The following is a 57,671-nucleotide window of genomic DNA, read 5'->3' as shown; positions in this document are numbered from 1 at the left end:
TGTCGGAGTATTCCTCGCCTTCATCGATGCCGACGTAGCGGAAATCCCAGCGACGTTTGAACGCCGTATCGAGCGGGAACACGCCCTGATCGGCGGAATTCATCGTTGCCCAGATGTACATGTTGCGCGGGATCAGGATGCGCGTGCAGTCGGTTTCGGCGGACACGTCGTCGCCGGTACCGGCCTCGATCTGCGAGTACAGGTAATCCTTACCCTCGCTCGTCAGGTTTTCCACAAGGAACTCGCGCAGATCCTCGCTCACCGACACTGGATACTCGCTCATGCCGTTCGCCGAACGGTCGAGCAGCTGGAACAGGTCTCCGAACACCGACGCAGCCTCGGCGCGGTTGAGTTCCTCGATGACCAGTGCATAATTGTTCCGCTGATCGTTCAACGCTTTGACCAATACCCTGGTGAATGGGCCCGGACGGAACCTGTACTCGATCTGGCCGTCCGCCATGACCGGCTTGTAGCCGCCGACGAACTGTGCGTGCTGATAGTCCGCGTAGAATGTCACACGCTCGTAGTGATCCTGCAGATTGTCGTGCACCAGCTTGTCCAGTTCGTAACTCTTGCCCGTGCCGGGAGCGCCGAAATACACGAGGTTGAAGCTTTCCTTCAACGGATCGGCCTGCTTGATCTCGGTCGTGTCCGTATCGTCTTCGTCACTGTCGAAATCCGGTAGGGCATCGTCATGCTCGTCGGCGATCTCGTCATCGACGACGTCATCGATATCACCGACGGGCTTCCGCTTCTTGAACGCCTTGATCTGCTTGTTGACGCTACCGGATTCCGCTAACGCATAGTTGGACAGTTCAGGGAAGGAATGGTACTTGTACTCACCGTACCCACCTTTGTCGAGAACGCTCCTGCAACGTTCGACGAACGACAGATACGTTGCGGCATCCATCATCTCGTTCTTGCCGAACAGATCGTTTGCGTTGTCGGCTATATCGCTCGGCATGCTGGCGGAAAGAACCGGAATGGAATACTTCTTCACCGTGTTCTTCATGCTGTCGGGAAGACCCAGGAACCAACGGCTACGGCCGTCGAGCGAAAGATAGAACTGCGGGCGAATCCAGAACAATCCCATGGTGATGTTCCATTTGATGCCCTTTTGCGGCAACACCCTGCTGAGCGACTGGATGAAGGATTCCCTGTTGACTGCGTTCGGCGAATCCGCATAGTCAAGCGCGGACTCGAACAGATCCCACAGATTGTCGATGTCGCGCTCGCCGCGCCCGGGGTCGGACCTGAATGAGTAGAAGGTCGACCTTTGATTGTTGATGAAGGGGATACCGGCGAATTCGGTGGGAACGGGGGAGTTCAGACCGAAGGATTCCGCGATTGCCTTGGCCAGCGCGATACGGTTCGTCTTGGTGATGCGCTTGTTGAACTGGGCGAAGAACGTGAACGGATCCAGATCCACGGGCGCACCGTCCGACTCCAGCGTTGGAAGCTTCATGCCCGCTTTGGTGTATATCTCCTTGGCCTTGTTATACAGCGCGCTTCGATCGGCGCGTAGCGGGCGGATCGTGTTTGCCAGTTCTTCGTAGAAGGGGATCCAACCGTATTTGCTGTCATCCATGACAGTGCCTCCTTTATGTTCTTCGCGGCGATTGGCGGATGGGTACCGGTACTGCGATGCCGGCTGGAGTCCGCCTTGCGAATCTGCTCGCCATTATAGGTGAGGTTTGGGTGGGGAGCAGGAGTGGTCTCGGTAGGCAATGACGTTGATGCGTGCTGGATATTGTAGGATTTAGTGTTTATTGTCAAACATGGCTGAGTAATCCCTTGTTGGTTTGAAGGGTTGATTCGCTCGGTTCCCGAGAGCTTCATTAGCTTCGATATTGTTGATATTGCAGGGATTGTTCACCCTTCGCAAGTTTCGTTGATTATCGCCGGATTCGCTGTTTTCAGGGGTCATTGTGTCTGAGCCACAGACACAATGACAAGCATCATTCCAACGGTCGACGCGGCCCGATGGTTGATCGTCAGTAATGTTTTCCAGTCGGTGTCATGCGACCGCGTGCGTCGTTCCGTGCCCGGCAGTCCTCGATGGTCTGATGAATCTCATCGTCGGTGAACTCCATCGTGGCCATGAGGTTAACGGTCGCTTGAATTACGTCGGCGCACTCGTCAATCAGATCATGGTGCTGCTCTGTGACCTGCCCATGTTTGTTCCAGCCCTTGAACGCCTCCACCACCTCGGTAGCCTATTCGAGCACTTTCAACGCTTGCGGTTTGTCCTGATGTAGCTAATCACATTAGGAGGAAGAAATTACGTTGCTGATAATAACTTCTTAAAAAAGGGAACTCTGTCCTTTTGCGATTTTCTGTTTATCCTTGCCGGTCAGTTTAAGGTCATTGGACATGTCTTGAGAAAGAACAGTATCTTCGATATTGACCTCCCAAGGGTCGCTGATCTCAGCACCTCGTTGCATTCTCTGCAGAGAACCAGTGACGGAAAAGACGTGCTGTGTTTTATGAGCTTCGATAGCCTTCTCATATTGATCGGCGTTGAGAAAAACAGTAACGGTGCTAGGAATATCCTTCCCAAATGTTCTAATGCGAATCTCATGCTGCCCTTTGTCCAGAGAATTGTCCAGACGAACGATCTCACCTACTACGCGCATGGAAATGGGAGATTCCGTTCTTTCGAGATAGTCCTTCGCCTTTTTGACAATTGGTTGCATGACTGGCGACACAACAAGCTCATAAACCTTGCTTGGCGCAGAGTTGCTAGAGGATGCAAAAGAAACACTAACGGAAGATTCATTAGTATCCGACATCTGGGATATGGCGTCAAGAAGCTCATACGAGACCCCTTCTTGAACCGTTTCATCAAAGATCCCATAAGCGCTATCGCTATCGCTATCGTTGTTCCTGATAATCTCGGATATGCCTCCGTCAAACGCCTTTAGTGCTCTTGTAAGCGTGTCCGTCACAGCGCGACCAGTAATAACCTTTTGTTTAGTGGACGACTTTTGTGAGTCGGAAACCTCAAAAGCATGGTTTGAGGGAACGTAAGCGGTAACAATGAAGCTTCCAATCTGCGTCTGTCCCATGAATGAATCACGGAGAACAGAATCCTTAACTTTGTGATTCGTCGTTCCAAATCTTTTTTGAGTAGAGACGGCAGCTCTAGCAGCGGCACCAAGAAGCCCTTCTGCGCTTGCAATCAAGTGACTGCCAGATGCCCAACTGATCAAGCCACTTGTAGTTCCTGTATCTTCACGCAAAATGATCGGATCATAAGCTCCGAAAACCGCTTCTTTGATATAGGCGCTAACCTGATCATACTTTGCGCCATACATAGCAGAAAGACGATTTAGTACACCATCAATTACATTGGTGTAATCTGCTGCATCCTTGTTTTTGGGTACAATAAGAGCAGCGGAAACGCCGTCAGCTTCTTTATCTCTTGAGGGATACCAAAATTCGGCCTGATTAGATTCAAGTTCTCCCTTAACCCAATGCAATTCATCAAACAACGCATAGAGGAGATCAGCGTGTGAGGCTGTCATAGTTTTTCACCCGCCTTTATCTTTCCAAAAATTGTACATAGAGCAGCATCATCAAATACCTGAGATCTAGGAGCGGAGACTGTGACTTCACTTTTCCCTGAAACCTCACCAAGACCTTGAATCGAAGTCCAATAACATCGATATTTGATCTTTGAGAAATCATCGTTGGCTTGATACCAATTTTGCATTTCTGGATCGACGTCCATGATGACAATGATTCTTGGATATGCAGGATTTTCCATCCTAAATTGATCATACCTATCATGGCTAAGTTTGGCTGATATTCTTGTTCGATCAGCATTCCATCTGTTTTTACTGGCAGTTGCCTTAAGTTGAACATGCAATGGTCCAGACATCTCATGCTTACTTGGGCACTCGTGAGTTATCATCAAATCTATGCCATTGTCGATTTGAGGTTGTGCGATATTACAACCCGCTGCTGCGGCGATCACTTCAATCAGACCTATTTGCAAGCGCTCTTTCAGATTGGATTCCCTGGACGGCATACCGCGATGAATGTCGAGATTCGCATGAGATTCTCGCGTGGCAGTCAGGTCAGTCATGTCTGCATATCCTACAGGAGTTCCCGAGAACCTCCGGTTGCCTTGCCAGTTTTCGGACATGCGTCTCGTCCAATAGACAGATGCGTGACTGTCGGACCGCGCCCCTTCCACGCCTTAGTGGATCTGTCTAGTCAAAATGTCACAATGACATGTATGACATTCTCCTTAATGAGATCCACTGTCACCGATGGAGGAGTGAATGACCAGTCTACTTGAAGAAGCGAGTATCCAGTTCTTCAACGAGGCCAAGGGCTTGTTTGACATGATGCCTTTGTTCGGTATCGAACCGCAGGATCTCCTCGTGCAGCTCGGGACGCCGAGTTCTTCTCTCTCTCGGTTGCGAGACACCCCGGAATGGCAGCGTGTTTGCACTTTGCTGATCCGGAGGGGAACGGATGAACCGGCTTGGTGGCGTACGCCGTTGGGTAACTACGCCGCTCGTAACATACCTATCGAAGACAGAGCGATCACCAAGGCTGAGGCAGCGAAGATTCTTGGCGTCTCCAATGCGACTGTGGCGACGCTCGTCCGCCGAGGAACGCTGCGATCTAGCGAGGGCAAGCCGTTTCTTTCCGATACGCTCGAACGTATGCTTGAACCAAGGAGGGCTGGCCGTCCCCGTAAAAGCAAAGCTCTGCTGGCTCAAAAGACCAACGTGCTAGGAGAGAGCTCAAATCGCGTGAAACCCATCCTCAAATGGGCTGGCGGTAAGTCGCAAATGCTTGACGTGCTGATTCCTAAGGTACCGAGGCGCTATGGCAAGTACATCGAACCGTTCTTCGGGGGCGGAGCATTGTTCTTTGCGCTTCAGCCCAAGGACGCCGTGATCGCGGACAGCAACCCTGAACTGGTGAATCTGTATATTCAGGTCAGGGATCACGTCGAGGATGTGATCTCCGCTCTTGCTGGATATAGAAACGAGAAGGAGCAGTTCCTTGAGGTTCGTTCACTGGATTGGAAGACTCTTCCTCCGGTAGAGGCCGCTGCTCGTACGCTGTATCTGAACAAAACATGCTTCAACGGATTGTACCGGGTTAATCGCAAGGGACAGTTCAACACGCCTTTCGCCAACTACAAGAATCCCACGATCTGTGACGCTGAAGCATTGCGAAACGCTTCTCATGCACTTGCTGACGCGACGATTGTGTGTGGCGACTACACGGAGGTGCTGGCCAAGTACGCTGAACCGGACGATTTCATTTTCCTTGATCCGCCGTATATTCCAGTGTCTGAGTACTCGGATTTCAAGCGGTATACGAAGGAACAGTTCGAGATCGAAGACCACTCGCGCTTGGCAATCGAGTTCTCTCGGTTGCACTCTCTCGGCTGCCATTTGCTGCTGACCAACTCGAACCATCCGTTGGTTCACGAACTTTATGGTCAGTATGAGATTCAGGTCATCCCGACGAAGCGTTCTGTGGCCTGCCGAGCGAGTAGTCGCACGGGAGAGGACACCCTGATCATCGCCGAGCCGGAGCCTAAGGCGCTCACCGCCACTTCCTCCAACCTTCACGAATTGTCGGAGCAGGTTGCGCTGTATCCTTCGACTCGGTTCATGGGTTCCAAGCAGAAGCTGTTGACCGAGCTGTGGGACGTTGCATCCCGGTTCGAGTTTGACTCGGTTGTTGACCTGTTCTCCGGTTCAGGCATTGTCAGTTACATGTTCAAGGCACAAGGCAAGCAAGTCATCAGCAACGATTACATGGCCATGAGCGCGACCTTCACCAAAGCCATGGTAGAAAACCAGACCGTGACGCTGCCTCTCATCGATGCTCGCAGACTGCTTAAGGATTGCCTCACTGATGATTTCGTGGCAACCACCTTCAAGGACCTGTATTACACGGATGAGGAGAACCATCTGATCGACGTGCTGCGCACCCGAATCAAGGCCATTAATGACCCGTACCAGCGTGCCATCGCGATGACCGCCTTGATTCGGGCATGCACGAAGAAACGCCCTCGCGGCATCTTCACCTACACCGGGCACCGGTATGACGACGGCCGTAAGGATCTCAAGAAGTCCTTGTCCGAACAGTTCCTGGATGCGGTTGAGGCGGTCAACAACGCCGTCTTCGACAACCACCAGCAGAACAAGTCCATTCGAGGTGACGCACTACAGCTTTCAGCAGACCATCCTGATCTCGTATACATGGATCCGCCGTATTACTCGCCCTTGTCTGACAACGAGTATGTACGACGTTACCATTTCGTCGAGGGGCTGGCCTGTGACTGGCAAGGCGTCCAGATGCAGGAGCATACCAAGACCAAGAAGTTCAAGTCGTACCCGACTCCTTTCTCGTCCCGCACAGGTGCCGCCGACGCGTTCGACCGTCTGATCGAACGGTTCAAGGACAGTATCCTGATCATCTCCTACTCGTCCAACAGTCAGCCGACCAAGGAAGAAATGTTGGGAATTCTGGGTCGTCACAAGAAGAACGTCGAAGTCGTTCCCGTTGATTACCGGTACTCGATCGGTACCCAGCACAAGGGCGATGCGAATCGTAACAAGGTCGAGGAGTACTTCTTCCTCGGCTGGTAGATACCATGACTGGGCACAGGCGCGAGCGAAACCCGTCGTTAATGACGGTGTAGTTCCTCTTGCGCCTGTAAGCTGGGGTCATGGGCAAGCAAATATCGATCTGGAACATTGGCAACACTGGTCTGCGTAACCCGCTGCGCATCTGGGAAGGGCTCCAACTGTTTGCCGAATCCCCATTCAACGGTAACCTGCGAGGCGACAATGAAGACCGTTTCCAGACGCTGCTTAACAACGCTGGACTCGTCCACTCAACGGGTAAAGCCGAAGACACAAGCAGCTACGCCAGAAAATGGCGTCTCATGTTCGGCCGGTTCGGTTTCATCTATCCCCAAGTCAAAAAGAAGGAAGGTAAGCAGGAAGATCTCGGTCCGCTGGACCAAGTGACACCATTTGGCGAGACTTTCCTCAATGCTAAAACCTATCCGGCTCAGCAAGAGTGCTTCCTGCGTTCGCTTAGCTTGGAACAATTTGAGGTTCCCGGCGATCTTGGCTTCTTCTCACCACTGCGCTGGATACTGGCCGTGATGCTCGAATTGGAGAAACGAACCGGCACCAGTGAGATCAGTCGCATCGAGTTCTCCCTATGGGGCCACACCACCGACCCCAGCTACGACATCAACGAGGTGGTCGAACGCATTATCGATCTCCGTAACCGGCGTAGACAAGCGTCGGCCAAGAAAAGATTCGATGCCGCAGAGATCAAGAAACGTGGCGAGGACTACAACAAGAAGAGCGACAACTTCACCGATTACAGCGATATGAACATGCGCTACCTGCGTATCAGCGGAGTCGTGCAACGAAAAGGCCGCGGCCTCATCATCGTTCCCGCCAAACACTTACTCGCGGAAAAACTCGCTAAGACCACAGCGAGCTGCCGTCCCATCATGGACGTATACCGAGAACTCTGCAGTGGCGCCGCACTGCCCACGGACGATCTCAAAACCGCCAAGGTCCTGCTATCCGACACGGAAGCGCAGTTAAAGAAGAACCACATCCTCTATGACCTGCATGGCCGTTCTCTGAAAACCGTTACCGAAATCAACATCGCACGCCAGGAACTGGAAGAGCTCTGGCAGCAAACTGACGAGATCAAGTATGCGAAAGAGCAGCCAGACCAATGGCGGGAGATCGCTGACTACATGACATTGCTCATCAAGGGCGGCGGGAAAAAGATCGACAACACAGACGAGGACAACGGCATCGAGGTCCCCAAGGATGAAACACCGGTCTACCTTGAATGGACGCTCTGGCGCGCCGCGCTCGCGCTTGGACATCTGACCAACCATCCCAGCGAGGTCCGAGGATTCCGACTCGATTCTGACTTCCTTCCCGTCTCCACGGCGGGCGGCGGCCAAGGTGATCTGTACTGGGAGTATGGTGACTTTACCATCCTGACCGAAGTCACCATGTCCACATCCTCCAGACAGGAAGCTATGGAGGGAGAGCCGGTCCGTCGTCATGTATCCGATGCGGTGTTGAAGTACGGTGAAAATAATATACCTGTGTATGGCTTGTTCGTCGCAGTGAGGATTGACACCAATACCGCCGAGACCTTCCGACATGGTGTGTGGTATGCCAGAGGCGATGTCAAGCAGCGACTTAACATACTCCCCCTGCCGCTCGAACAGTTCCAGACATATTTCATTTCCCTGTTCCAATCCGGGGAATCAGCAAAGCATGAAAAAGTGAAGGAACTGATCGAAACCTGCGAAGCTCAGCGTGATGTCATGGAAGCCCCTGAATGGAAGGAATACATTAAGCAAGTGGCATCTGCTGGCGTGTGAGTTTGAATGGTGGGCGATGAATTCATTCGAATTATCTCAACAATAAGGCGGCAAAGTTCTTCGCATTTCCCAAGACGCATCAGAGAGGTAGTCTTCAACTATGATCGACCCCAACGACCGCAGCTGTTTCGATGACTTCCAGCCGTTCCGCCCCATGCCGGCGAGCTCGTATCGGCGGTGGCGGTCGTTGGTTCCCGCGCAGATCGTGGACGTGTGGGATCGGTGGGGGCTGGGCGTGTTCTGCGATGGATATCTGCGGGTGGTGAATCCGGACGACTGGACGGACATCATCGCCCGCATCTATCGGCCGTTCTGGGTGAAGCGCCCACCCATCCCGGTGCTGGCGACCGCGTTCGGCGACCTGATCGTCGTGGAGAGAAAGGACCTGTTGCATACGCTGCAGTTCCGCAACAGCATCGTCCGGTTAGGCTCGATAACCTACTATCTCGCCGACATTCCGGATCCGTATTTCCAATCCCATGTGCTCGGCATGCGCGGCTACACGACAGCCAGACGTCGGCTCGGCGTACCGAGATACGGCGACTGCTACGTGTACTCGCCGCTCGTATGCGAGGGCGGTCCCGAACGTTCCGATCATCTGCATGTCGGGAACATGCGCGCCTATCTCAAGGACATGCTCGCCGCCGGCTACCGCATGGACGAGAACACCATGCGGTTTCCCGGGAGTGTAGGGGCATAGGAGCATGGTGCGGTTGTCAGGCAGTACGTTCACTGTCTGGATTGTTTAAGCTGGTCGGATTTGGTTCTTGATACGTCGATTCCGATGAAGCGATGCCGACTGAATGCATTAAAGACGTAAAGCGGCAGCATGAGTAGATGCCGGTGTGTGGGACGGTTCTCCTGCACCGGTCACTGGTGTCTTTTGCAGTGTTTGCCTCCTGTGCCTGGTTCGCCGTCGGGTCCCCAGGGGCCTTGGTTTTCGGCTCGTAGTGTTGTGAGGTGGTGTTTCATGGCCATGAGCATGATGTGGGTGTCCTCGAGTCCGAGGTGTCGTTCCGATTGGTCCGCGGTCAGGATGCCCTGGCGTTTGGCGTAGGAGTCGAGGCGGTTGTTCGGGTATGGGTGGTTGGCGCCCGGCTTGGATCCCGGGTCCCAGCGCTGGCTCATGAGCATGGTGTCGATGATGGTGATGCGGCCGTCGCGGTAGCTTTCCGCGTATCCGGCTATGGTCAGCATGAAGAACCCGTGCTCGAATGTCGCGTTGTGCGCCACGTACGGCTGGTGTTCGAGCCTGTCCAGAAGCTCGCGTTGCGCGTCCGGGCAGTCGTCGAGGACCGGCAGTCCCGATTCGGGGCCGCGTGTGCGTATGTCGATGCCGGTCAGGTCGGCGATGACCGGGTTCCCGCGTCTTGCCGCGCGTTCGGGCACGCCGAACGAGAGTCTGGACTGTCCGTAGGCGTCGCCCTGCTCGTAGTATCGCTGCTCGTATTGGTATGTTCCGGCGGCTTCGGCGGGCTTGGACGAGGCCATGTTCATGTGTTCCGAGCCGACGTCGATGATGTAGACGCGTGCCGGGTCGATGCCGGTGGTCTCGATGTCGATGCCCAGCACATGGTCCACGTCCCGTCCGGGCAGGTATGCGTCGCGCCAGCTGCGCTTGGGGGATTCGTCGTGCACCGTGTCGGGTGCCGCGGACAATCGTGCCTCCTCCAGCTTGCGCTGGGCGCGCCTGCGTCGGGCTCTGGCGTTGAGGATGTCACCCGTACGGTCGACGACGTCGGACAGCGGACGGTCGTCGCCGGCGGGCGCCAGCACCTGTATGGTGGCGCCGCCCCTCCTCGCCTCGGATGCCGTCCACAGGCCCTCGTCCACGCCACGGTCGATCAGGCACAGGATCTCGTCGTTGAGCCTGCGGTTCGCGTACGCCAGGGCGCGCGCCAGCCGGTACGAATCCAGAACGCGGTCGAAATCGGTCATGAACGCCCTGTTGCATCGGGCGAGGATCGGCTCGAGCCTCTCGCGCACCATGTAGTCGCGTCGAAGCAGGTCATGGACGTCCAGAGAGGACCCGCTGCGTGAAAGATCGTCCGGTGCGTGGCCGATGCCGTGTTCCAGATCGAGGGAACGCACCCAGTCCCAGTCGATGGGGTGCTCGTCCGCGTCAAGGGGCATGACCTCGGACCACGCCGTGATGTCGTCCTTGGCGTCGCCGAGCCATGAGCGGTCCGTGTTGTTTGGTGTGCTATTCATGTTCCGGGTTGTAGTGTTTGCTGTCATTGTCGTGTCGTTGTCGCCTTTCCACGGTGAGCCTTTCGGGTCCACCGGCTGGTGTCGTACGTGTGAGGTGCCGCCGATCGTTGTTCGACGAGGAGACCGGGGCGGCTGGCCGTTTGGTGCCGGATCGAAGCCTCTAGTGTCGGAGGACGACGAAGTAGTAGACGTCTCTGCCGTACGAGCCGGCTGCGGTGAATCGCACGGTGCTGCCGTCCTTTCGACGGACTCGCTGGAGCATTTCCCGGCGTGGGCCCTTGGGCTTGTAGTTGATGGCGACATGCCGCTCGATGTCGGTGAGGGCATCGTCGTAGTCGATGGTTCCGTCGCCGTGGACGCGGACCTCGAGTTTTCCGTTCTTGATCAGACTGACCGTCTGCCCGACGGAGATGAAGTCGGCCATGCGCCGGACCACGACGGGCCTGGACACCCTCACCTTCCTGCCCTCCCTCCGGCCCCTGGGACGACCATGTTCGAAGATGTCGCGGATATCGGCCGCGTGCAGTGTGGGAGCGTGCAGGAATGATCGGATGTGGTCGTCCGGCAGCAGCGCCAGCGAGGCGAACCTGTTGCAGGCGGCTTCCTCGAAGCGTTTCTCCTTGTATGTGCTGGGGAATCGGCACATAGCGTCGACGAGTTCGTCGTCCGTCTGCTGCAGGTAGTGACCGATCTCATGCAGGAGCGTGAAGTTCCGCCGGGCGGTGTATTCGTATTCCCGGTATTTGACCTGAATGCGGTTGAACCGTTTGGGTGGCAGCGCCGGGGTGAAGAGGCCAGACAGGTCCGATGTTCCCGCGTCATCGATCACGGTGGTGGGGTCTTGTCCTATGCCGTGGTCGAGGGCGTCGACGTATGCGATCCTGAGGTCGCCACCCCGGCCCCAGTGCTCGACGAGCAGTCCGGGGTCGGTCAGGCAGTCTTCCTCGAATTCATGGTGGTGGTCGCGTGCGATGGCCAGCATGCGACCGACATGCTGGCCTAGATCGGGCAGTACGGTCATTGCGCGCCGCCGTTGTCCTTCACCAGTTGTTCGGCGGCTTTGAGGAAAGCGCCGCGTAGCGCGGCGGTGCCGTGTCCGGTGGTGCGTGCGGCGAGCCCGTAGGCGGCCTTTCTGGCCATGTCGAGGCGGGCCTGTTGCGGGTTGGCCGGGTTGATCTGTTCAGCGATCTCGTAGAATTCCGGCTGCTCGGCCAGAATCAGGTAGTCGTCCGGTATGGCCTCCTGCTTTTGCGGCGCTTTGGGGAAGCCGGCCTTCGCCATCTTGCGTTGCTGGGACACGTTCAGGGCGAGCTGGCCGCGCATCACGGCCAGACGGATCTGCGGCTTGAGACCGAGCACGTCCTGCAGTGCCTTGCCGTACGCTTCGAGGTCATCGCTTGCACCGTCCTCCGCACGGTCCAGTTGCCCGAGTTCGGGCAGATCGGCGCATCGTGCATGCCAGACGATCATGATCAGTGCGGTGTCATCACGTTCGTCGAACGCCTCGGACATTTCGTCGTCCGGATCGGTTCCGTGGCGTATGACATCGTTCGGGTCGGCCTTGGCCGGGTCGTTGCCCTCGATGGCGTCGACCGTGGCAGGCGCGAACTCCTTCAGCGGCTTGAACAGCAGACTGATCGGGATGGCAGTCCTGAACACCGGCCATGCGACCATGGGTATCTCCAATGGCGCGCCCTTCTCGATGACGAGCGAATCGGCGGTCTCCATGCGTTCGTCATTCGACAACGGGATGACCATGGCCATACGTGGGTCATCACACAGCGCGGTGACGAGGACATAGGACAGATTGTCGTCGTGGTCTCTGGCCATCCAGAGCTGACCTCGTCTGACGCCCTCGGCACGTTGCCTGCGGATGCGTTCGGGGGAGTCGAGGTCGTTTTCGTCGGGTTCGATGATTTCGATGTCGTCGACGTGCTGCTCGTACAGGCGGAGCATGTCGGTCAGGGATCGGGTGGTCATGATAGGGCCTTTCCGGAGTTTTGGATTATGCTGTCGCCCAGCAGGATCTCGAGCGTGGGTGCCCATTTGGCGCGTTCCCGTGCGAGGTCCTTCCTGTCGAGGGATTCGAAGTGTTGAATGATGTCCTCGATGAGGCGTTCCCGTTGCAGGTGTTCCTGCGCGTCGGCGGCGTCGCTCGGGTCGGTCGCGCCGGTGTCGGGGAAGTCCAGCGGGGATTCGGGATTCGCATCCATGCTCAGGACGCGTGGGGCCTGCAGTACCGTGACTCGGTACTGGACGATACGTAGCAGCTCGGTGGCCGTGAGGGTTCCCTCGGCGGCCTGCAGAATGCCCGCGAGCATGTTTTCCAGCTGGCCTTTTTTGCCGTAGGAGGGCTCCCTCTTGCGCGTGGGGTCGGCGATCTTCCGGTAGTCGATGTCGATCGGATACTGCAACGTGGCGAGCTTGAGCGTGACGGTGGGTGTGGTCGTTGGCAGGGCACTGCCTCCGCGAAGCCCCCAATGTTGCTCAGACTTTTTGTTGTCGTGGGACTCGAAACGGTTCTGGGGATCCCGTTGCATGCGCTTTCGGATGACGTCGCGTTTCCTTCCGAAGTCGGTACGCCCGAACAGGCCCTTGACCCAGTTGTACGCCGCCGTCGTCACCTGCCTGTCGAAGGACGCATCGGTGGTGATCCTGCCGCCTTCGATGGCTGTTTCGAGATTGCGTAACCTGTCCACGTAGAACGCGTTGACGCATGCCTCGAGACTGTCCAAGCCAAATTCGACGTTGAGACTCTCCCGATATACGCGGTATGCCCTGTCGACGCAATCGGTGATGTGCTTGAGTCCGATCCTGCCGAACGAACGTTTGGGCTTGAGGATCCGGACGGTTCCTCGGGCGGTGCGGACTGCCTCTTCGCGTCGGAACTCGTCAAGTATCATGGTCGTCGTCTCGCCGTCGGCGTCAACCGCCTGTCTCGACGTCTCCGTCATACACGAACCTCCTGTGTAATCGGCCTGTTCCAAGTCTATCCCCGGATGGTTGGCGTCTCGGGATCGTCCGGACGGCCCGTCGTGCGACGCGTGCGTCGTTTCCGTGCCTGAACCGGTCATTGGATTCTCCTTTCATCGGCATCTCCGCCGTGGCTCGTTCTTTCCGTTTCCGGCTTCTACCCCTCTTGACCGGACTATCACGGTCATCGGCGTGTCGCCGTTCATCGACCGTTTATATCTGGTCCCGCACTGACGGATTGTCCGGTCATAACAGGTGACGGGATCCCTGTAATCGTGGACGGCGTGCCCGGCCGCGCTGCGGAAACCCGGAACCATCACTACAACAGAAAGGAACCCTTATGACCGACATGCAGGCCACCGGCGCCACGGATGCGCGTCCGCTGGTGCTTATTGATTTCGATGGGGTGATCAACCAGTTTCCGGACGGGAAGGTGCGCCGGCGGCAGAACTCGACCGGTTGGATGAGGCCGGGCGATCCGCGGGTCGGATTGTATTCGCCCGGCAACTGGTTCGTTCCGGATCATCGGGAGGATATCGACACCCGGTATCACGGGCGGCTGCGTCTGCTGTGGTCGGGCGAGCTGGTGGAACGCCTGAAGGCGCTCGACGCGCAGGTCGTCTGGCTGAGTACCTGGCAGCCGTACGTGGACGCGTTGGACCTGCGTCTGGGGGTCGATTGGCCGACCGAGCACTGGTATGACCCGGTCACCCGCGAACACCGGTACACGGGCAAGCGGCGTACGGTCCTCGACCATTTGGCGGACGGCAGGCCGATCGTGTGGATCGACGACGAGGAGACCACGTATGACGCGGGGCTCGCGCTGGTCGGCACGGGTCCGCAGGCGCCGGTGCTGGCGGTGGGGCCGGACACGCATGTCGGCATCAGCCGTCCGCAGATGGCGTTGATCGAACGGTTCGTGGCCTCGCCGCCCGCGGATCCGGTCGTGCGCTTCGAGATCAGCCGGGACGGGCGTGATGGTTCCTGGGGGTTCGGCGGGGATGCCCTGCCGTTGCCGTGGAATCTTTCCGGGCCGGTCGGTCATACGGGACTGTGACCGGGATTGACTCGGCCCCTTTTCATCCGTCGTGGAGATGGATGAAAAGGGGCCGAGTCGTTGTCTGCTTTGCCGTTTGCGGGGTCCCGTCCGTCGTGTCGAGAACGGCGGACGGACGGGTTGTTGCTACTCGGCGGTTTCCTCGCGGCGACGCAGGAGGTTGCGAGTGAGCGCGCAGCCGGCGCCGGTCACGGCCATGATGGCGAGCAGCGTGGCGGGCAGGGCCGCGTCCGTGCCGGTGACGGCGAGCTTGCCCGTGTCACGTCCGGTCTTGGCGTGGGCGTCCGGGGTGCGCGTGGAGACGGTGCGTGTGGCGTTGCCTCCCGCCGTGCCGTTCGTGTCGTTCGACCCGTTGGCGTTGCCGGTGGTGCTCGGGCCGTGTGATCCGGTCGTGGTCGTGCCGGTCTCGGTGCCCATGGCGTTGTGGACGTCCTGCAGGGCGGCGTCCTCCTTGGCGGCGGCGTCCTTGTCCTGCTGGGTCTTGTCCTGCTGTTCCTGTTCCAGCTTTTCCGCGGCCGCCTTCGCGTCGGCGAGGGCCTTGTCCGCGTCCTGCTTGCCGGTCTTGGCGGTCTCGACCGTGGTCTGTGCCTTGTCGAGTGCCTGCTGGGCCTGGCCGTCGGCCTGCTGCGCCTTGGCGAGCCGGTCGGCGGCCTCGTCGGCGTTCCGGCGGGCCTTGTCGAGCGCGGCCGTGGCCTTGTCGAGCGCCTCCTTGGCCTTGGCCGGGTCGATGGCCTGCTGCGCGGCCGTGGCCTTGTCGAGCGTGGTGTTGGCTTGGTCGAGGTTCCGGCGGGCGTCCTCGGCCTGCTGCCGCGCCTTGTCGAGCGCGCTGTTGGCCTGGTCGGCTGCGGTTCGGACCGTCGCCGTGGCGGTTTGGGCGTCCTTGAGCGCGGCCTCCTTGCCGGCGAGCGTGGCCTGCGCCTTGTCGAGCGCCTCCTGCTTGTCCTTCTGTGCGGCGGTGGCCTCCTGCCAGGCCTTGCTGGCCTTGGCGAGCCGTTCGTTGGCGTCCTTGAGCGCCTGGTCGGCGGCCTGACGCGCCGTGGTGGCCTCGTCGGCCTTCTTCACGGCCCTGTCGAGCGCGTCGGCGGCGTCCTTCGCGGCGTCCGTGGCCTTGTCGGCCTTGTCGAGCGCGGTCTGGTAGACGTTGCCGGCGTTCCTCAGCCCGTCCATGTACGCGGTGAGCATGGTCTCGTAGTCGGCGAGGCTCATGTCGCCCTTGGAGAACACGAGGTTCTGCGCGTCCACGCGGCTGGAGTCGCCGCTGGCGACGGCGTCGCCGAACGATTTGGCGCCCGGGTTAATGATGTTCTGGTAGTGGCCGGTGTCGTTGTAGTCGTGGTTGCCGGAGTCCCAGATGGCCTTTTCCTTGTAGTACCAGCCCTGCAGGGGGTCGTCGTAACCCCAGGCGAGGTTCTGCGCGTTGACGTAGTAGATGTGGCCGTGGCCGCCGCCGAACGCGTTGTAGTCGGCGGCTCCCTGGGCCAGGGCCAGAGCGTGCGTGTCCACGTCGAGCTCCGTCAGTCCCAGGCTCTTGCGGATCTCGTTGGTCTTGCGCATCACCGTGATGGCCTTGAGCATGTTGTCCAATGAGGTCGAGGAGGCGTCGTCGCCGGCCTTGTACCAGGACTTGCCCTCGAACGATTCGAGCGTCTTGGCGGCATCGGTCAGGCCGTTGCGCTCGTAGAAGCCCAGCGCGCCCTTCTTCCATTGCGCGTCGGCGCCGTCCGCGTCCTGCTTCGCCTGATCGGCGACCTGACGCGCGGATTCGGCGTCGGCGGCGGCCTTGTCGGAGGTGTCCCTGGCCTTGTCGGCGTCCTTTCCGGCGTCGGATTCGTTCTTCGCGGCCTGCTCCTGCGCCTTCGCGGCCTGCTGCTGCGCCTGTTCGGCCGCGTCGAGCTCCTGCTTCGCCGATTCGGGCGTGTCGATGGCCTGCTGCTTGTCGTCCACGTCCTTCCTGGCGGCGTCTCGCTCGTCCTGCGCCTGGCTCTGGGCCTGTTCCTTGTTCTGCAGGTCCTGCGCGGCGGCGTCGGCGGTCTTCTGCGCGTCGTCCACGGCGGTGTTGGCCTTGTCGAGACTGCTGGTGGCGTCGTTCACGGCCTGCCTGGCCTGTTCGACGGCCTGCTTGGCCTGGGCCTGCGCCTGCGGATCGCTGGCCTTGTCGTAGTCGGCCTGCGCCCGGGTCTGCGCGTCCTGCGCCTGGCTGTGTGCCTTGCGGGCGTCGTCATCCTGCTGCTTGGCTGACTGGAGCTGCTGCGCAGTGGCGTCCTTGGCGTTCCTGGCGTCGTCCAGAGCGGTCTGTGCCTTGTTCAGCGCCTGCGCGGCGTCGTCGGCCTTCTGCTGGGCCTGAGGCACGCCGCTGATCTGCTGCGCCTCGGTGACGGACTGTCGGGCGTCCGATACCGCCTGCGTGGCGGACGCGAGCCGGTCGTCCGTGGTGACGGCCGACTCGTCGGCCATGGCGGCCTGCGGCGCGATGATGGTTCCCGCGGTGATGATGGCGGCCACCGCTGTCCTACCCATGGGTGTCATTGGATCTCCTCCTGATTCTCATTGATGGATGTTGTCGTGTCCGCCGCGGCACGCGGCCCCGTCGGACGTTGACGCTCTTTACAACCGGACAAACCGTCGACGGGCCGAACACGGGCGTGTCGCGGCCTCCCGTTCGCCCGGATGGTAGGGGACGTTGATGGCTGCGCCGGGAGATCGCGGCCGTATAGTGCGGGGCGTATTCGGTGACATCCGGCGGACCTTGGAAACAGTTCGCTGGATATCACGTCACCCGTCGCGGTGGTCGGTCACACGCCTACCAGAGCCGTGGCCTCGTCGCTGTCGAGGAGCCCGTGGTCCACGGCGTCGGCGAGGACGAGCTCCTGCTTGTCCCAGTCCATGTAGGGCAGGCCGTCGATGACGGCCTGCCGCAGATTCTCGACGGGCAGACCACACAGGACATCCCGTGCGAAGCCGGTGTCCCGGTGCCAGTGGAAGCCATGGCGTCGCCGCCGGCGCGTGGGAACGGCGACGTGGATGATCGGAGAGCCCCAGCCTCCCAGCTTGGCCATCTGCACCACGGTCGGCCCCCAGAAGACCGCGCCCCGGCCCGCCATGGCGAGGGACAATGCCAGATGCGTGTATCGGTAGTCGGTATCCGGATCGTCGTTGAACCAGATGTACACGCCCCGCGCCGGATGCTGGACGTCGTCGTTGCCGTGCGCCCACCGCCACAGCAGTCTGGGGTCGATGTCATGATCGCGCGCGCACCACACAGGGATCACGCCGTGCCATGCGCGCACGACCGGCAGCAGCCGACGCTCGAGCGCGTTCATTCCTCCGTGTCGGGGTTGGGGTCGAGTCGGACCATGTCCATGACGAGGGGTTCGGCGCCGTCGGCGGTCAGCTGGGCGCGGTTGACCTTCTCCCATTCCTTCTCCCAGGTAGTGTATTCCTCCTCGAAGCCCTTGTAGGGTTCGATGCCCCGGGTCTCCCAGGCGGCCCACTGCCTGGGGGTGATGGGGTGGCTGGGCTCGAACTCCTCGGTCAGTCCCTCGGGGATGGGGACGGTGTAGTCGTTGCTCTGGTCGGTGGTGTTGGGGTCGTCGAAGACGACGGTTGCCTTGCCCATGTACATGATGGATGATTCCTTTCGGATTATTGGTTGATGATGGATGGTGAATGGATGATGGTGATGGAATGGTTCCGTGCCGCCCGGTCGGGCCGGGCCGCGTCTAGCGGGTGAGGAGCTGCCAGAGGCAGCGGATGGGGTCGGTGATCACCGCCCAGATGAGCTTGATGATCTTCGCGATGATCCAGCCGATGGCGAATCCGATGACGGTCAGCCACATGATGTTCTCCTTTGCGAATACGGGTAGTGTGCGGATGGGTGTGATGTCATTTGGTGGGGTCGGCGGCGCGGGCCTCGCACTGCATCCACTGGTTGGACAGGCGGTCGTGCCAGTTCTTCTGTGCCTCGAACGTGGCCCGGGTCTCGCCCGTGGCGGGACGCTCCTTGACGATCCCGACGAGTTCCGAGCAGTAGCCGGGATGGGATTGCTGCAGGCTCGTGGCGGACTGCGCCATCTGGGACGCCTGCTCGTCCATGGCCTGGTTGAGCAGCTTCAGCGTCTCGTGCTCCCACGTGGCGTACGCGTCGTCCATGTCCCTGATCGCGGCCGCGGACTCCTCGGCGCTCTTCGAGTCGTCGAAATGGATGCCGGCCTTGATCCAATCGCCCAATGCGTTGTCGCTGTTTGTCCATGCGCTGATGTCGCGCTGCCGCCGTTGGTTGCTGATCCAGTCATACACATTGAGATCGGAATCCTCGAATGGACGGTAATCGATGAAATCGTTCATCCTGTATGACAGGTCCGAGGCGTGCTGGCGCACGTCGGCCGGCGTGGCCGTCACGCTCGGGGACGGAGCCGGCTCGGCCGTCTTGCCCGTGTCCGCGGACGCGCCGGCCGTCACCGTCCCGGCGGATCCGTCCGTCGCCTCATTGCCGTTCTTTACGGCGTCGGCCTTGGCATCGGTCTTCCCTGTCTGGGAGTCGGCACCGGTCTTGGCCGTGGTCGTCTGAGTCGTCTCCCGTCCGGCGAACGGGCCGACATGCTTGGTGGCCGCGAACGCGACGCCGAGCGTCGCGACGATCGCGACGACCAGAATGATGTTCAGGACCGTGAACCTGTTGATGCGGTTCTTCATGGATGTCTCCTTCGTCTCTCCCTCGGTGTTCCGGGGCTGTGTTCTCGTACACCCCCTATAACGGGACAAACTTCCGGACCCGGTCGGAACCGTTGAAAACACAAGCTTCCACGGCGTGTCGGAACAGGCCGGCCGGTCTGTCTGTCAGCCCTGTGCGGTGTCGTCGGGTGGGAGCTGGCCGATGGGGCCCCAGCTTTGGATGGTCATGCGGTCGGGGAGTCGGCCCTGGTCGACGAAGTGGCGGATCTCGAGGGCGGGGCCGCGTCGGCTCATCACGTCGCACAGGTAGCCGAGGTTGAGCGCGAAGTGACGCGGGCAGTAGTAGAACGTCCGGGTCGTGTCGTCGAGCGGGTCCTCGGAGCGTGCGCGGATGTAGTATTCCGGCTTCTCGGTGCACGCGCGCTCGTCGGGCTCCCGGTCCAGATCGCCGAAGTCCTCGTCCTCGTATTCGGACGGCCCGTCGTACACGCAGGACGGCTCATGCCGGTGGCCGTCCTCCTCCTCGAGGGGCGGCAGTCCGGTGTCGTCCTGCCTGAACTCGTCAAGCAGGTCGTCGAGCCAGACCACATCGGGCAGCGTCCCACCCGTCGCCATGCTTCCTGGCATGCTCCTGAGACGCGGCGCGCGTCCGGTCTCGTGTTCAGTCGTTCCACTGGTTGGCTTCATCATCATTCCTGGTCCTTTCCTTGAGTTCCTTGACCGCGACTCGCAGGGACGCGTATCGCGGCGATTCGTCTGACTCCCTGATGTGCCGGGCGAGCTCCCGGCTCCACCGGTCGATGTCCGTGAGCAGCTGGTTCTGGGTCCACTCGCCGTGCTCGTCCAGATAGCGTTCGTGTCCGTTGCGGCTGCGGTACGCCGTCCCGTCGCCGGGCAGAGGCTCGACGCGTACGGTGAGCGTCGAGTCGTTCTGAATGATCACGGTGATCCGGGTGTCCACGGCGGCGGGGATGACCACGCCGGTGGTGCGCTCGACCAGCGCGTACAGGCCGTCCGCCGCCTCGTTCGCCTCGTCGGTGAGCAGCCGGTCACGCAGGGCCGTGTCCAGGCCGAGCACGTCGAACAGGCGCTCGACATGGGTGATCATCGGCGAGCCGGGCATGTCGGGGAACGCACTGCGCCAGCTGGCCTTGAACAAAGGGTGACGGATTCCGCGCCACAGCCAGGAGCGCAGGTAGCGCATGTTGAACTGGAAATGCGCGGGCTCCCGGTCGTCCTCCTTCCGGCAGCCGGCCGAATCGGTCATGTCGTACCGTTCGATCCACCGACAGTTCCAACGCCCGTCCGCATCGCGCTCGGGGCGACGGAAATACATCACGTCGAACCGCAGCGGCGTGTCCCGCACACGACGGTTGAGCAGCCGGGCCACGACCCCTGCACACCGGCCGGTGCTGATATCGAACCCCGACGCGCGACGTCTCTCGCCGCGAGCCACCCGCCGAAACAGACGGTCCCTGTCCGCGGTCCCGGAACGATCCCTGCCGCGGTCCGCCGTGCCTTTTTCGCCGAATTCGGCGGCACTGTCAACACTCATCACACTGTCCTTTCTCGAAAAGCCAGCCGTCCGACCCCGCGGGCGGGCCGGACGCTCCGACCCCGGCCTGCATTATCGAACAGCTGTTCCATGGTTGATGGCTTGCGCCTTCTTTATGCGCCCTAGAACTATCGTTCGATGTTCGAAGCGTTTCAACGCCACTCCGAATGCGTTCCGGAACACCCGTCAGCGTGCGGGACTCGCCGGATTGCGACGCGCGTCACGCACCTGCAGGAACAGCAGGTAGCGCAGCAGACCGGCGCGCAGGTAGTTGCGGTTCACCGGACGGGAGTTACGTTGGAACATCTCGTCGGCGAGGATCCGGTCGACGACCTTCTGCATCTCGTCCGCCGTCGAATACGCGAACGCCGAATCGTCCACCCCATTGACCAGGTCCTCGTCGCAGCCCATCGCGCGCAGATGCTTCCTCATATGGTTCAGGTGGGAACGCATGACCTGCTGGGTCGTGGCGGCAAGCGGCATGAGATCCCCGTCCTTTCCGCGACGATGCGAGGGATACCAGGCGTTCCACTCGCGGAACAGACGCTCGTTGCGCTCCCGACGCGTGGTGACCTGCACGGGGCCGGCGACGGTGTAGTCATACCGGGCCAGCGGATCATACTCACGCGTCCACGCCGGAGTCCGTTTCGCCAGATCCTGCTCGAAAACGGACAGACGACTGTTGAGATGCCGCTTCCCGTCACCGGCCCTCACGGCCAGACCGCACGACTCGGCCGCCTCCATCAGTGCCTCGCGGCTGTCGAAGCACGAGGCATCGGCCAGGGAACGCACCTTCACCGGGCTGCCCGGATCCGAACAGTCGATGAAGAACTCGCCATCACCGTAATCCCAACCCGCCATGGCATACACCATGCAGACACCATCACGAGACCTCTCATTACGCTGACCGGACATCGCCATATCTCCTTCCCCGCCACGCGGAATCGTCTTGTCCGCCCCCTTTCGGCCGGACACCAAAACAAACCGGACAAACCCACGGCGAACGACACAACGGCGTGTCGCGGCATAACGCCGTTCGTGGCTGAGACCGATATTTGTTGCTTGCGGGCTTTGCGGAGAGGCCACATGGCGCCAGGCGTTTCAGATGGCTGACGATGTTGGGTAGGCGCCATTCGAGCGGACTAGGCTGTGGGTGAGATCAATGATCTGTCTATCGCAGGCTTAGGTAGTTTCGGGAAGGAGACGCTGATGGTGAGGCGTTGGGAGGATCAGACGGCTTTGGTGACGGGTGCGGGTCGTGGTATCGGTCGGGCCACGGCGCTCATGCTCGCGTCGAAGGGCGTGCGCGTGGCGGTCAACGACATCGACCCGGACACCGCTCGGGACACGGTGGAGGAGATCGTGCGTCGGGGCGGTTCCGCCGTGCCGGCCGTTGGTGACGTGTCGGACGAGGCCGACGTGACGCGGATCCACGATGAATTGGCCGCGGACTATGGTGGCGCGGACATCGTGGTGAACAATGCGGGCATCATCCTCAGCCAGCCGTTGCGGGACGCGTCGGCCGAGCAGTGGGACCGCATCCTTGCGGTGAATCTGAAGGGCGAGTTCCTGAACATCATCCATGCCGCTCCCCGGATGGTGGAGAAGGGCTACGGCAGGATCGTGAACGTGTCGTCGATCGCGGCGAAGCATGGCGGCGGGTTCCTAGGCAACGTGGCGTATGGCTCGTCGAAGGCGGGTGTGGCGTCGTTGACGCGTGGCGCGGCGCGTGAGTATGCGCCTCATGGGATCACGGTGAACGCGGTGATGCCGGGGTTGACGCATACGCCGATGACGGATGCGATGAGTGATGAGACGCGGGCTCGTATTATTTCTGGCATGCTGGTAAAGCGTGCGGCCGAGCCGGAGGAGATCGCGAGGGTGATCGTGTTCCTGGCGTCCCCGGAGTCCGGGTTCATCACCGGCGAGACCATCGACGTGGATGGCGGCGCGACCCTCGACTGAGCATATTGGGTATATCCGGACGAATGTGACGTGGATTTGGGTATAACCGCATCATGAACAGCGGCATTTGCCACTCTTTATGATGCGGTTATACCCAGAACCCGGTTATCTGATCGGTTATGCCCAGAATTATCGCCCGGGTATACCCAAATTCCTCCGATGCGTCTCGAACCGATGGAATAAAGACGATGGTCGGAAATTCTGATTGCCATGGACGAATCGAATAAATAGGCGAATAAATATCTGGATGACGGTTGATGAACGGATATCCGAACGGTGAAGGGCCTGATGATAATCCCCGTACCTGTTCGGAGGAGCGGTGCCAAGGAGCAATTCCTTGGCACAAGACTACAGATCTTGAGCTACGCCCCGGCGAATCGGATCAGTCCTCGATCTCTTCGCGCTCGCGTTCCTGCTCCTGCTTCACGTAGATGCCGGTGATGGCGGTCCAGGTGACCGTGGACAGGCCGTAGAGCGTAGCCTGGAGCTTGTTGCCTTGAATGATGTAGAGGATGGCCGTGATGGCGTTGGCGATCGCTGCGACGGCGCACATTGTGGAAACCTTGGGCATTCTTCTCATCTTGCCAGTATAAGGGACGCATGGCCGTCTCTCGATATGGGCGCATTTGTTTTTCACAGCGTCAAACACCCGTTTTCGGCAGGACTGTGCGGGTGTTTGACGCTGCGAAAAGCGGGATATGGGTGTTTGGCGCTGTGAATTGCGCGTCCCGTCAATCACGCAAATCCGCGGCGGACGGGGGTATCGTAAACAGTGACGACATTCGTCATACAAAGGAGTAATGATCATGTCCGAAGAATCCACTATCCCCACCACCGAGCCCGTCATCCCCGCCGAGGGGCGCGTCGCAGTACTTACTGAGCCGAAACACATCGATGTGCGTACGCTGCCGCTGCCGGAGATCGGCGACGACGAGGTGCTCGTCCGTGTCGAAGGCTGCGGCATCTGTGGCACCGACCAGTCTGAATACCGTGCCGACCCGTTCGGATTCGCGCCGATCGTGCTCGGCCACGAAGCCACCGGCGAGATCGTCAAACTCGGCAAGAACGTGACCGCCGACTATTCCGGCAAGCCGCTGAAGGTGGGTGACAAGATCGTCACCGGTCTGCGCCCGTGCGGACACTGTGCGATCTGCCGTCGTCGTGCGGACATGATCCACCTGTGCGAGAACGGCGAAATCCACGGTCTGATGCCCGGCGAGGATCACTTCTTCAACGGCTGGTATTCCGATTACATGAAGTGCAATCCCGGCGCGGTGATCTTCAACGTCAACGACATGCCCGACCGCGATCTGCGCATCCTGATCGAACCGGCCGCGGTGATCGTGCACGCCGTCGAGGAGGCCAAGAAGATCTACGACTTCAAGCATGGATCGCACGTGCTGGTCCAGGGCTGCGGTCCGATCGGTCTGCTGCTTGTCGCGCTGTTGAAGACGTACGGCATCCGCAACATCGTGGCCGTCGACGCCAAGGAGGCGCGACTCGAAATGGCCAGGAAGCTCGGCGCTACCGCCGTCGTGAACGTTGCCGACTACGATTCGGTGGACGCCGCGGCCGACGCCGTGCGCGAGGTAACCGAAGGACTCGGCGCGGAGATGGGCTTCCAGTGCACTGGTTCTCCTGCCGCGGCCGCAGCCCTGTTCAAGTACATTCGTCGCGGCGGATCGTACTGCGAGGTTGGCTTCTTCACCAACACCGGCGACGCCACGTACAACCCGCATCTGGACGTGTGCCAGAAGGAGATCAAGCTCACCGGATCGTGGACCTATCAGGCCGGCGACTGGCTCGAAGCGCAGGAATTCCTCAAGGAGGCCAAGGACCGCGGCCTGCCCGTCATGGACCTGGTCACCAACGTGTTCCCGCTCGACCAGATCAACGAGGCCATGGAATACGCGCTGAGCATGCAGGGTCTCAAGATCGAGGTCGTTCCGGAGCTGTAACCGCAGCGTAGTGGCATAGTCCGGAGCTGCGGTGCGTCCGCATTGCGAGATCTCTCGCTGGAGTTGTTTCGCAATGCGGGAACATCTGCTTTTCGCAGCGTCAAACGCCCGTTTTCAGTAGGAGTCTACGGGTTTTTGGCGCTGTGAAAAGCAGGATTAGGGTTTTTGGCGCTGTGAATTGCGTGACCGAGTCTTGAGCTCGCAGCGCCATCGTTTCGACTGCGGTCGGCCTATCAGCAACCAGACCGCAGTCGGACTGCAACCGGACTACAGCAGAACCGTTCCGTTCTCGGAGGCTGCGATCTGCGCATCGTCGCCGCAGCCGAGACGCGCACGGAATTCGCGGCCGTCGGAGCTGCGGACCTCCACGCCGTCATCGGTGTGACGGGCGGTGAACGTCACTGACGAACCGTCCATCTCCGTGACCACGGTCTCGATCACACCGTCATTCGTGCCAGCACCAATGACGCCGACTACACCGTCACCCAACTCCTCCAGACATACCGTCACCAGCGCATCCGTACCATACTCACGATCCGGCTTGCCGGCACCGGGATTGGTGACCACCAGACTGTCGCCGCGCACCCACAGCGGAATGGAATCGTAGTCATGACGTTCGCTGCGCCACAGACCATGCTCGCTGACCACCTTCTCGCCGGTGAACCAGTTGGTCCACGTGCCGGCCGGCAGGTAGTACTGCACGTCGCCGGAGTAGGAGAACACCGGCGCCACTAGCAGCGACGGACCGAACATGTACTGACGGTCGAGCGTACGGCAGGTCGGATCGTTCGGGAACTCCATGAACATCGAACGCATCACCGGCGTGCCGTTCAGATGCGGCTGCAGTCCCACCTGATACAGGTACGGCATGAGCGCGAGCTTGAGCTTGACGAACTTGCGCGCCACGTCCACCGCGCTCTGACCGGGTCGGATCTCCACGCCGTTCTTTTCGTCGGCCTCATCGAACAGCCACGGTACGCGGTACACGGTGGAACCGTGCATACGCGAATGCGATCCCAGCAGACCGAACGCCACCCAGCGCTTGTACACCGCCGAATCCGGGAACGCGCCCTCGAATCCGCCGATGTCGTGACTCCAGAAACCGAAACCGGAGCTCGTGATCGATAGGCCCGCGCGCAGCGTCTGCGCCATGCCGCTGAACGTGGACTCGCAGTCGCCGCCCCAGTGCACCGGTTCCATCTGACCGCCCACCGTGGCGGAACGCGCGAACAGACACGCCTTGCCCTTGCCGTACACCTCCTCGATGGCCTCGAACACCGTCCGGTTGTACAGCTGCGTATACCAATTGTGCATCGACAGCGGAGCCGAACCGTCATGCCACACCACGTCACGCGGAATACGCTCGCCGAAATCGGTCTTGATGGCATCCACGCCCTGACGCAGCAGCGTCTTCACCTTGCCCTTGAACCAGTCGCGTGCCTCGGGATTCGTGAAGTCCACCAGACCCATGCCGGCCTGCCACATGTCCGTCTGCCAAATCTCGCCGTTCGGCTTGCGAACCAGATAGCCCTTCTCCTTGCCCTCGGCGAACAGTCGTCCGCGCTGGCCGATGTACGGGTTGATCCACGCGCAGATATGCAGTCCCTTATCCTCGTGCAGACGCTCGAGCGTGGATTCGATGTCGCCGAAAAAGCGCTTGTCCCATTCGAAATCGGTCCACTGGAACTCGCGCATCCAGAAGCAGTCGTAGTGGAATGCGCTGAGTGGGATGTCGCGTTCGGCCATGCCGTCGATGAACGAATTGATTGTTTGCTCATCGTACTTAGTGGTGAACGACGTGGTCAGCCACAGGCCGTAGCTCCATGCGGGCACGTTCGCCGGGCGCCCGACCAAGGCCGTGTATCGGTTCAGAATTTCCTTCGGCGTCGGTCCGTAGATCACCAGGAAGTCAAGCGATTCGCCCGGCACGGAGAACTGCACGGCGTCGGTGTTCTCGCTGCCCACCTCGAACGAGACGTGCCCGCGGTTGTTCACCAGCACGCCGTAGCCGTTCGACGTCATGTAGAACGGAATGTCCTTGTATCCCTGCTCGGACGCGGTGCCGCCGTCCTGATTCCAGATGTCGATCGTCTGACCGTTCTTCACATACGTGCCGAAGCGCTCGCCGAAACCGTAGACGGTCTCGCCCACGCCCAGCGACAGTTGGATGGCACTGAACACGTCGGATTCGTCGAACGCCGAACCGTTCTTGGAGACGCCGAACTCGCCCACCGGCTGGGCGCTCACGGCGGACAGTTCGTTGAGCAGGAAACGGCCGAGCGACTTGCCCTGACTGGCGGTGAGCGTGCGCCCGTTCGCGCTGAACGTGAGATTCCACGGGCTGCCCTTGACCGCGGTGGCCTCGAGCTCGCCGGACCTGAGCGTGATGCTCGCGCCGTCCTCGCCAAGTTCGCCATCGCCATTGCCGATCGCGTTCACGGACACGTAGTCGCGGCCGCCGGGCTCGTCGACGTTCAGCGGGAATCCGGGGGTGACGTCCGCGCCCAGCCAGTGCGCCGCCTGCACGCGGATCACGCCCTCCGCAGGCGTGCTCACGCGTACGTCGAACGTGCCCAGATTCAGCGTATCGTTGCGACCGCGCACCTCCTTGGTGGGGGCGAGCACGTCGAAGCTTTCGCCGTCGTCGCCCGTGCTCAGCGTGTAGGCCTGACGGGCGTACAGCGCCTCGACGTGGGGTCGGTTCATCCAATAGCCGTTGGTGAATTTCATATCAGCCGCTCCTTTGCTGCGTGATGGCATATGCCGTCTTGCGTAACCGTCTGGCGTCGTTGCCGTAACGATCGTCGTTCGGTGTTGTACGGGTATGACTGTCACGGTAATCGACGTATGTGCGTTCCCCAAACGTTATTTCGACGGATTTCGACGAGCCTGAGTGACCGATCCTCGATCGAGATAGGGGATCTCCAGACGTTCCACCGTGCCCATCGGCACGCCATGACCGGCGAGAATGTCCATCATCATGTCGATCGCACGGGAGCAGGTGCGCTCGGGCTGCAGCGGCAGTTCGTCGATCGGCGTCGACAGCCGGTCCGCGTCGCCCAACGTGGTGAGTGACAGCACCGATACGTCGTGTGGAACGCGCTTGCCCATCAATGCGAGACGACCGATCAGCGCCTCCACGAACGTCAGATCGGACTGCACGATGATCGCCGTCGCGTCGGGCTGGGCGGCGAACGCCTTCTCCAGCAGGGAATCGATCGAGCCGATCGCCCAGGTTCCCGCATCGGATGAATCGGCGGGCGGCGCATACCCCTTCAACGTCATGTCGTTTTTGCGCGCGTAATGCTGCAATGAGCCAAGCGAGCGCATGATGAAATTCGACCGGCGGCGATATTCGTCGGGCGCCGAACCGAAGAAGATGCAGTCGCGGTGCCCCAACTGTGACAGCCGATCCACTGCGGCGTTGCATGCCCGCTCGAAATCCAGGTCGACGCACGCCAGATGTGCGGTGTCATGCGGCACGCCCACCGCCACGTACGGCACGGAGGAGATCGCCGCGCGACTGACACGGGAATCGTTCATGTCCGCGTCAAGCAGGATCACGCCGTCGACCAGCCCGGCGTCCGTCACCTGTTCCAGACGCGTCTGCGCCTGCTCGCCCGACTCGGACAGCACGATCGTGTCGTACCCGCGCTCCCTGGCGCTTTTGACCACGTTCATCAGAAAACCGGCGTAGGTGCGTTCCGTGGTGGTGGGGCGAATCGGATCGCTGACCGCCAGAAACCCGGTGCGCTTGCCGGGTGATGAGAGCGGGCCGCCGTGGGGAAAGTAGCCGAGCTCGCGGGCGGTCTGCAAAATATGCTGGCGGACCTCGGGGGAGATGCGCCGCTTGCCGCTCAGGGCGTACGACACCGTGCTGATCGAGACTCCGGCCTGTGCGGCAACGTCCTTGATGCCTACCATCGTTTCCTCCTGTGGCTGGTGGGTGTGGTTGTGGTGAGTGTGAATTCGTTGGGTGCGGGTGATGCGGTTGCGGTGGATGCGAATGTACTACTGCTGAGCGTACTATGCGACTGCGCTTAAATCGAAAAGTATCGAAACCCTTGCAATTGCAACGATATCGAGTTAGTAAATTGCTCTGACAATTTGACCGTGCCGTCGGTCCGCTCCTAAGTTGTGCTTATCGATGCCGGCCGACGACGTTGAATGGGCCGCTGATTCGCCACGATCGCATCAGCGGCAACGCGTCGTCGGCATCGCGTTATCGACTGTGTCATCGGCACTGCGGCAACGCACGCCGGTACCGCGACAACGCATATCGACACTGCGGTAACGCATCGCATCATTGCACGTTCACGTCAGCGAAGACAGGAGCACATATGACCGCCACATCCCCGACCCAGACCTCGGCGGATTCCAAGCAGGCACGACTCGCGGCATACAACGCCGCCGTGGCCGCCGCGGAACAGAATCCCGACCTCAGCCCCGAAACCGGCAAGCCGTTCTCCCGCGGCACCCTGCTGCGATTCGGCGCCGGCTTCCTCGTGTTCGGCATCCTCTGGATGAGCGGACTCAACATCGCCTTCGCCGTGCTCATGCCCCAGCACTTCAAATCCGTCGAAGGCATCTCGCCCGAAGCATTGAACGGCATCGTCAACTCGTTCAGCGCCGTCGCCGGCCTGGTCTCCAACCTCGTGTTCGGCAACTTCTCCGACCGATCCCGATCCCGCTTCGGACGCCGCACGCCCTGGATCCTCGGCGGTGCGCTGTTCGCCGGCGTACTGCTGTTCCTCACCGGCATGACCACCAACCCCGTGCTGCTCACCATCTTCTACTGCGCCAGCCTGTGCGGCCTCAACGCCATGATCGCCCCGCTCGTCGCCGTGCTCTCCGACCGTGTGCCCGCCGGCATGCGCGGCTCGCTCTCCGCGTTCTACGGTGCCGGATCCGTGGTGGGCGCGCCCATCGGCACGCTGCTCGGCGCGTTCTTCATTACCAACATGGTGCCCGGCTTCGCGCTCGCCGGCGTGCTCATGTTCCTGGCCGGACCGGTCTCCGTGGCCATCATTCCGCGCGAAGCATCCGCCGACTTCCTGCCTAAGGACGAAGGCAGCCTCAAGGACGTGGCCCTGAGCTTCATTCCGCCGAAGTTCTCCACCGCCCACGATTTCTACAAGGCGTTCGCCGGTCGTTTCTGCATGCTGCTGAGCTATCAGATGATCAACGCCTACCAGCTGTACATCATCCAGAACTACGTTGGTCAGAGCGACATCGAATCCGCCAAGACCATCTCCGTCATGTCGGTCATCACCATGGTCGTCTCCCTGTTCGGTTCCCTGGTCTCCGGTCCGATCTCCGACAGGATCGGCCGCCGCAAGGTGCCCGTCGTCGTCGCATCCGTTGCGTTCGCCGTTGGTATCGCCATGCCGTGGATTCTTCCTTCGGCCATGGGCATGTACCTGTTCGCCGCCATCGGCGGTCTCGGATATGGCATTTACTCGTCCATCGACCAGGCGCTCAACGTGGACGTGCTGCCGAACAAGGAGGACGCCGGCCGAGATCTGGGCATCCTCAACGTGGCCACCACGCTCGGCCAGATGTGCGGCCCGATCGTGATGTCGACCGTCGCGCTGTCGCTCGGATACGTCTACGCCTTCCCGGTTGCGATTGCGATCGCCCTGTTCGGTTGCGTCTTCATCCTCAGTATCAAGTCGGTCAAGTGACGGGCGGTGCCGGTGCGAGAAATCGTGCCGGCATTTTTGTATGTTCTGTGTGTTCCGCGTGGTATGTCCTGTGTGTTGTGCGCCCTGCGCGTTCTGTGTGGTACATCCTGTGTATTGCGTGTCCTGCGCGTCCACACTGCGGAAATGAGCGTCGGATTCGTTTCACGATGCGGGAACATCCGCTCTTTGGGGCGTCAAATGCCCGTTTTCGCGTCGATTTTCGGGAATTTGACGCCCCAAAGAGCGGGATTCGGGTATTTGGTGCTGTGAATTGCGTGGCTGAGTGCTGAAGAGCATGGCCGAGTGCTGGCGGCCGCTGGCCGAGCGACTCGGGGTTAGTTATCCATCCCCAGCTCCTGCGCGACCCGCTTTCCGCACGCCTCCAGTTCGGCTTGCGTGCTATCCGGCGCGCAGTGCATGCCCTCGATGCCCAGATCCTTGGCCATCTTGTTCGCGCATTCCTGAAGGGCGGCTTCCGAACTTTGGGTGCAGGGGTCGGGTTCCGAACCGCAGGCCGCCAGTGAAACCACCGCCGCCATGCAGGCCAGTGCCGCCACGATCCTGTGTGCTCGCTTTGCTTGTCCCATCGTTTCCTCCTCGGTCCGTTGCGAGCGGTCAGTGCCGTCCGCGTTTCGATGACGTACAACCGAGGTATGGCGTGGGCGAGGTCAAAGCGGATGCGAAAAAAAGGGGCGGGCGGAAGTTTGAGATGTTGGTGTTGCGTTTCGCGCGCTTATTTAAGGGGGATTATTCGGAAGACGGCACGGGAAAGTGTCCAGTGTGGAGGAAACTTTTGCCTGTGTGATGGGAAAGTGTCGTCCATACTGGACACTTTCACTTGTTTGGCTAGGAAGTGTCGTCCGTACTGGATACTTTTGGGTTGCTGTCGGAATGTTATCCCTCCCTCAGGCCGACGTTGTCGGCCAGCTCCCTCCCTTGGAGGGAGCACGTGGGGATGGGGCGACTCCAGCGGGGAGCGCGTTTAAAGGAATAACGCGTGCGGCGGTGAATCTGGCGGGGAAGTGCGTCGAGGGTGGGGTAACGCGTGTGGCTGTGACGGGGGATGCGAACCTGGCGGGAGATCGTCCACACCATCCCATCCCCAGGGGCGTATACGGGTGCTGGCGCTTAATCGGCGTTGTCCGCGAGGTTGAAGCCGGCGAAGGTGAAACCGGGGGAGACGACGCAGGAGACCAGTGCGTCGGCGTCGCCGGGGATGGTGCGCTGCCAGACGCCGGCGGGCACGATTGCGTGGCCGATCACGGGTTCGGCATTGTCTGCATCGGGGCCGACGTTGGAGCCCTTGCTGTTGCCGGAAGCGGGGCTGTTGCCGCAGCTCTTGGTATCGGAACCGGGATTCGTTGCGGGATCCGTACGCGTATCGGTCAGGCCGGAACCCAGCACGATGCGCTCGGACTTCGATGGATCCGGCGCATCGCCGTTGCCTGCCAGTTCAAGTGTCACGTGACCCGGACCGTGCCACAGCCACAGTTCGTCGGCATCCACCTGATGCCAGTCGCTGAAATCGCCGGTCGGAAGCAGAAAGTAGATCAACGACGCCAGCGGACGATTGCCAGTGACCATGCTGAACCCGGGATGCTGCGTCGGCGACGCGAAATCAGCAGGGGCAAACGATGCCGACTGCCAGTCGCGCACATACCAGCCACCCTCCGGGTGCGGCTCCAAACCCAGTCGTGCAATCACCGACTTTGCATATTCGCTCAGCGGCGGAATATCATGCACTGGTTCCGGAATGTTCTCATACTGCGAAGTCATGCCTTCTGCTCCTTTGGTTGGATGGTTCGATATCACATGTGTGATATTTCACCAATGATTTTCCAAAAACTCATTTATGATTTTTAGAACCCGTTCTCGTTCTTTGCGGCCGGAAAGAATGCTGAATGGTGCCTCTTCCAAGGTATCCGTATTACTTTCTTTGCATTCGGACTTTGAAACCCTATCAAGCGGATATGGCTTGTTATTGATTTCTCCTTGATCATTGGCTTTGCGTCTGTGGCGAGACCATAGGCATACCTTTGCCGATATGATTAGAGTCACTAATCCTGTCAAAATAGTAATTGCTAATGTTGCATACTTGATAATGGATGCCGGAAGCTGCGGTAACGTAAGTCCCTCATGGTCTCCGGGGTATCGTATTCCGAGATTAAGGAATGCTGACGCATATGATATTGAGTAAAAGATCAAGGACTTGGAAATTGTGTCGTCCAATTTTTGTCGAACATGATCGGAAAGAGAGTTATTGATTCCTGAGAGAGTCTTTGCTAGCCAGAGGGTGAAAATCATGGACAGTCCTGCTATAAGATTATCTCCAGTAAAAATACTGATCATTGGATAGTAGCCGAACAGTGATACAAGATTAAAGGTGGAGAGAGCAGCAAGAAGCAATGACCACAACAAGGAATATTGTAGTGTCCGCTGGTCGGGAATAATGTTGAGTTGAATATAGGTAATGGGCTGGTGGCTGGAGAAATACCGTACGCAATGAATGCGTCCGGCAATGAAATGCATTTTGATATCAGATTTCTTGTTGCTGGCCTTGTCGATGTTCTCCGATTTCGATGGCGGCTCTTTGGTAATTTCTTTTACGCTCTCGACGTCTGTATGTTCAATTGGGGTAACTTCAATGTGGGATGCGCGCGCAGCATAAGATTGAAAGCCGAGGTTGACGGTATCTGAAAGATGTGTGGGGCCTATAATTGCTTCGCTGATTCGTTGTGGCCATGTTTGAGGGTTTGTGAGACTGGGATATGTAGTGTCGAATCGTAGGGTGAACAACATTTTCGGTTGTGTGTCCGACTGTGGCACTAGGGCTATCAGCGGATATTGTTTACAAAGATTCGATAACAGCAAGAGCAGAGACGTTAAAGCTTGCATATTCTCGTCGCCGATTGCATGTCGGCTTGTGGGATCGGCTTCGGTGTCTGAGTTGTTTTCGTGATGCGATGACCGTATCCAGTCGAGGAGTCCGAGAAACAGTGCACATGTCAATAGTGTGGCGTTTCCGGAGGCGGAGTTGTTGTCGGAGGAGTTTATGAGTTTGTGCAGGTGTTCCATGCATTCCAGTCTGAAGGAAGTGCACTCTTCGTCAAAAGATTGCTGATCTTCATTCTTGACGAAGTTTCGTGTAACTAGATTGGCTAGATCAGCCAATCGAGCACTTTGCCAGTGTTGTTCATTATGTTGATCTTGCTCTCGAAGAGAAACATGATCTTTTCTATTATCGGAACTTATGTTACGAAAAATATTGTTGAGTCTTTTGGGAAATTGAACCATTGACGAATCGATTTTATTGAAATAACCTTCAACGAAGTATTGAATTTCTTCACGAGAAGGAATTTGATTCCATAAATACCAAAGAGCTTGTTTAGTGATGAACGAGGTCTCTGCATATGTAGTTGCCGGCAATTCCTGCCCATCTCGGTCGGTGAGACTACGATTCGTGTGATTGCCGTTATCGAGATAGCAAACAGGAATAGCGACATATGGATTATTGGCATTACCGTTTTTACCCCAGAGAATATATTTGGTCGGGTCCAACGTAGAACGAATGCTGATCTGATAGGCAAGATTTCCAGTGTCGGTAAATGTCACATTCGTATTTTGCTGGTTCGTCCATCGATGCATGCCGAGCAGCAGCATGGCACATTTGTGGCCGAAATCTGGATCATCCTTACCGGCTCTCAACTGGTCATCGATATTGCGCATGGCGCACATGATTCTCTCGATTCTCTCTGGTTGGTGTGCGTGGCCGGTGGCTCCCCTCAGTCGGCTTTGCCGACAGCTCCCCTCAGAGAGGGGAGCCAAGACCACATGAGGTACGGCGGTCTCGGTCACCTATTGGCGTAGGCGTCGTCGAAGAAGCCGCGTTCGTACTTGACGGCGGTGCGGAAGCGTTCCTGCAGTTCGGGGTCGTCGGCGCTGGCCACGCGGTTGAGTTCGGCGATCAGGAAGTCCACCCATTCGCTGAAGAACTCGCCGCGATGCACATCCACCCATCCGCGATGCTCGGGCTTCACCGGCAGCTTGCGACCATGGTCGGTGGCGCGTTCGGCCCAGTCCAGGTACAGGCTTTCGGCCACCACGAGCACTGCCAGACCGTCCTTGTACGACCGGGTCTCAATGGTGTCGGTGTACAGCTTCTTGAAGCCGCGGCTCGCCGTGGCCAGTTCGGGATGCAGGATCTGATCCTCGCTCACGCCGTACTGGGCGAAACGATCCTGGAAGTACGTGTCCTCGTCGGCGGCGATGAATCCGAGCTGCGCGGCGTAGCGTACCTTGGCCTTCATCGTGTCGGCCGACGCCAGCACCTGACCGAGCAGCGACAGGAAGTCCTCGGAGAACTGGTAGTCCTGAATCAGATAGTCACGCAGCACGTCCGGGTCGATGGTCTCATCCACCAGCTCCCTGACAAAACGATGGTTGACGGCCGCCTCCCAGTCATCGTGCACAAGCGCGCGCAGACGCTCATACGTGGTCGTGGCGGTTGCGGTCGTGACCGTGTCGGCCTCGAGAGCAGCATTATCGGCGGCATTCTCGGCTGTGTTTGCAACGGCACTGTTTTCGGTCATATGACATCCCTTCGTCAGCATTGCCCGTACAGGTTCGGCGGGTGTCTCTCAGCCATCCGGTCATCGGCGTATTCCATGGGAAACTCCGCCGGAACGCAGAACAGCACCCCGTGTCATCCCTCAGTATACGAGTGGTGACGGGGGTGCCGGGGGATTACAGCGAGCGCGCGGTCTCCACGATCCAGCGGATGCGCTCCCAGTCGAGCTTGGCGTCGATCGTGCAGTCGCCGCCAAGCAGCAGACCGTGCTTGCCATGATCGAGGATCAGATCGCGCGTGTACTGCTGCAGCTCTTCCTTGGTGCCGCTGTAAATAATGCCGCGGTGCCCGTTCGCATCCCAATGGGTTTCGAACCCGGCCAGCGACGCACGACCACCGAAGAACAGACGGCCGTCGTTCAACGACAGATCATCCACATGCACCGCCCAATTGACCGCCTTGCCTGGATAGTCCTTCCACAGTTCCAGCTGATTCTCCTTGCCGGCGAACCCGCAGAAATGCACGATGTTGTTGTCCGAATACCGGTTGGCGTGCTCAAGCGCATACAGGTCCGACGGCCTCACCCAACGACGATGCTCCTCCGGGGTGAACAGACCCTTCTCGCCGTTCTGCACGCAGTAATACACGCCGTCCGCGCCGGCCTCTTCGATCACGCGTCGTGCCAGAATCGACGCGGTCTGGCCGATCGTGTCCAGCGCGTGCAGCACGGCATTGGGATCCTCACGCAGATCGGCGACCACACGATCGAAATGACGGCCCACCTGTTCGGCGCCGAATCGCAGGTACGACAGCGGCGCGAATACGTTGTAGAACACGCAACGCTCATCGCCGATCGCCTCCACCAGGGCACGGACGCGCTCCACCTGCTGCTCGATCCACGGATCATGCGGCTGCAACGGCTCCAGACCATACCAGTCGTGCGCCTCGGTGATCTCCACGTTAAACGGATAGTTGAAGAACCCGTCGGACATGACCTTGAGAAAGTCGAGATCCGTCTGCCGATAGTAGTTCAGGTGCGCCTGCACGTTGCGCTCGCCGGTCTCCTCTTCGCCGGAGAAGTGGAACCAGAAGCCCACCGGCACATGATCGGCGGGACGATTGTTGAGGGCGTTGAGCACACGTTCGCGTTTGTTCACTGATCGACCTTTCTCGTCGGCTGCCATAGCTGCCATAACAGGCGCGTTTCCGCGGCGGCCATCCCCATGATTCGCCGCGGATTCCGTATGGATATCAGCGAGTCTAGGGGAGCGTGGCGGCAGACACGACGAGTCCGTCATACGCGTTGGCTATGGGACGTTATCGGTGTGAAGGGTCGCATGATTTCGACATGGTTCGGCGTAAACCGGCGAACGTCGCAACGCAGAGTTGTAACGCAGAGTCGTAACGCAGAGCTTACGACCCCGACTCACGAACCCAGCAGTCCGGCGATCACGAAGATGAAGATCGGCGACGACAGCGTGCTCAACAGAATGCCGTCGCGCGCGAACGTGGTGCCTGCCTCGTATCGTGCCGCGTAGTTGTACACGTTCTGCGCGGTGGGTAGCGCGGCCAGCACCACGCACGAATACAGTTCCGCACCACGGAATCCCATGAAATAGGCGAGCAGGAACGCAACGAACGGCATGACCGCGTTCTTCAGCAGAGCGGCGACGATCGTGGCCGCGCGGTTCGAATCCTTGCCCAACGGTTTCGACCCATGCAACGACATGCCGAACGCCATGAGAATCAGCGGCACCGCGGAATTGCCCACGATGTTGATCGGATCGTAGATATAGCTCGGCACGACAAACCAGCCCGCCGCATCGCTGACCGCCGACGTGACGATGCCGATCATCACGCCGATCAGAATGGGCTGATGCAACGGCTGCGTCACGATCGCCTTCACGCTCACCCTGCCGCGCGACGACAGATCCAGCGACGTGAGTGCGATCGGTGTGAACAGCACCTGCTGGATCAGCACGATCGGCGTGACCGCGGCCGGATTGCCGAGGATGTACGTGGCGATCGGCAGGCCGATGTTGTTCGCATTCATGTACATCGACACCAGAACGCCGATCGTCGTGTCCGCCGAACCCATGTGAAATATCGTCGCGTTCAGGCCGAGAAATATCGCCCCGGTGATCACCGCGCAGGCGATGGCCACCGCGATCGACGGTTTGAACACGTCCGACAGATGCTCCTTCGACAGGATCGCGAACATCAGGCACGGCGTGGACACGAAATAGCTGAACCTGTTGAGCACCATCTGCGCAGTGGGACCGCCGATGCGGAAGCGGGCCGCGATATAGCCGATGAGAATGATGATGCCGATGACGCAGAATCCCTGCATCGCCGAGATGAGTCCCATGTGTACGCCCTCCGATTGCTGCGTGCGATATGCGGCCGCATTGTCGTGCGTCGCATGAATGGGTTCGTATTCCTGCGACGATGTATGCGCCACTGCGGTACATTACTGTCAAACACGACGGGAGGGCTTATGGTTTCCAACGGTTCCATAAATGACGGCAGTGGCAAGGCAAGCGACGGCAAGGCGCACGGCAAACTGGTGTTCATCGACATCGACGGCACGCTGGCGGACGAGCACCACATCGTCCCCGAATCGGCCAAAGCCGCATGCCGCGCGGCGCAGGCCAACGGGCACAGGCTGTTCATCTGCACCGGGCGCTCACTGCCCAAAATCGAGCGGAGCATTCTTGACCTCGGATTCGACGGCGTGGTCTCCGTGGCCGGCGCGCAGGCGAACCTCGGCGAGCGTGTGCTGTTCCAGCATTTCGTCACGCCCGAGGCGATCGACGCGGCGACCGAATACTTCAAACGGCACGACATCGAAAGCTACCAGTGGCAGGGCGCCGATGGCATGTACATCTCGCAGGGATATCTGCGGCATCTGCAGGCGAAGAAGTCGGCGTGGAACAGCGGCGAATTCGCCAAATACTGGCATGTGATCGACGACGTGGAGATCCCCGAGGGCTCCACGCTCGGCCACGTGATCCGCGCGAGCAAGGGATCCTACTTCTCCAAGCCCGACCCGGACGTGAGCTTCGAGGACGTGCAGCGCGACCTGAGCCCATGGTTCACCACCGTGCACGCGTCGTACGATCGTATCTCGCCGAACAACGGCGAACTGCTCATCAACGGCGTGGACAAGGGCACGGCCGTGCGTGACGTGGCCGCTGCGCTCGGCTGCGACATCGCCGACACGATCGCCATCGGCGACAGCGACAACGACACCGCCATGCTGAAGATGGCCGGCACCAGCGTGGCCATGGGCAACGCGATCCACGGCATCAAGGACATCGTCGACATCGTGACCACCGACATTCATGACGACGGCATTGCCAACGCGTTCGCCATGCTCGGATTGGTGTGAGTCTTTCCCCGACTATTTGCGCTGTTTGGGCTGTTCGTGCTGTTTGGACTGTGCGGACCGTTCGGACCATGAGGGGTCAAATACCCGGAGTTCAGGCGGTGTCGACGCCGTTTTCGACGGCGGTTTTGAGCCAGCGCTCGCTGACGATGGGAATGTTGTAGGCGCGGGCCTTGCGCGCCTTGGTGGATTCGGTGTCCACGTCGGCGGCGACCACGAGCCGTACCTTCTTGGTGACTGACGGCCAGACCGTGATGCCCACTGCGGCGAGGTCGTCGATCCAGTCGGCGCGGCGCTGCGACATCGCGCCGGTGAGCACGATGCGGTCGCCTTCGCGCAGGCGCGGCGGGGGAATGGGCGTGGTCTCGGTTGTGACGCTTGTAGTAAGCGCGGTGTCGCCGTCCATGATGCCGGAGTCCATGATGTCGGTGTGCGACGGTCGGGGCAGCCATCGGGCCATGTCCTCGCTGATGCGCGGCCATTGTGCGCGTCCGGCGGCATCGAGGTGCGCGGCCCAGCCTGGCCATTCCGGGATCATGCGCATGTATTCGCGCAGCAGGAGCGCTGTGGCATGGGCGTCGCTCAGTGCGCTATGCGCGTCCGGGTTGCCGATGCCGAACCGGGCGCAGCAAGCGGCGAGTGAGCGGACACCGAGCAGCTTGCCGCCGAGCCGCATGGTGCACAGGGCCGTGGAGGCCTCGGCGCCGCGGCGATTGGCTGAGGTCGTCTTGCCCTGAACGGGGATGTCATAGCCCAGCCGGGCGTATTCGCTGCGCAGCACCCGTGAATCGAACGCCACGTTGTGCGCGACGAACACTCGGCCGGCCAGATAGTCGCGCAGCTGCCTGGCGATGCCGTCGAACTCCGGTGCGTGCTTCAGTTCCGCAGCTCGGATATGGTGCACGTGCTGTGCGCCTAGGTCTCGGCTGACATGGATGAGCGTCTCGTCCTCGTGCTCGATGTTGCCGTCTGGGTCGAGCAGTGTCACACCGATCTCGATGGCCCGGTCGCCGCGTTCCGGCACCAGCCCCGTGGTCTCGAAGTCCACCACGGCGAATCCTCGGGCAGGGTTCCTGGCACGGCCGGACGTTGGGCGAGTGGGCTGCAGGGGCATCGACGTATCTTCCCTCCAATATGGGTATCGGATCTGGTCCTGATCCAATGCCTCAGCCTACCAGTGGTAGGCGGGAGGTGCCTTGGCGCTCGGTTCCTAACGATTCGGCGCGACGGCTCGAACGTGAACATGGACGGATATGAACATGGGCGCGGCGCGGGCCGGATCAGTAGCAGTCCCACTGGTAGAAAGCCTGATCGAAGTCCAGATCGTGCAGGGCCTCGGCGGGAATGAAGATATGCCCGATGCCGTTGTCGCCGAGCATCATCTTGAACTCGATGCTGTTGATCTGCGCCACCATGACCAGATCCGCAGCCTCCTCCTCGTCCATATACGTTCGCGGATCATCCTGTGTGAACAGCGGGTAGCCCCCGATGCGGTGCCCGTCGCCGCTGATCCGGTCGAACAGCAGGCTTTCCACATCGGTGTATTTGCCGTCCAACAGTTCCCGGTCATCGTCGTCGAGCTGCTCCAGACACGATTCCAGCAGGTCCTCATAGCGGTAGTCGGTCACGCCCATGGGCTGGCTGGTCGCCTCGCCGTGCAGCTTGAACTGCATGTTCTCGTCGTCGAATGGCACGTTCGTCGGTTTCACGCCGCCGTGTCGCAGCTGCCAGTGCGGCGTGATCACCTGAGCGGCGTATGCGGCGTCGGTCAGCAGTAGATTGGCGGGAATATAGCGGATCTTCCACGACTCCCAGGTCTTGCCGTCATCGATGTTGTCGTCGTCGTCGAATGTTGTGAAATCAGGGTCGAGTGTGTCGTCGGTGGCGTCCACGAAGCATTGCAGCAGGCCGTTCTGTGGAAAGCCGTCCAGATGGGGCAGACGCGCGAAGTTCCATTGCGCGAGCAGCACCATCGGTACGCCGTTGCCGGGATTCACCGGCGCTTCGAAGTCGTCGGGAAGCAGGTATGGTCCGCCGTACTTGGTGTCTAGCAGATCCGGGACCGCCAGTGTGCTCATGCTGCAGTCGCGCAGCCGTGCCCCGGAGATCGAAGTGCCGTCGGCGGCCTCCACGTGCAGTTCGATCGCCGGCTTGGCCGTGCGCGTTCTGATCAGATCGACGAGCCGATCGACGATCCGGTCCACCGACGGGGATGATGAGGAGACTGATTGCGTTGTATCGATCGTCATTGCGCCCACGCTTCCTTCTGGCTGATGACGTAGTCATGTGCGGCTGCCGACGATGGCGTTCGACCTTCGAACGTGCGTCGTCTGCGCCCGTATGCCACGATAGGCCGGTAACATGAACGGGCGAAGGATGCGCGGTGAATCCGGAATGACGGTGATCGACGGAGTCGGCATGACCGCGTGGATAACATGCCGGATGTCGGATGATCCGATTCGGGAGGGTGTGGACGTATGAGTGGAGAGCGTATGGCGAACAATGCGGAGTCGCGTGACGGTGAGGGGAATGGTGAGGGGAATCAGGGGAGAAAAGGCGGATGGCCGAGTCCTGATGAGGTCCGTGCCCGACGCCAGCGGGGACGTCGGGGATATGGGCGGGGTGATTCCGGGGGCGTTGTCGAGAACGGGGACTCTGGAGTGGCGCGTGGCGGGTCGACCGGGGTGAACGGTTCGGTTCGCGGACGTAGGGGCGGTGTGCCGTTCAAGGCGACCGGTCACAAGGGCGGAATCAGCCGGCAAGGGTGATGTCCGATTCTGGGTATAACCGGACAGATAAAACGAGATCTGGGTATAACCGGATCATAAAGGACGTTGGATTCCTCTCTCTATGGTGCGGTTATACCCAGAACCTGATTATTAGACCGGTTATACCCAGATTCCTTGTCCGGTTACACCCAGATTCCTGTCCTGATATACCCAGAATGGGGTGGATTGGGGATGGTCGGGGAACGTGACCAGTGCCGGATCCCTCCTCCCGGTCGGAAGGTCATGTCCGGAAGAGATGGGGTGACGAGAAAGTTCAAGAAGCATACACGCTTGGTTGCGCGACACGCGAGAATGTGGTATTCTTTTGACGATTAGCGACGTGTGTCATATAGCGGGCATACATCAACTGGGGAAACGCCCGCGACGATTGTATACCACGATTGCCCGGGGTGCGTTTCCTGGCCGTATGGAATAACAGCGAACGAGAAGGACCATCCCATCTTGGCTGCCGAAAGCACACAAACCAATACCACCAAAGTCTACGCTCGTGCGGATGAGCATGACATCAAGCTGCACAAGGCCTCGCCGCGCGTGAACTTCGGCTCCATCAAGGAGCCCATCGACGTCCCGTACCTGCTGGGCGTCCAGACCGACAGCTTCGACTGGCTGATCGGCAACGAGCGCTGGCAGAAGCGCGTCGAGGAGGACCTGGCGAACGGCACCAACACCGTGCCGCACACCTCCGGTCTTGAGGAGGTCTTCGAGGAGATCTCCCCGATCGAGAACTTCGCCCAGACCATGAGCCTCACGTTCTCCAACCCCTACTTCGAAGAGCCGCGTCACACCGTGCAGGAGTGCAAGGAGAAGGACTACACCTACTCCGCCCCGCTGTACGTGAACGCCGAGTTCTGCAACAACGACACCGGCGAGATCAAGAGCCAGACGGTGTTCATGGGCGACTTCCCGCTCCAGACCCCGCACGGCACCTTCATCATCGGCGGCACCGAGCGAGTGATCGTCTCCCAGCTCGTGCGTTCCCCGGGCGTCTACTTCGACAGCTCCCGCGACCGCTCCACCGACAAGACCGTCTACGGCGCGAAGATCATCCCGAGCCGTGGCGCCTGGCTTGAGTTCGAGATCGACAAGCGCGACGTTCTCGGCGTGCGTGTGGACCGCAAGCGCAAGCAGTCCGCCATCATCTTCCTCGAGGCCATCGGCATGACCGAGCGCGAGATCCACGACGCCTTCCAGGGCTACCCGCTGGTGCTCGACGCCCTCGCCCACGAGATGGACGCCATCACCCCGAAGGACTCCTCCGGCCGTCCGCTGATCGACCAGCGTCCGAGCGACGAGGAGATCCGCAACCGCGCCCTGACCGAGCTGTACCGCCGCATCCGCCCGGGCGACACCGCCACCCCGGAGGCCGGCCGCAACCTGCTCGACTCCTTCTACTTCAACACCCGCCGTTACGATCTGGCCCGCGTTGGTCGCTACAAGATCAACCGCAAGCTCGGTCTGGAAGGCGACATCAACGATCGCAGCCTCAAGCCCGAGGACATCGTGGCCACCCTGAAGTACCTGGTCACGCTGCACGCCGGTGACAAGACCTTCCCGGGCAAGCGCAACGGCGAGGACATCGAGCTGCGCGTCGAGACCGACGATATCGATCACTTCGGCAACCGTCGTATCCGTCAGGTGGGCGAGCTGATCCAGAACCAGCTGCGTACCGGCCTGAGCCGTATGGAGCGCGTGGTGCGCGAGCGCATGACCACGCAGGACGCCGAGGCCATCACCCCGCAGTCCCTGCTGAACATCCGCCCCGTGGCCGCCACCATCAAGGAGTTCTTCGGAACCTCCCAGCTGAGCCAGTTCATGGATCAGAACAACCCGCTGGCCGGCATCACGAACAAGCGTCGTCTGTCCGCTCTGGGCCCCGGCGGTCTGTCCCGCGACCGCGCCTCCATGGAGGTGCGAGACGTGCACCCGTCTCACTTCGGACGTATGTGCCCGATCGAGTCCCCTGAAGGCCCGAACATCGGTCTGATCGGCTCCCTCGCGACCTTCGGCCGTGTGAACCCGTTCGGCTTCATCGAAACCCCGTACCGTAAGGTGATCAACGGTCAGGTGACCAACGAGATCGAATACATGACGGCCGATCAGGAAGCCGACCACGTGATCGCCCAGGCCAACCAGGAGCTGGACGACGAAGGCCGCTTCGTGCACGAGGACGCCCTTGCCCGAGCCAACGAGGAAGAGGCGGTCGACGTCCCGGTCTCCGACGTGGACTACATGGACGTCTCCCCGCGCCAGATGGTGTCCGTCGGCTCCTCGCTGATTCCGTTCCTGGAGCACGATGAGGGCCACCGAGCACTGATGGGTGCCAACATGCAGCGTCAGGCCGTGCCGCTGATCCGCTCCGAGCGCCCGCTGGTGGGTACCGGCGGCGAATGGCGTGCCGCCGTGGATTCCGGCGACGTGGTGAAGGCCGAAAAGGACGGCGTGGTGACCTACGTGTCCGCCGACATCATCCGCACGATGAACGACGATGGCACCACCTCCAGCTACAAGCTGGCCAAGTTCCAGCGTTCCAACCAGACCACCTGCTACAACCAGGTGCCGATCATCCACGAGGGTGAGCGTGTGGAGGCCGGCTCCGTGCTGGCCGACGGTCCGGCCACCGATCAGGGCGAAATGGCTCTGGGCAAGAACCTGCTGGTCGCCTTCATGCCGTGGAACGGCTACAACTACGAGGACGCCATCATCATCTCCCAGCGTCTGGTGCAGGACGATACGCTGAGCTCCATCCACATCGAGGAGTACGAGATCGACGCCCGCGAGACCAAGCTGGGTGCCGAGGAGATCACGCGTGATCTGCCGAACGTGAGCGAGGACGCCGTGAGCAACCTCGACGAGCGCGGCATCATCCGCATCGGTGCCGAGGTCGAGGCCGGAGACATCCTGGTGGGTAAGGTCACCCCGAAGGGCGAGACCGAGCTGACCCCGGAGGAGCGTCTGCTCCGCGCCATCTTCGGCGAGAAGTCCCGTGAGGTGCGCGACACCTCGCTGCGCGTGCCGCACGGCGAGACCGGTACCGTGATCGCCGTCAAGGAGATCACCCGTGAGGATGCCGAGGAGGACGGCGACGAGCTGCCCACCGGCGTGAACTCCATGATCCGCGTGTACATCGCTCAGCACCGCAAGATCACCGTGGGCGACAAGCTCTCGGGGCGTCACGGCAACAAGGGCTGCATCTCCCGCATCCTGCCGGAGGAGGACATGCCGTTCCTCGCCGACGGTACGCCGGTCGACATCATGCTCAACCCGCTGGGTGTGCCTTCCCGAATGAACCTGGGCCAGGTGCTCGAGCTGCACCTGGGCTGGATCGCCCACTCCGGTTGGGACATCAACATCGACCCGAACCTCGAGGCTGAGTGGAAGAAGCACATCCCCGCCGGCGCCGAGAAGGCCGATCCGAACACTCCGGTCGCCACCCCGGTGTTCGACGGCGTGCGTCAGGATGCCCTCAACGGCCTGCTGAAGACCACCCTGCCGAACCGCGACGGCGACAAGCTCGTCGGCGACGACGGCAAGGCATGGCTGTTCGACGGTCGTACCGGCGAGCCGTTCGGCAAGCCGATCTCCGTGGGCTACATGTACATCCTGAAGCTGCACCACCTGGTCGACGACAAGATCCACGCCCGTTCCACCGGTCCGTACTCGATGATCACGCAGCAGCCGCTGGGCGGTAAGGCCCAGTTCGGTGGCCAGCGATTCGGCGAGATGGAGGTGTGGGCCCTCGAGGCCTACGGTGCCGCCTACACGCTGCACGAGATGATGACCATCAAGTCCGATGACGTCGACGGCCGCGTGCGTGTCTACGGCGCGATCGTGAAGGGCGACAACCTGCCGCCGGCCGGCATCCCCGAATCCTTCAAGGTGCTGCTCAAGGAAATGCAGTCCCTGTCGCTGAACGTCGAGGTGCTCAACGCCGAAGGCGTGGCCATCGACATGAAGGAAGAGGACGACGATCCGGTCTCCGCCTCCGACGATCTGGGCTTCAACATCGGCGCCCGTCCGGAAGCCGGCTCGAACGCCCCGGCCGAGTCCGAGGAACCGACCTACCGCTGACGCAAGCCGGCGAGCGCCGCGCACCAATAGACATGCCGGTGCGCGGCACTCGCCCTTGCCTGAAAACCAATACGTGAAGCAGTAAAGAACCTAAACAGACAGGACATAGAGTGCTGGACGTTAATGCATTTGACAAACTGAGGATCGGTCTGGCCACCACCGAGGACATCCTGAAGTGGAGCCACGGCGAGGTCAAGAAGCCCGAGACGATCAACTACCGTACCCTCAAGCCCGAGAAGGACGGCCTGTTCGGCGAACAGATCTTCGGACCGACCCGCGACTGGGAGTGCGCCTGCGGCAAGTACAAGCGCGTGCGCTTCAAGGGCATCGTCTGCGAGCGCTGCGGTGTGGAAGTGACCAAGTCCCGCGTGCGTCGTGAGCGCATGGGCCACATCAAGCTGGCCGCCCCGGTGACCCACATCTGGTTCTTCAAGGGTGTTCCGAGCCGTCTGGGCTACCTGCTGGACATTCCGCCGAAGTACCTCGAGAAGGTCATCTACTTCGCCGCCTACATGGTCACCTCCGTGGATGAGGAGCAGCGTCACAAGGACATGCCCGACCTACAGGACGAGTTCGACGTGCGTATCCAGAACCTGGAGAAGGCCCGTGACAACGAGCTGCACAAGCGCGCCGTGAAGCTCGAGGAGGATCTCAGCGAGCTCGAGGCCACCGGCGAGGCTTCCTCCGCCGCCAAGACCAAGCTCAAGGGCGGTGCCGAGCGCGACCTCAAGGCCATCCGCAAGCGCTACAACGACGAGATTGCCCGTCATACCGCCGTGTGGGATCGTTTCCAGACCCTCAAGCCCGGCGACATGGAAGGCGACGTGGATCTGTGGCGTGAGATGGTCGACGATTACGGCGACTACTTCGACGGCTGCATGGGTGCCGAGGCCATCAAGAAGCGCCTGCACGACTTCGATCTGCAGGGTGAGGCCGAGAACCTGCGCAACGTGATCGCCACCACCAAGCAGGGTCAGCGCAAGGCTCGCGCCCTCAAGCGCCTGAAGGTGATCAACGCCTTCATCTCCACCGGCAACAGCCCGGAGGCCATGGTGCTGGACGTGATCCCGGTGATCCCGCCGGATCTGCGCCCGATGGTGCAGCTGGACGGTGGCCGCTTCGCCACCTCCGATCTCAACGACCTGTACCGTCGTGTGATCAACCGTAACAACCGTCTGCAGCGTCTGATCGACCTCGGCGCCCCCGAGATCATGCTCAACAACGAGAAGCGCATGCTGCAGGAAGCCGTGGACTCCCTGTTCGACAACGGTCGTCGTGGTCGTCCGGTCACGGGTGCCTCGAACCGTCCGCTGAAGTCGCTGTCCGACATGCTCAAGGGTAAGCAGGGTCGTTTCCGTCAGAACCTGCTCGGTAAGCGAGTCGACTACTCCGGCCGTTCCGTGATCGTTGTTGGCCCCGAGCTGCGCATGCACCAGTGCGGTCTGCCCAAGCCGATGGCGCTGGAGCTGTTCAAGCCGTTCGTGATCAAGCGTCTGGTGGACCTCAACTACGCGCAGAACATGAAGAGCGCCAAGCGTCTGGTCGACCGCGGCGACTCCGAGGTGTGGGGCGTGCTCGAGGAGGTCATCTCCGAGCATCCGGTGCTCCTCAACCGTGCGCCTACGCTGCACCGTCTGGGTATCCAGGCGTTCGAGCCGATCCTGGTGGAAGGCAAGGCCATCCACCTGCCGCCGCTGGCCTGCGCCGCCTTCAACGCCGACTTCGATGGCGACCAGATGGCAGTGCACCTGCCGCTGAGCGCCGAGGCCCAGGCCGAGGCCCGCTCGCTGATGATGGCTTCCGACAACATCCTGAAGCCCGCCGACGGCCACACCGTGACCATGCCGTCCCAAGATATGATCCTGGGTCTGTACTGGCTGTCCACCGTGCTCGACGGCGCCAAGGGACAGGGTCGCATCTTCTCCTCGCTCGAAGAGTGCCGCATGGCGCTCGATCTGCATGAGATCGACATGCAGGCCGAGGTGCTGGTGCGTATGCCCGCCGACTTCGTGCTGCCCGCCGACTGGGAGCCGAAGGAGCTCAAGGTCGTCGACCCGCAGCCCGGCAGCCCCGAGGTCGTGAAGGAGGAGCGCTTCGTCGATGGCTCCACCCTGTTCGCCACGAGCTACGGCCGTGTGCTGTTCAACAGCACGCTGCCCGTGGACTACCCGTACGTGAACTACCAGGTGGGCAAGAAGCAGCTGAGCAAGATCGTCGACGACATCGCATCCCGCTACTCCACCCAGCAGGTGGCCGCGTCGCTGGACGCCCTGAAGGACATGGGCTTCACCCGCGCGCCGTGGTCCGGCGTGACCTTCGCGTTCTCCGACGTCATCGAGCCGCCGGAACTCGACGAGTACATCTCCAAGGCCGAGGAGCAGGCGCACAAGATCAACGGCAAGTACGACATGGGTCTGCTTACCGAAGAGGAGCGCCGTCAGCAGCTCATCAACCTGTGGAACGACTGCACCAGCGACGTGTCGAAGGCCGTCGAGAGGGGCTTCTTCCCGACGAACAACCTGTCCATCATCGTGCAGTCCGGTGCACGAGGAAACATGATGCAGATCAACCAGATCGCCGGTATCCGTGGCATCGTGGCAAACCCGAAGGGCGAGCCGATTCCGCGACCGGTGAAGTCCAACTACCGCGACGGCCTGTCCGTGCTGGAGTACTTCATCTCTCAGCACGGTGCACGTAAGGGCCTGGCGGATACCGCACTGAAGACCGCAGAGTCGGGTTACCTGACCCGTCGTCTGGTCGACGTCTCCCAGGACGTGATCGTGCGTGAGGAGGACTGCGGCACCAAGCAGGGTCTGAAGATGCGCGTGGCTGATCGTGACGACGACGGCAACCTGACGCTCGTCAAGGCCGCCGACGGTGGCCCGTACTCCCGTCTGCTCGCCGCCGACGTGATCGATCCGGCCGACGGCACCACGGTGCTCTACCACCGTGACGACGCCCTGTCCATGGACGTGCTCAAGGACCTCGTGGCCCACGGCGTGGAAGAGGTCAAGGCCCGTTCCGTGCTGACCTGCGAGTCCCGTCGCGGCGTGTGCGCCAAGTGCTACGGCTGGTCGCTGGCCACCAACAAGCTGGTGGATACCGGCGAGGCCGTGGGTATCGTGGCCGCCCAGTCCATCGGCGAGCCTGGTACCCAGCTGACGCTGCGTTCCTTCCACTCCGGTGGTGTGGCCGCCGCGGCCGATATCACCCAGGGTCTTCCCCGTGTCACCGAGCTTTTCGAAGCCCGTACGCCTAAGGGCGAGGCCATGATCGCCGAGTACGACGGCACCGTGAAGGTCGAGGACAACGAGGCCGGACGCGTCGTGACGCTGTTCCCGGACGATCCGGACGCCTGCAACGCCGACGGCGAGAAGGTGGACCACTTCGACTACAAGGTGTCGACCCGCGTGCCGCTACTCGTCAAGAATGGTGAGCACATCAAGCGCGGCACCAAGCTGTATGTGGGTTCCGTGGATCCGAAGAAGATCCTGCGCATCATGGGCGCCCGCGCCGCGCAGGTGAACATCGTGGAGGAAGTGCACACCGTGTACCGCTCCCAGGGTGTGGATATCCACGACAAGCACATCGAGGTCATCGTGCACCAGATGCTGCGCCGATACACCGTGCTCGACTCCGGTGACACCGAGCTGCTGCCGGGCGAGCTGGTCGACAAGGCCCGCTTCAAGGAGGTCAACAAGGCCGCCCTGAAGGCCGGCAAGCGTCCGGCCACCGGTCGTCCCGAGCTCATGGGTATCACCAAGGCCTCGCTGGCCACCGACTCCTGGCTGTCCGCGGCCTCCTTCCAGGAGACCACGCGCGTGCTCACCGAAGCCGCCCTGAACCAGAAGGTCGACGACCTCAAGGGCCTCAAGGAGAACGTGATCATCGGTAAGCTGATCCCGGCTGGTACCGGTCTGGCCCGTTACCGCAACGCCCGTGTCGAGCCCGACAAGGCCATCCGCGACACCATCTACCCGAGCTTCGGTCTGAGCGACGACGGTGGCGACGGCATGGTGGACCTGTCCGACGCCGATCTGAGCGATGTGGACTTCTCCAACATCGACTTCGGCGATCTGAGCCTTGGCGACGACTTCAACCCCGACGATTTCCTCAACGATCTCGGCGGTGACGACAACGGTTCGGCCTCCGGCGACGTTGACTTCGGCGATCTGTCCGGAGCCTTCGGTGACGACACGACCGACAACGGTTCCGATGCCGGCACGGATACGTCCGATACCGACCATGGCGACCAGTCCACCGGCGACGCTCAGTGAGTGTTGAGCCGGGTCAGTCGATTCGCTGACATCTAATCAGGCCAATACGGCAAGGGCCGTGACTCCCATCCGGGGGCCACGGCCCTTGCCATATCTCACGTCATTTCACATCGTTCTATTCTCACACGGTTCTATTCACACACGACCCGTACGGGACGGATCGATGGTCATGGTCTGGAAACGATGCTGCATGTACGCGTCGTCGTAATGGTTTGCGAAGAACATCTCGATGGGGGAGTCCGGCGACAGTCCGGAGACACGCGAATACCAGCAGTCCAGCGACATCAGCGTCATCGTGCCGTCGACGAACAGCAGCACGAAACAGGCCACGGTCAGCGAATACCGCCACTGCCACGGGATACGATTGATCAGTTTCAGCAGTCGGGGCAGACACCAACGGACCCAGACCACGCCCAGCAGCCCCCACATGATCATGTACTTGCCGCTCGTACGCCCGTTGATCGACAGCCATTGCCCCGTGTAGTCCCAGGCGGTGACGCCGAACGCCACCTCCATGAACCAGCTCGTGGCGTATTCGAACGCGCCGCCGATCACGGCGCTGCACAGAAAGATCAGCAGCGGATTGCGGTTCCACAGTCGGTTGAGAAACACCGTGAGCAGCACGCCGCCGAATCCGTAGATAGGGGAGAACGGACCATAGAGCAAACCCGCACGATCCTGCAGTTCGCCGTGGTACAGCGCGAAATGATAGACGGTCTCGATGCCGAGCCCCACTACGCTCGCCACAACGAACACCCAGAACAGGTTGAAGAAGTCCAGTGCGATATAACCCCGACCGGTCAGATCACGGCCGACCATGCCGATCTTGGCCGCAGCCGCAAGCTCGTCCTGCTCCTCAATTCTTTTCAACAGATGCTGTTCGCGACGTTCCAGCGCCAGCATCGGATCGGCGGTGACGGAGATCACGATCAGCAGCGCCAGCTGCACCGCCTGCAGCAGCAGTTCCGGCCCCAGACCGAACAACGCCAGATTCGACAGACCCTGCAGGATGGTGATCGGCATGAGCACGTACGCCCACCGCGCAGCATGCCGACGACGGTTGCGCAGCAGCAGCGCGCCGAACACGATGAGCGCGACGCTGCCCGATACGAGCGTCAGCGCGTGAACCACCGTGAGGATGACGGTGAGCGTGGGCGTGATGTCGGCCACGTTGACCGACCGCACCACGACGACGATGGTGAACGCCAACAGCGGGAACGAGACGATGCCCACCGCCAGACACAACGCGCCGTAAATCTTGGCGAGCAAAGGAAGACGGATCTCGTCGATCGATTCGGCCGAACCGTCATTGCAGGGCTGATCGCGTCCGTTTCCATTCGGATCCGCGCCGGTGGAGACGACGGATGCGGCTTGATTCATGAATGGCGGTACGGTCACGGTTCCTCCCTTGCCTGTCCGTGTGCTGTATCCATACTATTCATTCGTTCATCGGCGGTGCGCAGGGCATGGTCCTTGCATGACGTGCCGCGTCGGTGACGGGCCATGATGCCACATGTGTGGTAGGACTGAACGTATGAGAAGAAGCATTCCCTATCCTCCGCCGCCCGAACCCGGCTGGTACGTCGAAGACACCATGCCCGGCGACGCGTCGCAGGCGTTTCCCGACGACGTTCGATCCCAGTCCGCAGTCGTCGATGATGCCCCTGCCCCGTCCGACGGCTCCCCGTACGGCAACGAGGAATGGGACGGCACCATACTGTCACGATCGTTTATCGATCAGCGTCCGCAACATCGGTACGTGCTGCGCAACGACGCCACCGGTCAGACCGTGATTCTGGACCGCAGCGCACTGCTGGGACGCAAACCCACTAAGGCCGTGCCCGAAGGCGTCAGTCCGCAGAAGCTCGACGATCCGACCCGCACGATCTCACGCAACCACGCCGCCGTGAGCTTCGACAGGGAGGGGCGATTGTGGATCGAGGACTACGGGTCGCTCAACGGCACGTTCCTCATCGTCAACGGCGAGGAGACTCAGGTGAAGGGGAGACCGGTGAAGGTGACCGTGCCCTGCACGGTGCGCATCGGCGACCAGTTCTTCAACCTCGAAGAACAGCATTCATAAGAGGACGTTCGTCGATACCACCGGCTCCCCTCCGTGAGGGGAGCCTGAGAATCGGTTACGCCTGAACGGCGTTGCGCTCGGCCAGGGCGGCGTCGATCTGCGGATCGTGCTGCCGGGCGAGCCAGTCCAGCAGTTCCGGATACGTGCTGGGATTCCGTGCCAGATACACGCGCAGCTCCGGTGCGTACTGGGCGATCTGTGCGATGGTGAGCACGTCCGTATTCGGGTCGAGCGCCTGCTCCACGGTGAATCCGTACGGATTGCCGTGCTCGTCATCCGCAGGCTGATGGTTCACTGCCTGAGCATTCGCCGTCTGACCTCCCACGGTCTGTGGATTGGGAACCGTCTGATGATGTTCGGGAATCTGGCGTTCATGAATCTGGTGTTCGGGAATCAGCGGGGCGACCGCAGGCTGCGACTGCTCCGGCTGCATCGACAACGACTGCTGAATCGGGATCACCGGGATCGACTGCATGGATGTGGCGACCGGCTGCGAAATCGTTCCCGGCTGCGCGGACACTACCGGCTGTGCTGCGGCGGGCACGGCCTGCACCGGCGTCGATTGGGGACTCTGCAGTACCGGAACCACTGCCGCCACCTGCAGTGCCTGTTCCACGCCATGCGGCGCATCCGCATCGCCGACGGCCACGTTGGACTGCGATTGCGCGCCATTCGGAGTGCTATCCGGAGCATGCTTGCCCACATGATTCGCCTCGTTCACCGCATTCGGTTCCTCCGCGCGCGGCACGACCGGGCCGCCGGACGCCGTATATCCACGGGACGCGGCCTCCGCCTTGGCGCGATCGTCGCCGAATTCGGCGATCCACCGCAGCAGCCCCGGGTAGGCGCGCTCATGGGCAGCCACATTCGCGCCGAAATCGGGATTCTCATAGGCGATCCTCGCCAGAAACACCGGATCCGCATTCGGATCCTGCACCGCCTTGACGGCGGAGTCATAATCGACCATTCCTCTCACTTTCCCTTGTGCTCGGGCTGATGACGGGCTGCCACCGTCCTCAGCGTGTCCAGTGTCGATTCGCCGATGCTGGACAGATCCTCATCACGAGCGATCTTCACATACGACCATGCGGCATCATCGTCGCGCGATGCCATGACGTTATCCGACCCGCACACCGTATCCACCACGATCACCGTGACGTTGTCCTTGCCACCGGCGGCGAGCGCGGCCTCCACCAACGCCTGCACGGCCTCGCGCGGACTGCGATTGACCGCGGCGATCGCGGCGATCGCGTCATCGTCCAATTCGGAATGCAGCCCGTCGGAGCATACGATGAACCGGCCGGGCAGATCGGCGCGGAAATAATCCGGGTCGATGCCCTCCGGCGCGCCAACGCACTGGGTGATGAGATTGCGCGGCACCAGCTGATCGGCTAGTTCCGGCAGCATTACGCCGGCGTCGATCAGCTCCTGACGGCGGGAGTGGTCACGCGTGACCTGCACCATCGACGACGCACGCCATCCGCCACCCGGCTGGGCGTCAAGATGGTAGGTGCGCGAATCGCCGATGTTCACCACATACCACGACGGCATCGCGTCGTCATCGAAGTCCAGCACACAGGGGAATCCCGATCGTCCGGTCGCCGGCAGGGAGTCGACCGTGTCGTCCAGACCGTCAAGATCAAGCTGGGCGGTGATCACCGCATCCGACACCTTGACCATGCCGTCCAACGTGTCGTCCATATCGTCGTCGGACGTACGGTCGTCGGCGGAATCATCCCGCACGGTGGTGCGATGCTCTGTGACGTTGCCCATGCTGGACAGCACCAGACCGGTGAGCGTGGTGCCGGAAACGCCGCCGAGCTCACGGCCGAGCGCGCTCACGTCACGCTGCGCCTCGTCGATGACCGCGGCGATGTCGGCCTTGGAACGTCGGTCGCGATCGATCAGCGACTCGCAGTGGCGAATGGTGCGGGCACTGGCCTCCTGACCGGCCACGCCACCACCCATGCCGTCGCACACCAGGAACAGTCCGCCGTTCGCAAGACCGCGATCCTGATTCATACTGCGTCGGCGGCCGATGTCGCAGATCATCGCCGCATCGAGATACACGTGGGTCATGATGCTCCTTGCATGGTATGGGTACGGAAAATATTACGGATACGAAGCCACCTGCGGGATTGGTCAGGGGAGTCGTCATGGGTCATCGGGTCCACGGGATCGGCGAACAGGCCGCGGACGGACAATCGGGTGGCCCAGGCCCGTCGCTTCGGCATGGATCGCAGCATGCGTTCGCGGATACGATCCACGTCCTGCCAGTAGGCGGCGGCCGTACGCTCGTCCGTATGCTCGCCGGAGAACGCCGCACGGTCGGCACGCCGACTCAGATCGTCCAGGGTGTCGCGCGGCAGGTCGAACTGGTCGGCCAGCATACGGCTCTGCTCGCGTCGTGTGCCGCGGACCGTGGCGCCGCTTTGCGTGGCGAGCATGCAGATCCACCGCCATCCCTGGGCGATGCGCATGCCCGGCGAACCGCGTCCGCGAGCCCGTCGCAGCAGGATCGTCTTGATCAGCAGGATCACGCCGACGACCAGCAGCACGATCCAGACCGGACTGCCGTACAAGGCCACGCGTCCGGCGATCAGACGGAACATGCGCCAGAACGCCGCCGCGTTCGCGTCCGCATCACTGCCGCCGATGTTCGTCTGTCCCTTGGTCTGGTTTTGATCACGCAGCGGATCCTCCAACGGCACCGGAGGCTGACGGACCAGGGTCTGCGGATTCGGGGGAGTGAGATTCTGATCGTCGTCCGGGATCTTCGTCTCCTTGGGCGTGGGGTAGAACGCCACCCACCCGTAGCCGTCGAGCTTGATCTCCACCCAGGCGGCGATGTCATTGCCGGTGAAATCGATGCTCGTGGTGCCGTCGTCGCGTACCGTGGTGCGTGCGTCGGAGATGCCGCCGTCCGAGTCCTTGGGCAGGAAGCCCATCACCACGCGTGACGGCAGGCCGAGTTCACGGGCCATGAGCGCCATCGCGGAAGCGTACTGTTCGCTGTCGCCCACCATGGCGTCGCCGCCCAGCAGCAGATCGATGCGGTATGCGCCGTGACCGGGCAGCGACGGATAATCGCCCTGCAAACCGTGCGAGAACCAGCCGTTGTCCTTGAGCTTGTCAGCGAGTTTCTGCGCCGCGGATCCATCCTTCGACTCGCCGCCGGCGTATGACGTGGCGGTGGACTTCACCGATTCGGGCACGTCCTGCGCCTTCGGTTGGCTGACGGCTGCGGCGTCGGCACCTGCGATCTGCCGCGAATTCGGCTGCGCGGTGATGACGCCTCGTTCCGTATAGGTGAGATTGGTGCGCAGACCGGTGGACAGCAGCGCCGACTCGGTGCCGGTGTTGTAGTAGAACGACTGCGACAGATCATCCGAGCCGAACGATACCGAGGACGCGGTGCCGGCCAACGGCATCCACACGTCGCCGAGTCCGTTGTGCACGGTGAACGTGGCGGTGAACGACTTGCCTTTCGTCGTGTCGGTGTCGGACTTGTCGCTGCCAATGGTGTCGCCCACACGGCGATAGTCGGAGGAGCCGAACGCCGCCGACGAGTCGGACAGATTCCACACCGAACCGTCGAAACGGTCCATCACCGCCAGGCGGACCGGCGTGCCGGCCGGCAGTCCGGTGACGGTGAGCAGTTTGTCGTCCTTATGATCCTTCACATAGGATCGCAGTCCGCTCAACGGACTCGTGTAGTCATACGGACTGAGCGGCGGTTCGTAATGATCGCGCAGCACCTGACGCTGGCCGGTCAGCGCGATCGCCGCACCGCAGGCGCCGGCCGCGGCCAATACCACGATCAGTACGGCGGCCAGCAGACGGTTCGCCTCGAGTAGTCGCATGCGCCAACTCATCCAGATCAGCATCGCCAAGGCGATCAGCACACCGACGACGGCCGGATGAAAACCCGACGACGTGCCCAATGCGGCGCATACGGCGAGATCGGCCATCACGATGGCCAGCGACAGCAGCGAGAACAGCGCATTGGCGGCGAGCGCGAACACGCCCGACAGGAACGTGGACCACAATACGACGGTCCACAACGCCATCAGATCACCACTGCTGGTGCCCACCGCCGGCTCTATCGCGATGATGTACTTGAACGCCCCGAGCGTGGCGGACGCCCCTTGGGAAAGCGTGTCGAGCGTGGGAATCACCCGCGCGACCGTGGTGCCGGGCAGGGCGATCACCGGGCCGATCACGAACTGGGCGACGACAAGGAACAACAGCTGCCACCACAGGCGCAATGCGGAGTTCAGCCCGGCGAGCGCGCAGGCGATGCCGATCAGTGCGGCTGGTATGGCGCAGACCGCCCACGCGGCGGGGGAGCCGTAGACGGCGAGCAGATTCAATGCGGCCGTGAGGTTGGCAAGCACGATGAGCGTGGCGCTGACGAGCACGGTCCGGTCGGAACGGACGCGTACCGGAATGCGACGACGGGGAAGACCTGTTTTCGTGCCGGTGCCCTGCGTACGGCTGTGGGAGAACTGGATGATCGGATTGGGCGAGTCCGCCCAGGATCCGGGAACGGTGGAACGTGCGGTGCGGCGTGTGATGGAGGTCATGCCATGGCCTCCATGATGAGCGGCAGATCATCGAGATCGCCGACGGTGGCGAGCGAGAACCCGTCGAATCGGCGTAGGGACCGCTCCGCGCCCGGTTCGGCGCGCAGAACCAGTCGCGCCGAACCCTGCGGCATGCTGAGCATCATGCGTTTGACGACGTCGTCGTGCTTGCCCGAGCCCACGGTGAAGCAGTAGAGCGACGCATCGGGACAGTGGTCCAATGCCGCGGCGGCAAGATTTGTCTTCTCCTGAGCATCTGGTTCGATGGCGCTGCACGCGTCGAGGAACGCCATCGAGGTGCGTGGAGCATCCTCCTGGCCTCCGGCCATGGTGCGTAGCGGCCGATGCTGCAGCAGACACTGCACGCCGATCGACGCATGAATGGACACGGCGAGCTCGAATTCCTCACGACTGGCGTAATCCCGGGGATTCACACCGAGCGCAAGCACGGTGGTGGTGCGTCTGGTGGCCTCGTACTGGCGGATCATCAGCGTGCCGGCCTTCGCGGTGGACAGCCAGTGCACGTTGCGCATGTCGTCGCCGGGTTCGTATTCGCGCAGTCCGTAGAAGTCGAGATCGTCATCCACGATGTCGCCGCTGGGCTGGCCTTCCAGATCGCGTTGGATGCCGGCGTCGAGTGTATGCAGACGTGCCGTGCGGGGATGGATGTACACGCTGATCCGTTCGGCGATGGTCTTCTCGTGACGGATCAGACCGAACGGGTCGCCCTTGCGTACGCGCAGCGGTCCCACGGACAGGACGGCACGGGATGCGGCGGTGAACGTCACGCCGGTCTGCTTGCTTTGCCGCGGCGCCAACGCGGGAATGGGAAACCCCTCATGATCGTCGCCGATTGTGATGTCGCCGTGCGCGTGGGCGGTGGCGGCCCGTCCGGGATTACTCACCGTCACCTCCACATCGACCGTGTCGCCGACGGTGATGCGACGTGCCGGCACGTCGAGCGTCGCCGAGAATCCGGTGTTGCCCAGCGACATCACAACCGCGACGATCAGCAGAATCGCCCACAGCGTGGCGGTGGCGAGCAGTTCGTCCCAGCCGAGAACCGCATACCCGGCGGCGCACAGTACGGTGGCAGCCAGTATGGTCCACCCGAGCGGGGAGACATAGTCCCGGAGAAAACGCAGTGCGTGCAGCACCGGCGTCGGCGGACGCAGCCGCGGCATGGTGATCGGTCGTGTCATGGCCATGCCCCTATGCGCCGATGGTGGGGGCGACCACGTCATCCAGCACCGATTCGATCACGCCGTTGGCGGTGTCGCCGGCGAACGTGGCCTCGGGCGTGAGGATCACGCGATGCGCAAGCACGACCACCGCAAGATCCTTCACATCCGACGGCACCACATAGCCGCGCGAATCGGCCGCGGCCCACACGCGAGCCGAACGGACAAGCGCGAGCGCGCCGCGA

At 61.1% G+C, this 57,671-nt stretch carries 42 protein-coding genes (2 of these 42 only partly in view); 11 read left to right on the top strand and 31 right to left on the bottom strand.

All coding sequences use genetic code 11. The features are described from left to right. From D2E23_RS03215 to D2E23_RS03205, 3 genes are all read right to left on the bottom strand, one after another. Positions 1-1,588, bottom strand: partial view of an AAA family ATPase gene (locus D2E23_RS03215; protein ID WP_126029556.1) — the 5' portion only. It extends 443 nt beyond the left edge of the window; 1,588 of the gene's 2,031 nt are visible here — the first part of the coding sequence; its start codon is at positions 1,586-1,588; its stop codon lies off the left edge, out of view. Between the two features lie 715 nt (positions 1,589-2,303). Continuing rightward, complete coding sequence (locus tag D2E23_RS03210; RefSeq protein ID WP_126029555.1) at positions 2,304-3,527, bottom strand: hypothetical protein; 1,224 nt, start codon at positions 3,525-3,527, stop codon at positions 2,304-2,306. Further along, positions 3,524-4,090 (bottom strand): DUF4365 domain-containing protein, encoded by a 567-nt coding sequence (locus D2E23_RS03205; RefSeq protein ID WP_164520648.1) that lies wholly within the window; start codon positions 4,088-4,090, stop codon positions 3,524-3,526. The genes D2E23_RS03210 and D2E23_RS03205 overlap by 4 nt, the downstream gene beginning before the upstream one ends. 199 nt (positions 4,091-4,289) lie before the next feature. On the opposite strand from D2E23_RS03205, the gene D2E23_RS03200 reads away from it, so the two are divergent. From D2E23_RS03200 to D2E23_RS03190, 3 genes are all read left to right on the top strand, one after another. Next, positions 4,290-6,629, top strand: a complete 2,340-nt coding sequence (locus D2E23_RS03200) for a Dam family site-specific DNA-(adenine-N6)-methyltransferase (protein ID WP_206431983.1) — start codon at positions 4,290-4,292, stop codon at positions 6,627-6,629. A gap of 80 nt (positions 6,630-6,709) precedes the next feature. Further along, on the top strand, positions 6,710-8,413 hold the full coding sequence (locus D2E23_RS03195) for an AlwI family type II restriction endonuclease (RefSeq protein WP_126029553.1): 1,704 nt from the start codon (positions 6,710-6,712) through the stop codon (positions 8,411-8,413). Between the two features lie 100 nt (positions 8,414-8,513). After that, the gene (locus D2E23_RS03190; RefSeq protein WP_126029552.1) at positions 8,514-9,113 is read left to right on the top strand and encodes a GAD-like domain-containing protein; all 600 of its coding nucleotides are present in this window, start codon (positions 8,514-8,516) and stop codon (positions 9,111-9,113) included. Between the two features lie 170 nt (positions 9,114-9,283). On the opposite strand, the gene D2E23_RS03185 is transcribed toward D2E23_RS03190, so the two are convergent. The 4 genes from D2E23_RS03185 to D2E23_RS03170 form a co-directional block, all read right to left on the bottom strand. Further along, positions 9,284-10,546, bottom strand: coding sequence for a DNA polymerase III subunit epsilon (locus D2E23_RS03185; protein WP_420897288.1), 1,263 nt, complete (start codon positions 10,544-10,546; stop codon positions 9,284-9,286). A gap of 238 nt (positions 10,547-10,784) precedes the next feature. Then, a complete protein-coding gene (locus D2E23_RS03180) occupies positions 10,785-11,645 on the bottom strand; it encodes an ImmA/IrrE family metallo-endopeptidase (RefSeq protein ID WP_126029550.1) in 861 nt (286 codons plus the stop codon). Further along, entirely contained in the window at positions 11,642-12,604 is a 963-nt protein-coding gene (locus tag D2E23_RS03175; RefSeq protein WP_126029549.1) for a hypothetical protein, read from the bottom strand. Before D2E23_RS03175 ends, D2E23_RS03180 begins: the two co-directional genes overlap by 4 nt. Then, positions 12,601-13,578, bottom strand: coding sequence for a hypothetical protein (locus D2E23_RS03170; RefSeq protein WP_126029548.1), 978 nt, complete (start codon positions 13,576-13,578; stop codon positions 12,601-12,603). The genes D2E23_RS03175 and D2E23_RS03170 overlap by 4 nt, the downstream gene beginning before the upstream one ends. A 359-nt stretch (positions 13,579-13,937) precedes the next feature. On the opposite strand from D2E23_RS03170, the gene D2E23_RS03165 reads away from it, so the two are divergent. Continuing rightward, on the top strand, positions 13,938-14,654 hold the full coding sequence (locus tag D2E23_RS03165; protein ID WP_126029547.1) for a hypothetical protein: 717 nt from the start codon (positions 13,938-13,940) through the stop codon (positions 14,652-14,654). 126 nt (positions 14,655-14,780) lie between these two features. Here the strand turns inward: D2E23_RS03165 and D2E23_RS03160 are convergent, their stop codons facing one another. From D2E23_RS03160 to D2E23_RS03130, 7 genes are all read right to left on the bottom strand, one after another. Beyond that, entirely contained in the window at positions 14,781-17,180 is a 2,400-nt protein-coding gene (locus D2E23_RS03160) for a CAP domain-containing protein (RefSeq protein ID WP_126029546.1), read from the bottom strand. Positions 17,181-17,446: 266 nt separating this feature from the next. Beyond that, positions 17,447-17,974, bottom strand: coding sequence for a hypothetical protein (locus D2E23_RS03155; RefSeq protein WP_126029545.1), 528 nt, complete (start codon positions 17,972-17,974; stop codon positions 17,447-17,449). Continuing rightward, positions 17,971-18,276, bottom strand: coding sequence for a hypothetical protein (locus tag D2E23_RS03150; RefSeq protein ID WP_126029544.1), 306 nt, complete (start codon positions 18,274-18,276; stop codon positions 17,971-17,973). The genes D2E23_RS03155 and D2E23_RS03150 overlap by 4 nt, the downstream gene beginning before the upstream one ends. A 260-nt stretch (positions 18,277-18,536) precedes the next feature. Continuing rightward, positions 18,537-19,346 carry a hypothetical protein gene (locus D2E23_RS03145; RefSeq protein WP_126029543.1) on the bottom strand — a complete coding sequence of 270 codons (810 nt, stop codon included), beginning with the start codon at positions 19,344-19,346 and terminating at the stop codon, positions 18,537-18,539. 144 nt (positions 19,347-19,490) lie between these two features. Then, positions 19,491-19,940 (bottom strand): hypothetical protein, encoded by a 450-nt coding sequence (locus D2E23_RS03140; RefSeq protein WP_126029542.1) that lies wholly within the window; start codon positions 19,938-19,940, stop codon positions 19,491-19,493. A gap of 46 nt (positions 19,941-19,986) precedes the next feature. After that, the gene (locus D2E23_RS03135; protein ID WP_126029541.1) at positions 19,987-20,880 is read right to left on the bottom strand and encodes a hypothetical protein; all 894 of its coding nucleotides are present in this window, start codon (positions 20,878-20,880) and stop codon (positions 19,987-19,989) included. A 186-nt stretch (positions 20,881-21,066) separates the two neighbouring features. After that, positions 21,067-21,741, bottom strand: coding sequence for a hypothetical protein (locus D2E23_RS03130; protein ID WP_164520647.1), 675 nt, complete (start codon positions 21,739-21,741; stop codon positions 21,067-21,069). 348 nt (positions 21,742-22,089) lie between these two features. Here D2E23_RS03130 and D2E23_RS03125 point away from each other — a divergent pair, with 348 nt between their 5' ends. Next, on the top strand, positions 22,090-22,845 hold the full coding sequence (locus D2E23_RS03125) for an SDR family NAD(P)-dependent oxidoreductase (protein ID WP_126029539.1): 756 nt from the start codon (positions 22,090-22,092) through the stop codon (positions 22,843-22,845). 382 nt (positions 22,846-23,227) lie between these two features. Here the strand turns inward: D2E23_RS03125 and D2E23_RS11560 are convergent, their stop codons facing one another. After that, entirely contained in the window at positions 23,228-23,398 is a 171-nt protein-coding gene (locus D2E23_RS11560) for a hypothetical protein (RefSeq protein ID WP_164520646.1), read from the bottom strand. A gap of 253 nt (positions 23,399-23,651) precedes the next feature. Here D2E23_RS11560 and D2E23_RS03120 point away from each other — a divergent pair, with 253 nt between their 5' ends. Then, complete coding sequence (locus D2E23_RS03120; RefSeq protein ID WP_126029538.1) at positions 23,652-24,803, top strand: zinc-dependent alcohol dehydrogenase; 1,152 nt, start codon at positions 23,652-23,654, stop codon at positions 24,801-24,803. 267 nt (positions 24,804-25,070) lie between these two features. On the opposite strand, the gene yicI is transcribed toward D2E23_RS03120, so the two are convergent. Further along, positions 25,071-27,533 carry an alpha-xylosidase gene (gene yicI, locus D2E23_RS03115; RefSeq protein WP_126029537.1) on the bottom strand — a complete coding sequence of 821 codons (2,463 nt, stop codon included), beginning with the start codon at positions 27,531-27,533 and terminating at the stop codon, positions 25,071-25,073. A 135-nt stretch (positions 27,534-27,668) separates the two neighbouring features. Beyond that, entirely contained in the window at positions 27,669-28,727 is a 1,059-nt protein-coding gene (locus D2E23_RS03110; protein WP_126029536.1) for a LacI family DNA-binding transcriptional regulator, read from the bottom strand. Between the two features lie 416 nt (positions 28,728-29,143). Between D2E23_RS03110 and D2E23_RS03105 the strand changes: the two genes are divergently transcribed. Continuing rightward, positions 29,144-30,487 (top strand): MFS transporter, encoded by a 1,344-nt coding sequence (locus D2E23_RS03105; RefSeq protein ID WP_126029535.1) that lies wholly within the window; start codon positions 29,144-29,146, stop codon positions 30,485-30,487. A gap of 335 nt (positions 30,488-30,822) precedes the next feature. On the opposite strand, the gene D2E23_RS03100 is transcribed toward D2E23_RS03105, so the two are convergent. From D2E23_RS03100 to D2E23_RS03075, 6 genes are all read right to left on the bottom strand, one after another. Continuing rightward, positions 30,823-31,074, bottom strand: a complete 252-nt coding sequence (locus D2E23_RS03100) for a hypothetical protein (RefSeq protein WP_126029534.1) — start codon at positions 31,072-31,074, stop codon at positions 30,823-30,825. Positions 31,075-31,615: 541 nt separating this feature from the next. Continuing rightward, entirely contained in the window at positions 31,616-32,263 is a 648-nt protein-coding gene (locus tag D2E23_RS03095; RefSeq protein ID WP_126029533.1) for a cupin domain-containing protein, read from the bottom strand. A 48-nt stretch (positions 32,264-32,311) separates the two neighbouring features. Further along, positions 32,312-34,222, bottom strand: a complete 1,911-nt coding sequence (locus D2E23_RS03090; protein ID WP_126029532.1) for a hypothetical protein — start codon at positions 34,220-34,222, stop codon at positions 32,312-32,314. A gap of 116 nt (positions 34,223-34,338) precedes the next feature. Beyond that, positions 34,339-35,076, bottom strand: a complete 738-nt coding sequence (locus tag D2E23_RS03085; protein ID WP_126029531.1) for a TenA family protein — start codon at positions 35,074-35,076, stop codon at positions 34,339-34,341. A gap of 154 nt (positions 35,077-35,230) precedes the next feature. Next, positions 35,231-36,247, bottom strand: a complete 1,017-nt coding sequence (locus D2E23_RS03080; protein ID WP_206431982.1) for a uroporphyrinogen decarboxylase family protein — start codon at positions 36,245-36,247, stop codon at positions 35,231-35,233. 233 nt (positions 36,248-36,480) lie between these two features. Further along, positions 36,481-37,422 carry an AEC family transporter gene (locus tag D2E23_RS03075; RefSeq protein ID WP_241227197.1) on the bottom strand — a complete coding sequence of 314 codons (942 nt, stop codon included), beginning with the start codon at positions 37,420-37,422 and terminating at the stop codon, positions 36,481-36,483. Between the two features lie 129 nt (positions 37,423-37,551). Between D2E23_RS03075 and D2E23_RS03070 the strand changes: the two genes are divergently transcribed. Next, positions 37,552-38,445, top strand: a complete 894-nt coding sequence (locus D2E23_RS03070; RefSeq protein ID WP_126029530.1) for an HAD family hydrolase — start codon at positions 37,552-37,554, stop codon at positions 38,443-38,445. A gap of 91 nt (positions 38,446-38,536) precedes the next feature. Here D2E23_RS03070 and D2E23_RS03065 read toward each other — a convergent pair whose 3' ends face one another. After that, complete coding sequence (locus D2E23_RS03065) at positions 38,537-39,556, bottom strand: exonuclease domain-containing protein (RefSeq protein ID WP_126029529.1); 1,020 nt, start codon at positions 39,554-39,556, stop codon at positions 38,537-38,539. Positions 39,557-39,722: 166 nt separating this feature from the next. Continuing rightward, positions 39,723-40,691 (bottom strand): YwqG family protein, encoded by a 969-nt coding sequence (locus tag D2E23_RS03060; protein ID WP_126029528.1) that lies wholly within the window; start codon positions 40,689-40,691, stop codon positions 39,723-39,725. A gap of 981 nt (positions 40,692-41,672) precedes the next feature. Between D2E23_RS03060 and rpoB the strand changes: the two genes are divergently transcribed. Both rpoB and D2E23_RS03050 read left to right on the top strand, forming a co-directional pair. After that, positions 41,673-45,299 carry a DNA-directed RNA polymerase subunit beta gene (gene rpoB, locus D2E23_RS03055; protein ID WP_126029527.1) on the top strand — a complete coding sequence of 1,209 codons (3,627 nt, stop codon included), beginning with the start codon at positions 41,673-41,675 and terminating at the stop codon, positions 45,297-45,299. 110 nt (positions 45,300-45,409) lie between these two features. Further along, entirely contained in the window at positions 45,410-49,576 is a 4,167-nt protein-coding gene (locus D2E23_RS03050; RefSeq protein WP_126029526.1) for a DNA-directed RNA polymerase subunit beta', read from the top strand. 135 nt (positions 49,577-49,711) lie between these two features. Here the strand turns inward: D2E23_RS03050 and D2E23_RS03045 are convergent, their stop codons facing one another. Further along, the gene (locus tag D2E23_RS03045) at positions 49,712-50,974 is read right to left on the bottom strand and encodes a putative ABC transporter permease (RefSeq protein WP_241227188.1); all 1,263 of its coding nucleotides are present in this window, start codon (positions 50,972-50,974) and stop codon (positions 49,712-49,714) included. Between the two features lie 136 nt (positions 50,975-51,110). Between D2E23_RS03045 and D2E23_RS03040 the strand changes: the two genes are divergently transcribed. Continuing rightward, positions 51,111-51,659: an FHA domain-containing protein gene (locus D2E23_RS03040; RefSeq protein WP_126029525.1), complete on the top strand. Its 549-nt coding sequence runs from the start codon at positions 51,111-51,113 to the stop codon at positions 51,657-51,659. A 55-nt stretch (positions 51,660-51,714) separates the two neighbouring features. Here D2E23_RS03040 and D2E23_RS03035 read toward each other — a convergent pair whose 3' ends face one another. The 5 genes in view from D2E23_RS03035 to D2E23_RS03015 are tightly spaced (at most 5 nt apart) and all read right to left on the bottom strand, a layout consistent with a single transcriptional unit that may run on beyond the window. Beyond that, positions 51,715-52,626 (bottom strand): variant leucine-rich repeat-containing protein, encoded by a 912-nt coding sequence (locus tag D2E23_RS03035; protein WP_126029524.1) that lies wholly within the window; start codon positions 52,624-52,626, stop codon positions 51,715-51,717. A gap of 5 nt (positions 52,627-52,631) precedes the next feature. Next, positions 52,632-53,738 (bottom strand): PP2C family protein-serine/threonine phosphatase, encoded by a 1,107-nt coding sequence (locus tag D2E23_RS03030; protein ID WP_126029523.1) that lies wholly within the window; start codon positions 53,736-53,738, stop codon positions 52,632-52,634. Further along, positions 53,735-56,245 (bottom strand): transglutaminase TgpA family protein, encoded by a 2,511-nt coding sequence (locus D2E23_RS03025; protein WP_126029522.1) that lies wholly within the window; start codon positions 56,243-56,245, stop codon positions 53,735-53,737. The genes D2E23_RS03030 and D2E23_RS03025 overlap by 4 nt, the downstream gene beginning before the upstream one ends. After that, on the bottom strand, positions 56,242-57,453 hold the full coding sequence (locus tag D2E23_RS03020; RefSeq protein WP_420897285.1) for a DUF58 domain-containing protein: 1,212 nt from the start codon (positions 57,451-57,453) through the stop codon (positions 56,242-56,244). Before D2E23_RS03020 ends, D2E23_RS03025 begins: the two co-directional genes overlap by 4 nt. 4 nt (positions 57,454-57,457) lie before the next feature. Beyond that, a protein-coding gene (locus tag D2E23_RS03015) for an AAA family ATPase (protein WP_241227187.1) crosses the window boundary here: on the bottom strand, positions 57,458-57,671 show its end. It continues 1,190 nt past the right edge of the window; 214 of the gene's 1,404 nt are visible here — the last part of the coding sequence; its start codon lies off the right edge, out of view; it ends in the stop codon at positions 57,458-57,460.

Origin of the sequence: Bifidobacterium callimiconis (assembly GCF_003952005.1) — a bacterium.
GTDB classification, from domain to species: Bacteria; Actinomycetota; Actinomycetes; order Actinomycetales; family Bifidobacteriaceae; genus Galliscardovia; species Galliscardovia callimiconis.
The sequence above is the reverse complement of the archived record's forward strand: the minus strand, read 5'-3'. Positions and strand labels throughout refer to the sequence as shown.

Coding starts and splice junctions, on each gene's coding strand:
- D2E23_RS03210 (WP_126029555.1), bottom strand. CDS start 3,527: ATGACAGCCTCACACGCTGATCTCCTCTATGCGTTGTTTGATGAATTG.
- D2E23_RS03205 (WP_164520648.1), bottom strand. CDS start 4,090: ATGACTGACCTGACTGCCACGCGAGAATCTCATGCGAATCTCGACATT.
- D2E23_RS03200 (WP_206431983.1), top strand. CDS start 4,290: ATGACCAGTCTACTTGAAGAAGCGAGTATCCAGTTCTTCAACGAGGCC.
- D2E23_RS03195 (WP_126029553.1), top strand. CDS start 6,710: ATGGGCAAGCAAATATCGATCTGGAACATTGGCAACACTGGTCTGCGT.
- D2E23_RS03190 (WP_126029552.1), top strand. CDS start 8,514: ATGATCGACCCCAACGACCGCAGCTGTTTCGATGACTTCCAGCCGTTC.
- D2E23_RS03185 (WP_420897288.1), bottom strand. CDS start 10,546: ATGCCCCTTGACGCGGACGAGCACCCCATCGACTGGGACTGGGTGCGT.
- D2E23_RS03180 (WP_126029550.1), bottom strand. CDS start 11,645: ATGACCGTACTGCCCGATCTAGGCCAGCATGTCGGTCGCATGCTGGCC.
- D2E23_RS03175 (WP_126029549.1), bottom strand. CDS start 12,604: ATGACCACCCGATCCCTGACCGACATGCTCCGCCTGTACGAGCAGCAC.
- D2E23_RS03170 (WP_126029548.1), bottom strand. CDS start 13,578: ATGACGGAGACGTCGAGACAGGCGGTTGACGCCGACGGCGAGACGACG.
- D2E23_RS03165 (WP_126029547.1), top strand. CDS start 13,938: ATGACCGACATGCAGGCCACCGGCGCCACGGATGCGCGTCCGCTGGTG.
- D2E23_RS03160 (WP_126029546.1), bottom strand. CDS start 17,180: ATGACACCCATGGGTAGGACAGCGGTGGCCGCCATCATCACCGCGGGA.
- D2E23_RS03155 (WP_126029545.1), bottom strand. CDS start 17,974: ATGAACGCGCTCGAGCGTCGGCTGCTGCCGGTCGTGCGCGCATGGCAC.
- D2E23_RS03150 (WP_126029544.1), bottom strand. CDS start 18,276: ATGTACATGGGCAAGGCAACCGTCGTCTTCGACGACCCCAACACCACC.
- D2E23_RS03145 (WP_126029543.1), bottom strand. CDS start 19,346: ATGAAGAACCGCATCAACAGGTTCACGGTCCTGAACATCATTCTGGTC.
- D2E23_RS03140 (WP_126029542.1), bottom strand. CDS start 19,940: ATGGCGACGGGTGGGACGCTGCCCGATGTGGTCTGGCTCGACGACCTG.
- D2E23_RS03135 (WP_126029541.1), bottom strand. CDS start 20,880: ATGAGTGTTGACAGTGCCGCCGAATTCGGCGAAAAAGGCACGGCGGAC.
- D2E23_RS03130 (WP_164520647.1), bottom strand. CDS start 21,741: ATGGCGGGTTGGGATTACGGTGATGGCGAGTTCTTCATCGACTGTTCG.
- D2E23_RS03125 (WP_126029539.1), top strand. CDS start 22,090: ATGGTGAGGCGTTGGGAGGATCAGACGGCTTTGGTGACGGGTGCGGGT.
- D2E23_RS11560 (WP_164520646.1), bottom strand. CDS start 23,398: ATGTGCGCCGTCGCAGCGATCGCCAACGCCATCACGGCCATCCTCTAC.
- D2E23_RS03120 (WP_126029538.1), top strand. CDS start 23,652: ATGTCCGAAGAATCCACTATCCCCACCACCGAGCCCGTCATCCCCGCC.
- yicI (WP_126029537.1), bottom strand. CDS start 27,533: ATGAAATTCACCAACGGCTATTGGATGAACCGACCCCACGTCGAGGCG.
- D2E23_RS03110 (WP_126029536.1), bottom strand. CDS start 28,727: ATGGTAGGCATCAAGGACGTTGCCGCACAGGCCGGAGTCTCGATCAGC.
- D2E23_RS03105 (WP_126029535.1), top strand. CDS start 29,144: ATGACCGCCACATCCCCGACCCAGACCTCGGCGGATTCCAAGCAGGCA.
- D2E23_RS03100 (WP_126029534.1), bottom strand. CDS start 31,074: ATGGGACAAGCAAAGCGAGCACACAGGATCGTGGCGGCACTGGCCTGC.
- D2E23_RS03095 (WP_126029533.1), bottom strand. CDS start 32,263: ATGACTTCGCAGTATGAGAACATTCCGGAACCAGTGCATGATATTCCG.
- D2E23_RS03090 (WP_126029532.1), bottom strand. CDS start 34,222: ATGTGCGCCATGCGCAATATCGATGACCAGTTGAGAGCCGGTAAGGAT.
- D2E23_RS03085 (WP_126029531.1), bottom strand. CDS start 35,076: ATGACCGAAAACAGTGCCGTTGCAAACACAGCCGAGAATGCCGCCGAT.
- D2E23_RS03080 (WP_206431982.1), bottom strand. CDS start 36,247: ATGGCAGCTATGGCAGCCGACGAGAAAGGTCGATCAGTGAACAAACGC.
- D2E23_RS03075 (WP_241227197.1), bottom strand. CDS start 37,422: ATGGGACTCATCTCGGCGATGCAGGGATTCTGCGTCATCGGCATCATC.
- D2E23_RS03070 (WP_126029530.1), top strand. CDS start 37,552: ATGGTTTCCAACGGTTCCATAAATGACGGCAGTGGCAAGGCAAGCGAC.
- D2E23_RS03065 (WP_126029529.1), bottom strand. CDS start 39,556: ATGCCCCTGCAGCCCACTCGCCCAACGTCCGGCCGTGCCAGGAACCCT.
- D2E23_RS03060 (WP_126029528.1), bottom strand. CDS start 40,691: ATGACGATCGATACAACGCAATCAGTCTCCTCATCATCCCCGTCGGTG.
- D2E23_RS03040 (WP_126029525.1), top strand. CDS start 51,111: ATGAGAAGAAGCATTCCCTATCCTCCGCCGCCCGAACCCGGCTGGTAC.
- D2E23_RS03035 (WP_126029524.1), bottom strand. CDS start 52,626: ATGGTCGATTATGACTCCGCCGTCAAGGCGGTGCAGGATCCGAATGCG.
- D2E23_RS03030 (WP_126029523.1), bottom strand. CDS start 53,738: ATGACCCACGTGTATCTCGATGCGGCGATGATCTGCGACATCGGCCGC.
- D2E23_RS03025 (WP_126029522.1), bottom strand. CDS start 56,245: ATGACCTCCATCACACGCCGCACCGCACGTTCCACCGTTCCCGGATCC.
- D2E23_RS03020 (WP_420897285.1), bottom strand. CDS start 57,453: ATGGCCATGACACGACCGATCACCATGCCGCGGCTGCGTCCGCCGACG.